We start from the raw sequence: 57,671 nt of genomic DNA, 5'->3' as shown, positions 1-57,671 counted from the left end.
ACGAAGTACCGTGGGAAGAATTTATTGAAGCGTTGCGAGAGGAAATGAAGAAGCAAGTAGGAGCGGATATTATTGATACAGTAGTTTGTAATTTAGAAGACGGTTTTGAAGTGTATACATATGTGCAAGGGGATTTGGATTTTGAATATAAGGAAGCGCTGGAAAGGAAATACGGGAGCGATGCAAAAACTCCTAATGTGCTAACGATTATGTTATTAGCTAGTATTTATAGTACAAGTGAAGAGAATATACGCTTGCATGCGGATCATAAAGATAATCCAATTGTTGAAGTGTATGTGAAGCAATGAAACACGCTGTGAAAGGCGTGTTTTTTATTTGTCCCGCATTAACTGCCCGTAAAAGCCCGATTGGTGAGGGCTGAAGCTCAGTGGGGGATGAACAAAACCCTTACTGAGTAAAATTTCACTTTATATGATAAAATGTTAGAAAATTAAGAAAGAAGGTGGCGGTTTGAAAATTAAACATCTTAATTTAACAGTTTCAGATGTAGTAGTTGCTAGAGAGTTTTTAGAAAAATATTTTGGTTTAACTTGTAGCGGGGCAAGGGGAAATGGCTTTGCAGTTTTGCGTGATAACGATGGGTTTATATTAACGTTAATGAAAGGGAAAGACGTACATTATCCGAAAACATTTCATGTAGGGTTTCCTCAAGAAAGTGAAGAACAAGTAAATAAGATGAATCAAAGGTTGAAGGAGGATGGGTTTTTGGTCGAACCTCCTAAGCATGCACATGCGTATACGTTTTATGTGCAAGCACCTGGTGGATTTACAATTGAAGTGATGTGTTAGTTCAAAATCAAACTTTTTGTTATTTGTTTTCAATATAAAAAGTAGGAAAAGTCTGTTTTAAGTGTAGAGCTTAAACAGACTTTTTTACTTATAGTATCGGATAGAAAACGCTAGAAGGAATCATATTCAGTGTGTATAACTGTTTACATAATAAAGTTATGCTGTGTTCGTTGTCCTAAAATACAAGTCATATATCTTGTATCCTCTCATAAATTTAAACATAGGAATTTGTCTACAAAGGTGGCGAAGCCTCATCATGAAAATTCGAATTTGTGCCACATTCATGTTGTTTCTATTTATATGGTTACATCCTTTTTGGACTTTTGCAAAAGGAGAGGAGGCAAAGGAAAGGGTCGTTTCACTTGTATATGATGATTCGGGCAGCATGAGAAATAACGATCGCTGGAAATATGCCAATTACGCTTTGCAAAGTTTAGTTGCGCTATTAGATGAAAAAGATAAATTTTCTTACGTTCCAATGAGCAAACCGAATGATCCATTAAACATTTCGTTAACGAAGGTTAAGAGACAAACAGAAATTGAGGGAATTGGGGCATGGAAAACGTATTTAAATACTCCGTTTAGCGCAGTAGAAACGGCGATGCAATCTATAAAAAAGGAAGCGGATATAGATGGAAAACGTGAATTTTGGCTTATTGTCTTAACTGACGGGGCATTTAATGATTTAGAGAAAGATAAGGTTGGCGGAAAAGAACAAATTACACAGAAGTTAGCACAGTTTAAGAAGGATATGGATGCAAAAAAGATATCGTTACATCCAATTTTAATTACGATGGAAGAGGATTTAGGACAGCAAGAAAAGGCACAACTAAATATGTTTAAAGAGATATGGAAGAAAGAGATAAACGGAGTTACGATGCCATCTAGTGGAGAGGATGGTATTGTAAAAAGCGTCAATCAAGTGGCAGCATTAGTTGCAAATCGTGATCCGTTCTCTTCTGTTGAATCGATTGTAAAAACGAAAGTAGTAGGGAAGAAAGTAGAGATTACAACACCATTTCCATTAAAGCGTATGACGCTTGTACGACAATCGCCTTCTTTGTCTAATTATCAGGTCACACAAATTTCTAAACCGTTACAATTACAATCTTCCTTTTCCATACATGCACCAGGAGAAGCGAAATTATTCGGAAATATAGTTCATATTAGTACGGAAAATCAGGAAGTTATTAAACCAGGCACTTATACGATAGAAGTGGATCGAGATATTGAAAAAGAAGGACTACAAGTACTAGTTGAACCGGCGCTTAACTATACTGTTTCTACTTATGATAAAGATGATCGTAGTCAAAAAAATGTGGAAAAAATGTACGAAGGTGTTACCGCTGTTATTGAAGCGAAGCCTACGGAATTACCAATTCAGTCTTCATATTTTCAGGCAGAAGTAGAAATAGACGGAAAACAGTACCCGATGAAGTGGGACGATAAAAAACATGTATTTTACTACGAAACGAAGATTGATAAAGGGTTAGTACGCGGGAAAGTTCATATGAACATAAAGGGATTTTACAGACAGACGAAAGAATTTAAAATCGAAGTAACGGAAAAACCAAAATTATCACTGCAAACGATAACGAAAGATTATGAAGAAAAAGTAACAAATTTAGAGAACAGTAAACCGTTTATTATACAACCACAGTTAGATGGTAAGCCGATGACAGAAGAGGCTGTAAAGAAACTATTAAAATCTACTGGTGTCACATCTAAACAATCAATCAACTATGAAATAAAACAACATGGTAATCAAATTTATATTTATCCTCGACCTCATTACTCCGACACATTCAATTTTACAGATACCGGCACCGTAGAAGCTACCATCGTAGTGCAAGATTCAAAATTACAAGAAGTAAAGAAAAGTATATCACTTCATATTCAAAATGCACCGTTTTATGAAAAATATGCGCTTATTTTTAAGTTTGTTATTCCTATCACTTTATTACTGTTAGTAGTAGGAATAATTGTTTTAGGATGGATTGTTCGTCCGAGATTTCACCGGAAAGCACTATTGTATTACGAATGGGATCAAGAGGTAGCGAAAGATTGGTTATATCAATCTGAACCAGAGTTACTTAAAAATAAATGGTGGAAGCACTATTTTGGCATTCCGTTTAGGGCAGAAAGAAAGACTGTGCAATCCGTTACGTTTATAGCAAAAAAAGGATCAAAATCGATATTTGTAGCGAAAGAGTCACAAGTAGTAGGAATGATTATTGATGGGATGTTTATAACAGAAGATGAGGTTGGAATGGAACATAAGACGCTATATCCAAATGAACTTTTAGTAATTGATAGAGGGTATGGTAAAGAAATTTACAAATATGAGTGTGAATAGTAGGTAGGGAAAAGGAGAGAGTCTTATCTTTTTCCCCCTCATTTCAAACAAGCAAGAATAGGAAGGTGGTTCACATGACGTTACAAGTTCCAACGATATTAATTGGTTTGGGTGGAATCGGTAGTACTGTGACACATCAAATATATGAAAGGCTACCTGAGGAGCGCCGAAAAAAGGTAGCAATGCACGTATTTGATACAGATGTGAATACATTGAGTAAATTTGATCATATTCGAAAGTTTAAAACGCAAACGAGTTCGAGTAAAACGCCAAGAGAGTATATTGCGGGAGACCCAACGATTCCCGAGTGGTTTCCGATGGATCCGACTATACTTGATAAACCGCTGACAGAAGGGGCAGGACAATTACGCGTCATTTCTCGTTTAGCGTTACGTGCTGCGATGAAAGAAGATAAATTGACATCCTTTTGGCAAGAAATCGAGAAGATTTTTCCGGTTACGAGCGATCAAACGGAATATGGAGTACGTGTCATTATAGTAACGTCACTAGCGGGCGGAACAGGTTCAGGGATGTTTCTGCAAATTGCATTATATTTACGTGAAATGCTTCGAAAAAAATTGCAGCATCACAACATTTTAATACGCGGCGCGTTTCTAATGCCGGATGTGTTAGTTAAGACGAGAACGGTTAGTGCGAAAGAGTTTGAAACGGTGCAAGCAAATGGCTATGCATCGTTAAAAGAATTACACGCGATTACACTCGGTTCTACAGGAGAACTATCCAAACGGGGTGGCGTCACGATTGAATTAGAGTATCGTCCTGATCAAGTAGATGAAGACGGAAGAACGAATCATACGATTAAACAACATCATTTACCATACAATTATTGTTTCTTATACGATTACGAAAACTTACATGGACACCACCTGCACAATTTATCGGATTATATGGAGCAAATGGCAAATACGATATATTTACAGTTATTTAGTCCGATGTCTGCAAATCATTTTGCGCAGGAAGATAATCAAATTCAGCAATTAGCAGAATCGAGCGGGAAAGGACGATATTGCGGGGCAGGGACAGCAAAGATTATTTATCCGTATGAGCACGTGTTAAAATATTGTGCTTTAAAATGGGCTGTGCAGGGTTTAGATGAATCGTGGCTTCATTTAGATAAACTGTTTCAAGAGAAGAAACAAAGATACGATCAAGATGTAAAACGTGGTATGCAACGTGAAAAGCCAGAGCGCGGGAAAAGTTATTTAGAAGACTTAGAACATCTTGCTACTCGTCCAGAGCAGGCTCATATTTTCTATAGACAAATGTACAATGAAACACGTGAGGGAGCAGAAGGCGGTAAGGTTGGTGTTGCGAAATCTAAACTGTTTTTAGAGGCTGTAGAGAGCTATGTACAGCGTACGGTGCAAAAAGATGAGGAATTAAACCGTCTGCAGCATGAGTGTAAAATTTCGGCTGCGAAATTGAAAATGATGGAGCAAATGAAAGGTGAAGTAGCAAGAGTGGATCATGCGGTTCGTTTATATGCGTATGCGATTCCGAGCCGTGTACATGAACATGTAACGACACTTTTATATGACATGATTGAATCAGACCGTTTTTCACCAAGTGGTTCTGAAGGTCAGTCATATCAACTAAATACATGGTTTTTAAAGAAAACAGATCCTGTTCACCCAGTATCAGCTCGTTTTATGCTGTATGAAATTCGAAAGCAGTTAGTAGAGAAAATGAATCGACTACATGAAAATAATGAACAAAAGCGTAATTTAATTCAAAACTACGATAAGAAATTTAATGTAAGTAATATTGATGGGACGGTAACAGCTGTTCGCCGAGTAGAAATTGCGCAGCAACAAGGCTGGTTTGGAAAAATGATGAATAATCAGCAGCGTTTGTTTAAAAAAGAATTTGAAGATATTGTAACGCAGTACGTACACAAATTAAACGAGTATCGTAAAGAAATGCTATTAGAACTCGTTTATCAATCACTATATCAAGCGGTTAATAAAATGATTCAATATTGGGAAAGGTTTTTTGATAATTTACACGAAACACGTGAAAATTTATTGTTTGAAATTCAAAAACGAAGCAAGGAATTTGAAGGAAAAACAAACCCAACGAATGTATACGTATTAGCTGAAGAGAAGTTACAAGAAAAGATATGGCAAGATATGCAGCAACATTTAAATTTAGGAGTATTACCGAAAGATATATCTGCGGAAATTTATATGAGTTTATATGGAGAATATTGCCGGGATGCAAAAACAGAAGAGATTCAATCGAAAAAGGTAGAAGACTTTTATCGTGAGCACATACTAAGTTATTGCTACGATGAATTACAAATACGCTATCGCGATAAACTAGAGCTGAATATCGTTGAGGCGTTACGAAAAGAAGCGGATTATAAGAAGCGTGATCGTGATGAATACGTCCGTGAAAAAATTGAAGACTTGTTCCATTTAGCTAGTCCATTTGTGCCGAAAGTTTCCCATCATAGGGAATTACAATATTGGGGGATACATCCATCTTTAAAGAAAGAACTACAAGAGGAATTAATTCAAGAAATGTTTAAAGAAAAAGATACAGTACATGAAGCTTTTTCACCATTTGAAGTCATTTGTTATCGTGCGCATTACGGTTTATCGTTGCAAGACTTTCCTAAGCTTTCGTCTGGGCATATTGCAAATGGATTTATGAATGATAAAGGTGATTATTTTCAGTCATACTATCGTCGTGTGAACAAGTTGAATAGTAAAAAATCTAGTTTAACGCCGCATTTAGATAAGTATTGGCACTTACCAGCATTCATGCCAGACTTAAATGCAACGCAAACGAAGTTAGATTACGATAAATGTAATCGCGCTCTATTATACGCATATATGTATCGCTGGATTAGTTTAGTTGCTGTTGATGGTCAGTTCGTGTATCAATATAACGGCGTTGGGCGTAGCTTCTTAATTCAGTCGATGGGAAAAAATATTTCAAGTGAAAGTTACAAATTACACAGAGCGTTGCTTCATAATCCGTTTATTTATGAAAACATCTTGTCCAGATTTGAAGAAGAACAAGAAAAAGCTATGATACAGGGCGGACATTTATATACACATCCGTTTGTATTAGGTGCTCAAGATATTAGATGGCTTCGTAAAGAGCATGTCCATAATATTTTAGATATGATTTTAATGTATGACCGTGAAGCGAAATATGACCCAACGTTAGAAGAAACTTCTGATGAATTATTAAGGCTATTCCTTGATGAAATTGAGTTGTATTTCCAAAACTATTACGGTACAGGTGCCGATATGGTTGCAAAGAAAGAGAAAGAAATGTTTATTAAACAATTGTGGGATCGTTCGTATGCGAAAGGTTATGTAGATCCAAATAGTGCTCCTTATAAAAAATGGCAAAATTTATTAAGCGTTCATGATGAAGAGGAAACGCCAAAAACGAATGTTTAATGAATGAAAAGGGAATCCTTAAAAGTGGCAATACAACTTTAGAAAAGAGGGATTCCGATGCCGTTTTTAGGAAGTGTATATCAAATATTTGGATTGTATCCAGAAATTTATTATGGAATGATTTCAGCTGAACTTGCAGAGCAGCAAAGATTGGAACAAGCAGAAAACGAAGAACCAGAAACAGAAGTGTAACTGTATAAAAAGCTTCAAAATAAAAATGATAACACGCTACTGACTCTTTAAACGTATAAGAGCAAGTAGCGTGTTTTGTACTATTTAATAATCCCGTTTTCTAAAATTTTAATAGTAGGAGTTACTTTCACGTTAGCTTTTGAAAAGGCACTCGGCCAATTATCTTCATTCCACTCTTTAAATAAGAGTGGGCGAAGAATATCAATGTTAATAACGGTTTTGTCTACAAGTCCTTCCATATATATAAGGGCAGCTTCTTTTCCGTTTTTTAACGGAAAAGTGCGTGTAATTAATTCTGGAATACCGCTAAACAGTTTGGACAAGTGCTTTAGATTAAGGGAAAGAGAAAAAGAAATAGCTTTATTTAATAGGTGATCAGCTTGCCCTTGGGCAGAAAAAGATTTTTCACCACGTATCCATTTATTAAAAGACCCCATTTGTTCGCTTACTCCTTGTTATGTTTTATATGGGTTATTATGGATAGTTCCACGCTGACATATGCGTAGTTTAAATTTTATATTGTATATTTTTAGCTTTAACGCTATAATTATAGTGTTAAAGATGGAATCGTGATATGACCTGTTATGAATCTATCGTTTTATTTATGAATAAATGGATTGGTATTTTAGCAAGATGTGCTAATAAACTACTCCACCATGATAATAACGTGCCGAAATGTGGTGCGTATATTTTCGTGGTGGAGTTTTTTTATTCTCAAAAAGGGGGAAAGACCATGAATGACAACATGGTTCATATTACAATTGACGGAAAAAAGTATGCAGCGGAGCCCGGTTCAACGATATTGGGTGTTATTAATGAGAACGGGATTGAACATCCACAAATTTGTTACGTGCCAGAAGTAGATCCTATTCAAACATGTGATACTTGTATTGTAGAAGTTGACGGAAAGTTAATGCGCTCTTGTTCGACAATGGCGACAGAAGGTATGAACATTGAACGTAATTCTGCTCGTGCAAAAGAAGCGCAAACAGAGGCGATGGATCGGTTATTAGAAAATCATTTATTATACTGTACAGTATGTGACAACAACAATGGGAACTGTAAACTGCATAATACAGCAGAATTAATGGAAATCGAACATCAAAAATATCCTTATGAACCGAAAGTAGATGTAAGTGAAGTTGATATGACGCATCCGTTTTATCGCTATGACCCGAATCAATGTATTGCATGCGGTCAATGCGTTGAGGTGTGTCAAAACTTACAAGTAAATGAAACGTTATCGATAGACTGGGAAGCGGAACGCCCACGAGTTATTTGGGATGAAGGAGTAAATATTAATGACTCTTCATGCGTGAGCTGTGGTCAATGTGTAACCATTTGCCCTTGTAACGCTTTAATGGAGAAAACAATGCTCGGTGAAGCTGGATTTATGACGGGATTAAAACCAGATATTCTTGAACCGATGGTAGATTTAATTAAAGAGGTTGAGCCTGGATATAGCGGTATTTTTGCGGTATCAGAAGTGGAAGCGGCCATGCGTGATACTCGTACGAAGAAAACGAAAACAGTATGTACATTTTGTGGTGTAGGTTGTTCATTTGAAGTGTGGACGAAAGGGCGTAAAATCCTTAAAGTACAGCCTTCTTCTGATGCGCCAGTTAACGCAATTTCTACTTGTGTAAAAGGAAAATTCGGTTGGGATTTCGTAAATTCTAAAGAAAGAATTACGAAACCTTTAATTCGTAAAAATGGAGCGTTTGTTGAATCTACATGGGAAGAAGCATTGAATGTAGTTGCAAGTAAATTAGGATCGATTAAAGAAGAGTACGGTAAAGATGCTATCGGTTTTATTTCTTCATCAAAAATTACGAATGAAGACAATTATGTCATTCAAAAATTAGCTCGACAAGTATTCGAAACGAATAATATTGATAACTGCTCACGTTATTGTCAATCACCAGCGACAGACGGATTATTCCGTACAATTGGTATGGGCGGAGATGCTGGAACGATTAAAGATATCGCACAATCTGGTCTTGTTATTATTGTAGGTTGTAATCCGACAGAAGGTCATCCTGTTTTAGCTACACGTATTAAACGTGCGCATAAGTTACACGGACAAAAATTAATTGTCGCTGATCTTCGTAAAACAGAAATGGCAGAGCGTTCAGACGTCTTTATTAGTCCAAAACAAGGAACAGATCAAGTATGGTTAATGGCTGTTACAAAATATATGATGGATCAAGGTTGGCACGATCAGCAATTTATTGATGAGAATGTAAACTTCTTTGAAGATTTCAAAGAGAGTCTGACAGAATATACACTTGAATATGCAGAAGAAATGACTGGTATTTCAAAAGAAACACTTATTCAAATGGCTGAAATGATTCGTGGTGCAGATGGTACATGTATCCTTTGGGGGATGGGCGTAACGCAAAATACGGGTGGTTCTGATACTTCCGCTGCGATTTCAAACTTACTTCTTGCAACAGGTAATTATCGTCGTCCAGGTGCTGGTGCATATCCACTTCGAGGTCATAATAACGTACAAGGTGCTTGTGATATGGGTACTTTACCAGGATGGCTTCCTGGATATCAGCACGTTACAAACGATATGGAACGTGCGAAATTTGAAATGGCGTACGGAGTAAAAATTAATAGTGAACCAGGTCTTAATAATATTGAAATGCTACATGCAATTGACAAAGGGAAAATGAAAGCTATGTATCTTGTTGGAGAGGATATGGCTCTTGTAGACTCTAATGCGAACCATGTACATGAAGTGTTATCAAGCCTTGATTTCTTCGTTGTGCAAGATGTTTTCTTATCTAAAACTGCTCAATATGCAGATGTTGTATTACCAGCAGCACCGTCTCTTGAGAAAGAAGGTACTTTCACAAATACAGAGCGCCGTGTACAAAGATTGTATCAAGTTCTTCCTACGCTTGGAGATGCGAAGCCAGACTGGTGGATTGTGCAGGAGATTGCGAATAAATTAGGTGCAAACTGGAATTATAGCCATCCAAGTGAAATTTTTGCTGAAATGGCAAGTTTATCACCACTATTCTCACAAGCAAATTATGAAGTACTTGAAGGGTGGAATAGTTTCCATTGGGGAAGTTTTGATGGAACGAATACACCATTACTTTTCCAAGATGGATTTAACTTCCCAGATAAAAGAGCTCGTTTTGCGATTGCTGACTGGGTACGTCCAGCTGAATTCCCAGCAGAGTTTGATCTTCACATTAATAACGGTCGTATGCTTGAGCATTTTCATGAAGGAAATATGACGAATAAATCAACAGGTATTCAAACGAAAGTGCCTGGCGTTTTCGTTGAAATTTCTCCAGCGCTTGCAAAAGAACGTGGAGTGAAAACAGGTTCATTAGTTCGTCTTGTCTCTCCTTTTGGAGCATTAAAATTACGCGCACTTGTAACAGATCGTGTAAAAGCGAATGAATTATATTTACCGATGAACTCTACAGATAATGAAACAGCAATTAATTTCTTAACAGGTCCTGCAGTTGATACGCGTACGAACACACCTGCTTATAAACAGACGAAAGTGCGTATGGAAGTGCTAGAAGTTGAGGGCGAAAATCCGATGCCAAAAGCGAACCCACGTAATAAAAAACGTCATCCTCAAGCTGGTATTGAGGTACAGCGTAAGTGGGCACGTCCAGGGTATGTGCATTTAACGGATAAGTAGGAGGAGAAAAATATGGCTGCACCTATAAAAATGATTCAAAAACAAGAATTAACTGAGGAAGAAATAAAACAGCAAAAATTAAATGATTTAAAAGAGCTTCTAGCTCATAATGAAGAAGCTTTAAATCAAATGTTTAATATTGTTGGTGAATTAAATGACATCGGAATGCTAGAAGCCGCAAATTCTATGCTCAAGGCGAAAGAACCAATTGCAAAAATCGTTCTTGGTCAAGTGACTCGTGAGCCTGTTACAAATTTAATTAATAATATGATGGGTGCCGCGGGTGCTTTAACAGAACTTGATCCGGAACTTACGAAAAAGCTTATAGGTAGTTTATTAGTAGGACTAGAAGAAGGTAATGAACATTTAGAGAGTAATAAAAAAGTAGGAGTATTTGATCTTATGAAAGTATTGAAAGACCCAGACATTAACCGTGCTATCGGGTTTGGGCTTCATTTCTTAAAAGGTATGGGTAAAGGATTAAAAGACGAATAATCTTCATGAAGTGAATATTTTCGCCCAAATGTTTGTACGAAATAGTTTGGGCGGAAGGCTCATTTTGGTAAAATATATAATAAAGTAAAATGAGGATTTGTTGGAGGTATAATTGTATGTCAAAAAAAGTACATGAATTTAATGATATGATACGAAAACTTCGAAAGGAACTTTTCGGAAAAGGACCAGAACGAATTCATACTGTTTTTGCTGAAAATATGGCGATTGCGACCCTTTACGGAAACTTAACACCTACTGAAAAATTCATTTCAAGTACGATGGACGGTGCGGAAATGGTTCATTTGGCTAGAACGAAAATGATTCAAGAAGTGTATGCTGCGAATTCCCGTGAACATTTGGAGGAACTTGTTGGAGCGAAATTAGTGAATTTATTTTCAGATATGAAAGTAGAAGAAGATATTGCAGTTTCGGTATTCGTTTTTGATAAAAATATAACGTGAGAGAAGGATACTGATCGTGAAACCGATACAGGTAGAAAGAGAAATCTTTCGTTATGAACAAGGGGCGTTTAAGCATATAGAGGACAGCATTGTAACAGAGTTTCCAGTCACGATTAAAATGAACGGACAGGAGTTTGTTACAATGGTTAGTACTCCAGAATATATAGAAGATATGGTAATAGGCTTTTTAGCATCTGAAGGAATCATTCGGAAGTATGAAGATATTGATGACATATGGGTACAAGAGAAAAAAGGATTTGTACATGTCACAATGAAAAAAGTGAATCCGTATTACGAACAAATGCAAAATAAACGTTATATTACTTCATGCTGTGGTATGAGTAGGCAAGGGTTTGTTTTTGCAAATGATGCACTAAGCGCGAAAAAAATGAATGGCGTACATGTACAGGTTGCTGCAGAAGACTGTTTTCGATTAATGAAAGAAATGCAGCAATCTGCAGAGACATTTCGTCATACAGGTGGCGTTCATAATGCATCTTTGTGTGATGTGAATGGCATTATTTTAAGCCGAATGGATATCGGTAGACATAATGCATTAGATAAAATTTACGGTTATTGCTTAAAAAATAATATTTCTATAAAAGATAAAATCATTGTTTTTAGTGGTCGTATTTCTTCGGAAATATTATTGAAAGTTGCAAAGATTGGTTGTGAAATTATACTTTCAAAATCAGCTCCGACTGAGTTGGCTTTGCAGCTAGCAGAAGAATTAGGTATTACGACGATAGGATTTATTCGGAATCAATCCTTAAATGTATATACGCATCCAGAGCGTGTTATAAATATAAAATAAGTAAAAGCGAGGCAATAAATATGAAATCTGTCACATTAGACAAACTACAACGCCCTTTAAAGGATTTACGTATTTCTGTTACTGATCGCTGTAATTTTCGCTGTCGCTATTGTATGCCAGAAGAAATATTTGGTCCTGATTATTCGTTTTTGTCTAATGATAAAATTTTATCTTTTGATGAGATTGAAAGGATAACACGTATTTTTGTTTCTTTAGGTGTAAGAAAGTTACGAATTACGGGTGGAGAACCGTTACTTCGAAGAGGTCTTCCGCAGCTTATTGAGCGCCTTAATAAAATAGATGGTGTGGAGGATATCGGTTTAACAACCAATGGATCGTTACTTAAAAAGTTTGCTCTTGATTTATATAAGGCGGGTTTATCACGTGTGACAGTTAGTTTAGATTCCTTAGAAGAAGATCGTTTTTTCTATTTGAATGGTAATAGAAGCAAAGTGCAAAGGGTTCTAGAAGGAATACAGGCTGCAGCTGAAGTTGGTATGAAAGTTAAAATAAATATGGTCGTTCAAAAGGGGAAAAACGAACAGGACATCTTGCAGATGGCACAATACTTTAAGGAAAATAAGCATATTCTTCGTTTTATTGAGTATATGGATGTTGGGAACTATAACGGTTGGGAATTAAAAGAGGTCGTCTCTAAACAAGAAATAGTAGATGCCATTCATCAAGTTATGCCATTAGAACGGATAGAAGCGAATTATGCAGGTGAAGTTGCGACTCGCTATCGTTATATTGGAAGTGATGAAGAAATAGGTATCATTTCATCAGTAACAGATTCCTTCTGTTCCTCATGTACGAGAGCTCGTATTTCTGCAGAAGGAAAATTATATACTTGTTTGTTTGCTTCTAAAGGAAATGACTTGAGAGAACTACTTCGATCTGGATACACTGACGATGAAATAACATATATTGTACGTGATATATGGAACAACCGAGAAGATCGTTATTCAGATGAACGCTTAAGTCATACAAGTAAAAAAAGAGCGCCTAAAATTGAAATGTCACATATTGGTGGTTGATATATAAGAGTGACGCTTTGATGAAATATATACAAAATGGAAAGTATGCAACGTTTGTAGATTTTCTATTTTATAGTAAAAGTGATGATTGATATCTCTGTAAAAGATGTGCAGAGAAATTAAGCAGCATTCAAATACCTTTATTTTGAGGAGGTTTTTTGAAGCTGCTTTTTTATTTGGAGAAAATGGAGGAATTAGTAATGGCATTTCATAAACCGGAACAAATTGCGGAGCTTGTAATTGAGGCCGGTGTTCAAAAAGTAAGTCAGACGTTGCCAGCAATGCTTATTCTCGGTTTTTTAGGAGGAGCGTTTATTTCGTTAGGTTTTTTGCTTAACATTCGCGTTTTAGGTAATTTACCAGAGCGTTGGGGTAGTTTAGTCAATGTTTTAGGAGGAGCGGTTTTTCCTGTTGGATTAATGCTCGTCGTATTAGCAGGAGGAGAATTAATTACCGGAAATATGATGTCACTTTCTATGGCGCTTTATGCAAAGAAAATTACATTGGTAAGTGTACTATATAATTGGGTTTGGATTACTTTCATGAATTTCGTGGGAGCTATTTTTGTTGCGTATTGTTTCGGTCATCTTGGCGGATTAACAGAGGGAGATTATTTAAATAAAACGGTAGCGATAGCAGAAGGGAAATTACATGAATCATTTGGGAGAACTTTAATTTTAGCAATTGGATGTAATTGGCTCGTTTGTCTTGCGCTTTGGCTCGCTTATGGGACGAGTGATTTTGTCGGAAAAATAATCGGAATTTGGATTCCCATTATGGCATTTGTAGTGATTGGATTTCAGCAAGTAGTAGCAAATATGTTTGTCATCTCGGCAGTTATTTTTGCAGGTCATCTGACGTGGATGGATCTTGCTAGAAATTTTGTTCCTGTTTTTATCGGAAATGTAATTGGGGGAGCTGGATTTGTTGGATTTGCTTACTTTGCTTGTTATCAAAAACAACATTCTAATATGAAATAGAGTTCGTGAGAGGAAGGGTATGTAATGGCTGATCGGTATTCACGACAACAGTTGTTCAAACCAATTGGGAGTAGAGGGCAAGAAAAAATTCGAAATAAACATGTGTTAATTGTAGGAGCAGGCGCATTAGGAAGTGCAAGTGCCGAAAGTTTCGTACGTGCAGGTATTGGCAAGTTGACGATTATTGATCGTGATTACGTTGAATGGAGTAATTTACAAAGGCAACAATTGTACTCTGAAGAAGATGCGATAGAGAAAATACCGAAAGCAATTGCTGCTAAAAATCGGTTAGAGCGAATTAATTCGGAAGTACACATAGATGCTTTCGTAATGGATGCAAGCGCAGAAAACATGGAAGACCTATTAAAAAATGTAGATGTAATAATTGATGCAACAGATAATTTCGATATTCGATTTGTAATAAATGATTTATCACAAAAATATAAGATTCCGTGGATATACGGTTCTTGCGTTGGATCGTACGGTATGAGTTATACGGTTATTCCGCAAGAGACACCATGTTTACATTGTGTGCTGAAGAATGTTCCTGTTACAGGTGTGACATGTGATACCGCTGGAATTATTAGCCCGACTGTTCAAATCGTCGCAGCATATCAAGTGGCGGAAGCGTTCAAAATTTTAGTAGGAGATTTCGCAGCAATTAGAAAAACATTTTTCATGTTTGATATATGGAGTAATCAAAACCATTTTATAAAACTAGGGAAAATCAAAACAGACGATTGCCCTTCGTGCGGCTTAAATCGAACTTATCCTTATTTATCATACGAAAACCAAACGAAGGTAGCTGCTTTATGCGGAAGAAATACAGTGCAAATTAGGCCAGTAGAAAATAGAAAGTACGATTTTGACGATATAGAAAAAGTATTAAATAAACTAGGGAAAGTAGAGCGGAATCAGTATTTACTATCTTGCCATCTAGATGATTACCGCGTCGTTATTTTTCGGGATGGTCGTGTTTTCATTCATGGTACAAATGATATTTCGAAAGCGAAACAATTATATTATCGCGTATTCGGTTAATAGAAAGGGTTGTCAATAATGGAAAGAAGAGTGCCAATTACGGTTGAAGAAGCTGTTCGTAAAGTAATGGGATTTGCTAATGAGGGATTAAAGGAGCTACTACCTATTGAATTAGCTTACGGGCGTATATTAGCAGAGGATTTAGTAGCTGACCATGATGTACCTTCATTCAATCGTTCACCGTATGACGGATTTGCTATTAGAGCAGAAGATACGAATGTAGCAAGTTATGAAACGCCAATTGTGTTTGAAGTAATTGGTGAAATTGGTGCGGGATCAATATTCCACGAGAAAGTAGGCCCGTTTCAAGCAGTTCGAATTATGACGGGAGCGCAAATTCCGAATGGGTGTGATGCGGTGGTTATGTTAGAGCTGACTCGTCAATATAAGGAGGCTGGCAACAATTATATGGAAGTGAAGCGATCGTTCAAAACGGGCGACAATATTTCTTTTCAAGGTGAAGATGCCCGTAAAGGAGCGGTTCTTGCAAAAAAAGGATCATACATTCATCCGGGTATTTCAGCTCTTCTTGCTACGTTCGGTTATAGTGAGGTGCCAGTGGCGAGAAAGCCTGTAATTGGATTGCTAGCAACTGGTAGTGAATTACTGGATGTAAATGATTCACTACAGCCAGGGAAAATCCGAAATAGTAATACGTATATGATATTGTCTCAAATTCGAAGAGCGGGCGGCAGAGTAAAATATTTTGGAAAGTTTAGCGATGATTTTCATACATGTTTCACAGCTGTAAAAGAAGCGTTAAGCCAAGTAGATATGCTCATTACAACAGGCGGTGTATCAGTAGGAGATTACGATTATTTACCAGCTATTTACGAAAAGTTAGGTGCCTCTGTTCTTTTCAATAAAGTTGCAATGCGGCCAGGAAGTGTTACGACTGTAGCGCAATTAAATAGCAAGTTATTATTTGGTTTATCAGGAAATCCATCTGCTTGTTACGTAGGATTTGAATTGTTTGTAAGACCTTGTATTCGGACGTATATGTTTAGTGAAAAAGCACATATGAAGAGACAAAAAGCGTTATTAGGAGAAGATTTTCTAAAACCAAATCCATTTACAAGATTTGTGCGAGCAAAACTGACATATAACGAAGGGCAATTAATTGCTTATCCGTCAGGGTTTGATAAATCTAGCTCAGTTTCTTCCCTAGCAGAGACAAATATATTTATTGTACTTCCAGGTGGTACGAGAGGTTATAAAAAAGATATGTTCGTAGATGTTCTTTTGCTGGAAGATAATGAAGGTAGTGAATGGCCTTGGGCATTTTATAAAGTGAGAGGTGTTTCTAATGGGACAAGCACTATTTGAAATTATAGATATACCGATTTCAGTTGAAGAAGTAACGAATAAAGTCGCAAGAAGAGAAGCAGGTGCAATTACAACATTTATTGGCACGGTGAGAGAACTAACAAAAGGAAAACGAACGCTACATTTAGAGTACGAAGCATATAAACCGATGGCAGTGAAACAACTTATGAGAATTGGTGAAGAAATAAATGAAAAGTGGCCAGACGCAAAAATAGCAATTACGCACCGTGTAGGGCGGCTAGAAATCATGGATATTGCGGTAGTCATTGCAGTTTCATCACCGCATCGTAAAGTAGCTTATGAAGCAAATGAATACACGATTGAACGTATAAAACGAATCGTCCCAATTTGGAAAAAAGAATTTTGGGAAGATGGAACGATGTGGATTGGAGATCAACTTGAAAATACGGCATATCCAGAAGGAAAACCAAAGAAGGAAGAATGAGAAGATGATTACAATTTTATTGTTCGCAAATTTACGTGAGGAAGTCGGATCGGATCGATTCGTAATTTTAGAAAAACAAGAAATGACAGTTCAGCAATTAAAAGAATGGCTGAAAACAAGCTATTGTTTACCATCGCTTGATAGAGTGATGGTGGCTGTGAATGAAGAGTTTGTAACGAATGAAGAGATGATAAAAACTGGAGATATAGTCGCATTAATCCCGCCTGTTAGCGGGGGATAACAAGCTTTTTCGCCAAGAAGATGTTGTATATAAATTCGAATATGAGAAGGGATGAGTGCTATGATTACGCAAGAACAAATAATGAACGCATTAAAACATGTAGAGGATCCGGAGTTACACAAAAGTATTGTAGAATTAAATATGGTTAGAAATATACAAATGAATGGAACAGAGGTTAAACTTGAAGTAGTGCTAACGATTCAAGGTTGTCCATTAAAGGAAAAAATTCAACAAGATGTGGAAGAGTCTCTTCAGGCGATAGGTGCATCTAAGGTAGATTTGACATTTGGTTCTATGACACAAGAAGAACGAGCTGCGCTAACAGAGAAGTTAAAGAAAAATACGAGAACAGAAACTGGTATGCCGAGCATGCTTCGTCTTGATTCAGGGGTACGATTTATTACTGTAACGAGCGGAAAAGGTGGAGTTGGAAAATCAACAGTGACAATTAATCTTGCAACTGCTTTAGCTCGTATGGGCAAAAAAGTGGGGATATTAGATGCAGATATATATGGTTTTAGCATTCCAGCTATGATGGAAACAAATCAAAAACCGACGATGATTGATCAAACAGCAATTCCGGTCGTTAGTCACGGTGTTAAAATTATGTCGATGGGATTTTTTACGGAAGGAAATAACCCGGTTATGTGGCGCGGACCGATGTTGAATAAATGGATTCAAAATTTCCTTGCGAATACGCACTGGGGAGAATTAGATTATTTACTTCTTGATTTACCACCTGGTACAGGAGATGTTGCTATTGATGTTGCAGCAATGATCCCGCAGGCGCAAGAAATTATCGTTACAACACCACACAATGTAGCTTCGTTCGTAGCATCTAGAGTAGGTGTTATGGCAAAACATACGAAACACGAGATTTTAGGGATTGTAGAAAATATGGCTTATTATGAAGAACAAGATGGATCAAAAAACTATCTCTTCGGAAAAGGTGGCGGCGAAATGCTTGCAGAACAATTGCAAACAGAAGTGATCGCGCAAATACCTTTTGCAAAACGAGAAGAAAATAACGGTTCATCTGTATATGATGAAGACTCTCTTGTAGGAGAAGTGTTTACATCGTTAGCGGAAGATATTATTTATAGAGGATAGAGGGGGAAGTTTAGTATGGCGTGTAATATCGATCATTCTATGGAAGATGTAATGAATAAGCTTGAAAGTCAAAAGGATTTTTTACCGGAAGTGATTTTTAAAGAGTTAAAGGGATTTTTGCAAGGGAATCATTCACAGGAAATATTAAATGATGTCTTTCATCTTCTAAAGAAGTATGACTTAGTTAGTGAAGAAGAGCGAGAGATGAGAAATACTCAATTATTACTGATTATAAAATAAATAAGCTTTGGCTTTTGTTTTTTTCAGAAGGGGTGAATGTAATGAATATGAAAAAGATGATTGAAATGGTAGAAGCAACTAAAGTGACTGACGAAGAATTATCGATTTCTACTTTACATCAAAAGCTTGTGAAGTTGTATAGTCAAAAAGATAGTGTAGAGTATACGGAGCTATTAAAATATATTTTATCATTATCTGTGCAGCTGAAGCTGAACCTCGTATTGAAATATTTTGGTGTGCGTCCGGTTGTTGCTACAGATGAGCGTATGCAATTTCAAGAGATATTTAAATGTTTAGCTAACAAAGATGAAAATGGCGAATGGTTTCTAAATTTCGTTTCTTTATATGCAGGGCTAATCATGGTTCTTCATTTTGATGCACAAGAGATTGAGAGAAGTTTTTTCGATGGTATGGTAGTGGGTGAAGGGAATGAAATATAAGGTTCTGCTCATAACATATTTCTATTTCATTATTTTAACTGCGATTTTAGTTGATTATATAAATATGAAGGTAACCAATTAAGAAAAAGAATGAAACTAGTTTGATCAAAAGCGTTCTTCAGTTGTTTCCGTCGTTTTTTCATGTTACGATTAAGCGGATTTTTCATAGGGAGAGAACGCGATGAAATGGATTTATTTTCTTGTTATTAACGTTATAGCTTTTAGCCTTATGGGGCTTGATAAACGAAAAGCGAAGAAGAAACAGTGGAGAACGCCAGAAAGTACGTTGTTTTTATCAGCGGCAGCTGGGGGAGCAGTTGGTGCTTGGATTGGTATGTATATGTTTCACCATAAAACACATAAAAAGAAATTTGTTTTCGGTATACCGTTACTTGTCGTTATAACAGTATGTTTACTTTTTGCTGTATGAGAAATGTCGAAAGAATTGCAGATTGATTATTGGTAAAGTGAGCATTCGGGACCGTATAATGGAGAAAAACGAGAAGAGGAGAAAATGGAAGATGGGGAGTCAATCAGCACAGCAAAAAAAAGGGATTATATATGCGGCTGGTGCTTATACGATGTGGGGAATCCTACCAATCTATTGGAAATGGGTTGAGGAAGTTCCAGCAGATGAAATATTAGCACACCGTATCGTTTGGGCGTTTGTTTTTATGTTACTTGTATTAGGTGTTACGAAGAGGTTTCGTCAGTTTATTGGGGAGTTCGTGAATCTTTTTAAACGACCTAAATTATTAATGTCATTAACAATAGCTTCAGTCTTGATTAGCGGAAACTGGTTTGTCTACATATGGGCCGTTAATCATAATCATGTCATTGAAGCCAGTCTTGGATATTATATTAATCCACTTATTAGTATTTTACTTGGTACAGTCGTTTTAAAGGAAAAGTTAAACTTTTGGCAATATGTTGCAGTTGGTTTAGCTGGAGTAGGGGTTATCATTTTAACAGTGCGTTTTGGATCTATTCCGTGGGTTTCTTTATCACTTGCCTTTTCATTTGGATTATATGGATTAACGAAAAAATTGTTAAACTATGATGCGACAATTGGTCTTACGATGGAAACGATGTTAGTGACGCCGTTTGCGATTATTTATCTAGTTATGACAGGAGTGCATGGATTTGGTTCATTTGGATCTATTTCTATGTTATCGACGTTACTATTAATAGGGGCAGGAATTGTTACTGCTTTACCACTTTTTTATTTTGCAAAAGGAGCACAACTTATTCCGCTTTATATGGTAGGATTTTTACAATATATTGCACCAACAATTAGTTTGATTTTAGGTGTATTCGTATTTGGTGAGCATTTCACATCTACTCATATGATGGCATTTTTCTGTATATGGGTTGCTTTATTTGTGTTTTCAATAGCGAAAACAAAGTTTTTAGTGCAGAAACAACCGAAATTTATAAAAAATAAATCAGCAAAAGTATCATAATGCGTAGTATTTTCTACGCATTTTTCTTTATACTTATACTATATAGAATTTCCATTATAGCTAGTAGGGAGCTGAGAACGTGGAAACAATTTTACATAATGATCCGCTTATGGCCGCTGTAATTTCATGGTTTTTAGCACAATTAACGAAAGTAGTCTTTAAATTAGTTAAAACGGGTGAATTTGATTTTGCAAAGTTTTTCGCTTCAGGTGGGATGCCAAGTTCTCATGCTTCAACTGTTACAGCACTTGCGACAGGTGTTGGCGTTGTGGAAGGTGTGGAAAGTTCCATGTTTGCGATCGCTGCTATTTTTGCCATTATTGTTATGTATGATGCTTCAGGAGTAAGGCTCGCAGTAAGTAAACAAGCGAAAATATTGAATGAGTTTTTTCACGGTAGACAAACAGAATATAAGAAGTTAAATGAACTTGTCGGGCATACACCGTATGAAGTAGTAGTCGGTGCCTTAGTAGGGATAATTGTCGGAGTTGGATATTGTTTATGAGCAGAACATTTTATATGTTCTGCTTTTCTTTGTTTTCATACATATTCAGCTACCTTTTTGAATATCGTTATACGGATTTCGAAAGGGTGGGTGAGTAACTTGTTATTATATGAAAAAGTGCATGAAGAAATAGCGAGAAGAACAACTGCGCTTCAAACGATGCAATGGCGAGATGGGACGTGGCGCTTTTGTTTTGAAGGAGCACCATTAACAGATTGCCATATGATCTTTTTATTAAAATTATTAGGTAGAGATAAAGAGATAGAACCATTTGTAAAAAGATTAGCATCACTTCAAACAAATGAAGGAACATGGAAATTGTATGAAGATGAAGTGGGTGGTAATTTATCTGCTACAATTCAATCTTATGCTGCCTTACTTGCTTCAAAAAAATATACAAAAGAAGATGCGAATATGAAGCGAGCGGAAATGTTTATAAATGAGCGTGGCGGGGTAGCACGTGCTCATTTTATGACGAAGTTTTTATTAGCAGTTCATGGAGAATATGAATATCCTTCGCTCTTTCATTTGCCAACACCAATCATGTTTCTCCAAAGTGATTCCCCTCTCAGTATATTTGAGCTAAGTAGCTCAGCACGTATTCATTTAATTCCGATGATGCTGTGTTTAAATAAAAAATTTCGTGTAGGGAAAAAGTTACTGCCAAATTTAAATCACATTTCGGGAGGAGGCGGAGAATGGTTTCGGGAGGAACGGTCTCCGTTGTTTCAAACGTTAGTAAGTGATGTAAAACAAATTATATCGTATCCACTATCTTTACATCATAAAGGAAATGAGGAAGTCGAACGTTTTATGAAAGAACGTATTGATGAAAATGGAACATTATATAGTTACGCAACTGCCTCGTTTTATATGATTTATGCTTTACTCGCGTTAGGACATTCTCTTCAATCATCAATGATTCAAAAGGCTATAACCGGGATAACATCTTATATATGGAAGATGGAAAGTGGGAATCATTTGCAAAACTCTCCTTCAACTATATGGGATACGGCGTTACTCAGCTATGCGTTACAAGAGGCCCACGTTCCGAAAGATACCAATATGCTTCAACATGCCACAGCATATTTATTAAAAAAGCAGCATACAAAAAAAGCTGATTGGAGCGTACATGCACCAGCGCTTGCTCCAGGTGGTTGGGGTTTTTCGGATGTGAATACGACAATTCCAGATGTTGATGATACAACTGCTGTGCTAAGAGCGTTGGCGAGAAGTAGAGGAAGCGAAAAGGTAGATTATGTTTGGGAGAAAGGGATTAATTGGGTTAAAGGATTACAAAATAATGATGGTGGCTGGGGAGCGTTTGAAAAAGGTGTAACGAGCAATTTATTAGCAAATTTACCAATCGAAAATGCAAGCGATATGATTACAGATCCTTCTACACCAGATATTACAGGAAGAGTGTTAGAGCTTTTCGGGACATATGCGCAAAATGAATTGCCTGAGAAACAAACACAAAGTGCGATAAATTGGTTAATGAATGTACAAGAGAAAAATGGATCATGGTACGGGAAATGGGGGATTTGTTATATATATGGTACGTGGGCGGTGATGACAGGTTTACGGTCACTCGGAATTCCATCTAGCAATCCATCATTGAAACGAGCTGCTTTATGGCTTGAACATATACAACATGAAGATGGTGGTTGGGGAGAATCATGCCACAGTAGTGTGGAAAAAAGGTTCGTTACTTTACCATTCAGTACACCATCCCAAACAGCATGGGCGTTAGATGCTCTCATTTCTTATTATGATAACGAAACACCAGCAATTCGAAAAGGTATCTCATATTTGCTTGCGAATCGTTATGTGAATGAAAAATATCCTACTGGAACAGGTTTACCAGGTGGTTTTTATATTTGTTATCATAGCTATGCCCATATATATCCGCTACTTACTTTGGCACATTATATAAAAAAATATCGAAAATAAACCGAGAGGATATCTCTCGGTTTATTTTGTTGGGTAGTAGGTCCCTGTTGAAAAGAATAAGGTTGTGCTTTCCTTATTTTTCTGTTGACTGGCGTTTTTGACGTGCATCAGCGGCATTTGCACGTGCGTTTGCTTCTAAGTCATTGTGGTCAGCGAGTTCACGAGAGAACTCAACATCAATGCCATCAACAGCTTTGTTTTGCTTGAAATTTTTTTTGTTCATTCGACACAATCTCCTTGTGTTTTATGCGACGTTGCAAAGTTAGTTTGACACAAATAGACTTTTTTATACAAAGAGGAATTGGAAAGTAAAAAGCCGAAATATACAGTATAAGTAATAGAAATGGGGGATAGGGATGGAGTTTTTAAATGGGAAAACAGCTGTTGTAACAGGAGCTGCACAGGGAATTGGAAAAGAGATTGCAAGGGTTTATGCAAAACTAGGGGCGAAAGTATTAATTAGTGATGTAAATGAAGAGAAGCTACAAAAAACGACACGTGAGTTATCGGATGAAGGATATGAAGTGAGCTTATATCGATGTGATGTGAGTAATCAAAATGAAGCGAAGTCGTTAATTGAATATGCGGTTCAAAAGTTCGGAACATTACATATTTTGGTGAATAACGCTGGAATTACAAGAGATGCAATGTTACATAAAATGGAGAAGTCTGCTTGGGAACAAGTATTGCAAGTGAACTTAACTGGTGTTTTTTATTGTATGCAACCAGCGCTTCTTTACATGAGACAACAAGGGTATGGGCGCATTATTAATATATCTTCAATTAGTAGGGAAGGAAACATAGGTCAAGCGAATTATGCGGCTACAAAGGCAGGCGTTATAGGTTTAACGAAAACGGCAGCGAAGGAAGTTGGAGGTTTCGGTATTACGTGTAATGCGATTTGTCCAGGATTTATGGATACAGATATGACAAAAACGATACCAGATAAAGTGAAAGAAAAGATGGTCGGCGCGATTCCAGTTGGTAGAATTGGAACACCAGAAGATATTGCGAACGCAGCTGCCTTTTTAGCATCAGAATACGCTTCCTATATTACAGGAGAAGTATTAAATGTGAGCGGAGGACTGCAAGTTTAAATGAACACATAATGAAAAGAACCTGGCCGGATAGGTCAGGTTCTTTTTTTGTTAATTTAAGTTAAGCCAAACGCTCTTCACTTCTGTATAGTTATTTAATGCGTAAGATCCCATTTCACGGCCGAGGCCAGATTGTTTAAATCCTCCAAATGGAGATGCTGCATCAAAGACGTTGTAACAGTTAACCCATACTGTACCTGCACGTACTTTACTTGCAACATAGTGTGCTGTTTTTACATTTTCTGTCCACACACCAGCCGCTAAGCCGAATTGTGATTTATTTGCTCGTTCAATTACTTCATCAATATCGTTAAAAGGTATTGCAGAAATAACTGGACCAAAAATTTCTTCTTTTGCGATCGTCATTTCGTCATTTACGTCAGCGAATACTGTAGGGGAAACGAAGTAGCCTTGATCGAATGGATTACTTCCTCCGCAAAGTACTTCAGCACCTTCTTCAATTCCTTTTTCAATATAGCCCATTACACGTTTTTGTTGTTCTTCAGAAACGAGAGGACCGATTGTAGTTTCTGGACTTAAGCCAGCACCTTGATTTAATTTTTTAGAGTAAAGGACAAGGTCAGCCATGACATTATCATACATTTTCTTCGGAACAAATAAGCGTGATCCAGCAGAGCATACTTGTCCTTGGTTAAACATAACACCAGAAAGTGCACCAGGAATCGCGCGAGATAAGTCGGCGTCTGGTAAAATAATGTTCGGTGATTTACCGCCAAGCTCTAAAGTAACACGTTTCAATGATTCATATACCCCCAATAGTGGTCATAATACTGAAAGTATATAAAAAAGGATATTGTAAGTATTGATATAAAAGGAATAAAAGGGTGTTTTATATTTTGTCCACTTTTATCAAAAAGTGGACAAAATAGGAGGAATAAAATAATATAGATTTAGGTACTATTTCAGAGAAAAGAAAGTAGTAAAAGTAATCATATTAAACAAAAATAAAAGAGAGTACATAGAGAGAAATTCTTTTATGAATGAGGGGAAGTGAATGAAGTAATGGATTATAAATTTGTAAGTAAAGAAACTACTGTAAATGAAATGATTAGAGGAAAAATGAGAAATATAAAAGTGATTACGATAGGTGTGTTGGAGGAAAGTACAGGAATTGTATATCCACACCCTATATCAGAATTCATAAAAAGACAGTATGAGTTTTATGGGAAGTCGTTAAATAGTGCTGATGCACCTGCAAGGGTAGTGTGTCGTTTCTTGAATTTTTGTTTACAAAAGATTGAAGAAGGACATGAAGAGTTTGTGGGTATGAAAGATAAGGGGATCAATGGATTAGAACGCAAACATGGTAGTCAATATATAACACATTGCTCATTAGAGGGATTGCAAAAAGCAACAGTAGAACAGTATGAAAAATACCTTTCGGCATTTTATGTGTTTTTGAAAAAAATGAATTGGATAGACGAAGATTTTCCTTTAGAGGAGAAAAAGAATTTTAATGGTGATACTGTTCATGGTTCAGTATTTAGAGAACCAAGTTTAGGAACAAGATTCCCTTCGAGAAATACTAGTAAAAGAAAAGTATCAAAGTTGAAAGATTTTGGAGAAGACCGAAATCAATTAACAGCACACTTTATTCGAATAGCTATGGATATTGCAGAGGAAATCGCTCTAGGGCTATGTTTTCAATTCTATGGAGGATTGAGAAGAGGGGAAGTTGTTAATGTTTCGAGGGGGAATTTGATTGTAAATGAAGGCGAATCAATGGAAGTCCAAATCAAAGATAATCGTAACAAATTCTTTTCTCGTCTAAAGGATACGAAATCAGAGAATCCAAAGAGGCTCAACTACTTACAAACAGATATGGTTCGACAAACGATTTTAGATAATGACCTCGTTTGGGAAGTATATAGAAAACATCATAAAAGACTAGATTACATGATTAAGAGTGGAAAGTGCAAGAATCATAGTGCTTTATTCCTAAATGGTGACGGAGAACCAATGTCAGGGAAAGTGTACGATCGACGTTTTCAGAAAGTGAAAAAGGCATTCCTTGATTCGTTAATGGGACATAAGGATTATGAACTTTTGTCAGGAACATTTTGGTCAACACATGTCGGTCGAGGAGTCTTTACGAACATGTTAATCGATATGGGGTTCACTCCAACGCAGTTAGCAATCGCTCGTGGAGATAGAAGCTTAACTTCGGCTATGGAATACATTGACCAAACACTGACAACAGAACAAATACAACAGGCTGTAAACGAATTTAAAGATTACCCCACAGAAAAATTAGGAGTTATCGATTATGACCATGTGAAGAAATGGAAGAAAAAATTATAAAGGTGTAAGGCGGGGGAATTGGTGAAACAAGAGTGGATTACGAAATCAGAAGTCATTAAATGCGGAAAATATGGGAAAATTTCAAAGCATATGGGCGGTTTTAAACATTGGCTTAAAGAAGGACACCTTAGTACAAAAGAAGGGCGAGGAAGTAATGGGAAACCGTCAACATTTTTTAACGTAAATGAATTAGATAATTTGATGACAAAAATAGAAGAAATGGAAGAGAAATATCTAACTGAAAAAGAAGCTGTATATAGTTTTGGTATCAAAGAAACGGTTACAGGAAATAGTGTTGCGGGTCGAAAGAGAATAGGTGAAATTATTGCTCTTTGTGATGTTGAAAAAATTGATTATAGATATTACGAAAATGGCTTCAATAAAGCTTTTTTATATGTGGATAAGGAGCAACTACTTCACTTTTTTGATACTCATATAAAAAACGATGAATTGGCGGAAAAATATAACATAAGTCATTTGCAATTTGACATTGTAGATAGACAGAACGACCTCAAAAGAATACGTTTTACTAAGATGATGTGGTTTTATCGTATAGAGGACGTTAAATATTTTGAGATGTTTAATACGAATCTAGATGACTATTATACATTAGAGGAAATATACAATATTCTTGGGATAAAAAAACATACACTTCTATCAATTGCTAAAGAAGAGGGTATAAAACCAGTTAAATTGAGTTCTAAGAAGGTGTATTACTCAAAGAAAGCTATTAAAGGCATTACTGAAAATGTGAAGGAAAGTAAGGAAAAGTATTGTCTTGCAAGTGAAATCAATAATATTTGCGGTGTAGATATTCGACAACCTACGGCTGTTTTTACACCAATAAAAACAAATGCTATTATACGATATGCTTTTGGGACATCAGCAGAATTTGTATTTCGCTTGGAAGAAGTACAAGAATACAAAGATAAAATTGATATGCAAGACAAAATAAAAAGAATACTTTCGGAAAAAACACCAGTAGAAGCATTTGAAGAATGGCTGATTTTAAAAGAAATTTCTTTTTCAAAAAATAGTCGATATACAGAGCAAGAATGGTATTCATACTGCAAAGAGAAGTTCGTGTTGTCTGAAAGAAATGAGAGAGGTATAAGGAATTTATTGAGAGATTACGTTGATTGTACGGAATATTTATCAAACTTGACAATAGAAAAAGAATTGTATTCGTTGACTTCAAATGAAATCAATCTCAAATTGTTCAATCCTTCAATAGGCGTGAAAAAGCAAGGTTTTTTATACGCTTTTTTAAGAGAATTTCATTCGAGAGTGACTATATATTTAAATAAAAAAGAAGCACGAAAAAAAACATTTGATATAAACAGAATTACTAATCCTTATCAGTATGAGGTAGAAGAAAAACCAAAAGAAGTATATGAGTATGAAGAGTACATAAAAGTATATGATTATGTCCAAAAAGAGGAACATAAACATAAAGCTATTTTAGATGCGGAGAAGATAATCGCAGATAAGGATAAAAAAGAAATATTCTATTACGGTTCTGCTTGGCTCTATGTGTTGATTCACTTAGGTAATGCCTGGAGACACGGAGATGTAATGGATATTGCGATGGTTGATTTCGAATCGATTGGAATTAATTCTCTAGAAATATTAAAATCAAGAGATTTAACAAAGGAAGAAGCGAATGCAGTTATCAATCAAATTAAACGAAAAGATTTGACAGTAAACAAAACTGGAGCAACTAATCGTTTCAATTGTCCAGATGATTTAGCTGTTTCACTTGCGACTGCAATTATTATTTGTTCAATCATTGCTAAAAAGCGGACAAGCCTTGTAATTAGCTCAAATTCTAATGAAACGAGAATCATAGATTTTGGCACACAAGATGATAGTAGTTTTGGTAAAAAAGCTCATAATGCTTTCTTCGAAAATTTTGAAATAGACGGATTTCAATTTCAAAGCCGACAAATGAATCGTACAGTATTAGTGTTGATATATATGGTTCTAGTGAAGAAAGGGAAAGGTAGTGCAGCTTTAGAAATGGCTCAACGACTACGAGCACATGAAAATTTCGAAACTACCAACATTTATCTTGTAATTCCACAAGATGAATTGGATGAATTAAGTGAGGGTTTGTTTAATAGAAAAAACTTTGGTTATATCCCTGATTTGATGGCTGAAATTCTGATTGGAGATACAGAAGATAGAAATCAAAGAACCCAAGAAATATTAGCTTTAAGTGCAACATTTGGTGGGATTCATAAACTCGAAGCAACATCTGGATTTATTAATAAAACGTTAGCGGAGAGACAAAAAGTGGCTGATCAAATTTTCAATATGGGATTGGATGAAGTTACAGATTTAATGTTTGATTTGCAAGTTAATTCTCTACCGAGCAATGAAGAGAATTTCCAATGCCTTGTTTCTCCAAATTGTCAAAAGCCACATTTAGATTCTTGTAAAGACTGTCCATTCGCTATTCCAAACTTTTATGCAGTTTCTTCTCTCGTAGAAGGTTTTAAAACGTCCATTTTTGAGTTTGTTAAAGATTTTGACCCAAATACCTTTGACGGTGAAAAAACTCGTCTTATGAACGTGTTATATAAAGATTTAGACCATGTAGAACGTGCGATGCAAAAGTTTGGGGAAGAGGAAGTATTTCATTTCTTCGAAAGAGGAAAAGAAGAATATAACGAATTAGTAGATTTGATTGGGGAAGTACAAACAAAAACGGGTGAAGATTTTGAAGCGTACCTAACATACAATCCAATTTATTTATCGTAGTTTAGGGGGAACTAGTATGTCCGTAACGGATACAGTAAAAGAAATAGAACTTGATATAGATGTTTTCTCTGATGAAGGATTCGATATAAAACAGAGTGTTATTGAAGCTAAGGGGATTGTACAAAAACTTGTAGAAGAAAATCGTTGGCTTCGGGGTGAATTTGAAGAGGATTACTGGGAAGTTAATAAAGTTTTATATGTTGAAAATTATAACGGTTATGACTTCAGTAAGTTTGATTACTCGCATTTTAATCGTAAATTGCCAAAAGAGTTTAAAGAAATCGTTAAATGTTGGATTGTCAATCTTATTGATCAATACAAAGAAATAGCGGTTCATTGTCTAATTCATTTAAATAAGGGATTCGAAGTGACTAAAGGCTTCAAAAAAACCGAAATAAAAGCTTTAGTTGATTATATTGAATATGGGGAACTAAGTCATAATTATAAACGAGAAATGATTAATTCATTGTGTAATTTCTTTGATTATGCTGATCTAGAGATTGGCGATGATTATCTTCCTGTTCTTGTAGAACTAAAAAATAAAATACCCCAACATCAAAGTAATATAAGAGAATTGCCACCTTCACAGTATGTACTATCGTTTTCTTATTATCTAGAAAAGCATTTTGAAACATTGTTGGAAAGCTTTGTGGATAAGGAAAACTTCGATAAAGAATTACTCATGGTGTATCCACTTGCAATATGGTGGAGATTAACAACAATTATTCCAATGCGTGCTTCGGAGTTTTGTTTGATAGAACGAGATTGCTTAAGTGTAGATAAAGATAAATATTATTTACACTTGCCGAGAACTAAGCAGAATTCAAAGAGAGTACAAATTATGGATAAAGTAGCAATAGACGAAGAAATGTATAAAATGATTGGTCATTATATTGATTTAACGAATCAGTATGGTAAAACAGATACTTTAATCTCATATCTTTCGATTATGAGTGTGAAAGACAGTGTTCGTGGGTACATTCAAAAGAATACAAAACAATTTAACAGAAGAAATTTGGAAACATTAATTCCTAGATTTTATAGAACGATAGAACAAGTATATGATTTTAAAGTAGAACAAGAATATCACCTTCGACCGAATGATACTAGGCACATCGCATTCATGTCTTTGATGATGCAAGGATATAGTCCTGTTGAGGTTGCACGATTAGGAGGACATAAAACAATTCAAACGCAATTACATTACAGTAATCATAAAGAGTACTGGGTAGATTGCGAAGTATTTAAGCTAATGAAAAAAGTGAAAAATACTAGTCTCTCAACTAAATCAGTGGGAATTACCCCCGATGAAGTAAAAATGAAAGTGTATGAAAGCGAAGGAACGTATAAACAAAAAATGAAAATAGGATTTTGCAAGGATCAAGAACAAAAATGTGAATCGAAACGTTGTTATTTCTGTTCGTACTGGGGAATTTCACCCGAAGAGTATTTGGAAAAGAAAGAAACAATTCAAAAAGAAATACTTGAAATGAGAAATAACGTAAGTGAAATGACAACAGCCTTACAAAACCTAAATAAACAATTTCTACAAGACGAATTATCAAGAAGAAATCCAGAGTTGTTAACAAAGATAAAAACAAAAGCAAACGCTATACAGGGCGATATATACAAAATGGCATTACTAGGTTCTAAGTTAGAAGATATGGATGGAGGGAGAATGTTACATGACTAAAACAGTGGGGCGTAAACCAAAGTTTTCTGTTGAAGAAGTGAGAAAAGTAATCTTGATGTTTAGAGAGAATGTACAGCCTATGGGGAGAATTGGTTATACAGATATTTACCGCTATGCGAATGAATTGTTCGAGAAAGGAATCATATTAAACTCAACCTCTATTGCCTTTTGGAGAAAAGAAAATCGAATGGGTCGAATTGAAGTAGACAAAGCAAATGAAGTATTCAGTGAAGCTGTAACTGTTTCCAAGGGAAAAGAAGTAAAAGTACCCAATGTAGTTGATTTGGTCGATAAAAGATATAAAGACAAAGACGACCTATTAAAGCATTTACTTTTCATGGAAAAACAGTTTCGTGAGTCACTAGATAGAGAAAAAGAATTACAGAAAGACTTATCCAACCTGCAAGAAAGCCACGATAAGGTGAAAGATGATCTAAAAAAGGCAAATATAAGCATAGAAAAACTACAAGGTGTGGTATATAGGCTGTATAGAACGTTAATGGGGCATTCTAACGAAGAAGTGGATAAAAATGTGGACTATGCCATGAAAACGGCGTTTAAGGAGCCTATGGCTTTCCTAGAGGGTTTTAAAGAGAAGGAAGAGGTACAAGAAGGGCCGAAGGTTCTTCCGATTGATAAGAAGCCAGTAAAGTCTTCCTTTGCAAGTAAGTTTCGAAAATAGTTTTTAAGTTAATTAACGAACGTGTATTCTTGTAATTTTCTGTATATTTGTTATTATTAATCTATAAGAACAAAGGGGGGTAATTTTGTGAATGAGGTCGAATTAATTCTTTTGAATTTAGAAGAAACGAGACGTAGAAGTATTAAAGTATGGAAAGCTATTCCTGAACACATGTTAAACTGGAAGCCAGATGATGAAGCCTTTACATGTGCAGAAATGATTAGACATGTTTTGGAATCAGAGTATTATTATTATCAAATCATCCAAAATCATGGAAATTCACAAAATCTTGATGAATCATATTCTTTAAGAGAGTTTACAAATCTTGAAGCGGAAATCGAATTTTCGTTATCTTATCGAGAAACATTCTTAAACTTTATCCAATCTCTAACGAAGGATGATTTAGTAAACATTCTAATAGATCGATCCGATTTAAGTGGTAAAGGGGTTACAGGTTATATTCGACCGCTAGGAGATTTTTTAATGCGAATAGCTTATCATGAGGCGGTACATACTGGACAACTATTAGATTATATGCGAAATATGGGGATAGAACGTCCTAATATATGGGATTGATGTGTAATAACATAAAAAAGAATCAAAGCGCCTTCGAAGAGTTTCATTCGGAGGTTTTTTGATTTCGATCTTTGTAGCCTAATTCTCGTTTGAGTCTATCTGTTTTTTCTTGGAGGACTTTTAGTTTTGCTTCGAACTCTGCTTGTTCTTGTTTTCGTTGTTCACGTCTCATTTTTACATAGTCTGCAATAGGAATTGTTTTAAGTTCTTCTATCTCGTCTTGTTCTTCATTTTCTTTTTCTTCAAACATAAAAGTCCCTCCTAGTAAAAAATGTCTCAGTGTTAATGCAGGACTCCACCCAGTAACAGTATATGCGTTACCAGTAAAGAGTTTCCTAACAAAATGCAGGATGCACCCATAATAGTATATGCGGAGCATCTCAACGAAATACAGGATGCCCAGTCCAATAATAGTATATGTGTATTTGTACTTAAAAGTGAGTTAAAAATAGGGGTTTTAGAAGGAGTTAATAAATCATTTTGACCAGTAGGTGGTGGTCAAAATACGAATAACCTATGGGGCACAAGGAGTTTATAATAATGACCACATAAAAACGTACCTATAAATTTTCAGATGCTTGTCGCATAATTTGTTTACCGACTGGAGTAGAGCCAGTAAATGCAATTTTATCAACGAGTGGATGATTAACAAGAGCTTGTCCAGCTGATTCACCGAATCCAGGAACGATATTAATAACACCTTTCGGGAATCCAGCTTCTTCAATTAATTCAGCTAAGTATAGAGCGGATAGTGGAGTTTGTTCTGCAGGTTTTAAAACGATTGTACATCCTGTAGCAAGCGCTGCTCCCATTTTCCACATTGCCATAAGAAGTGGAAAGTTCCAAGGAATAATTTGACCGACGACACCAACAGCCTCATGGCGTGTATAGTTAAAGTAATTACCGGAAACAGGAATTGTTTGACCAACGATTTTCGTAGCCCAGCCAGCATAATAGCGCATATGTTCAATTGCAAGTGGTATGTCTGCTGCCATTGTTTCACGGATTGGCTTTCCGTTATCTAACGTTTCGAGCTGTGCAAGCTCTTCTTTATGTTCTTCCATTAAATCAGCTAACTTGTACATAAGGCGGCTTCGCTCAGCAGTGCTCATGCGAGACCAAGGACCTTCGTCGAAAGCCATGCGAGCTGCAACGACAGCTTTATGAATATCTTCTCGACCAGCCTCAGAAACGACGGCAAGTGTTTCGCCGGTTGCTGGGTTAGGTGTTTTAAATGTTTTCCCGGAAGCGCTTTCGATGAAAGATCCATTCACATATAACTTTTTTGTACCTTGAAGAAACTTTTCTACCTTTTCATGAAGATTTACAGCTAGTTGACTCATTGTATAACCCCCTTGAAAATATAATGTAAACGCAGTACGAGACGGCGTTTATTCCGAAATCAAGGATGTGGGAACTAGATGGAAAGCCTCTAATTTTAATCATAATTAACAAATACTGAAAATTCAAATTTCATTTGTGTTACAATTGTAAAAAATATGTAATGTAAGAGAAACTTCTATATGATTATAAAAAATCCTGCTTGTTTTTGCTTTCTAGTAGGAAAAACTAGAAGAACAATGGTACAATAATACATCGTGAGAGGAGGGAGAAAATGAAGAATTATCATGATGATCCACGCTTTCGAATTGCCCATAGAGAAGCGTTAATTGGTCTTGGACTTGCTATTATCAATTTTATAATATGGTACGGATTTGCTTATGGGCTTGGTAGTAAAAATCCAAGTGAATATACATATGTACTCGGTTTTCCAGCATGGTTTTTTTATAGCTGTATCGTTGGATTTATCGTTATGGTTATTTTACTTAGTTTAGTTGTTCGTTTTGTATTTCAAGATATTTCACTCGATGAGGAAGAAAAAAGTGAGGAATAATAGATGAATTGGTATGTAATCATTCCAATGATAATTTCGTTTATCGTTGTATTTTTAATTGGTGTATATGCTTCAAGACGCGTACAAGCGACTGCTAATAAAAAATTTTTACAAGAATATTTTCTTGGTGGGCGTGAACTTGGCGGTTTATTATTAGCGATGACAATGATTGCTACGTACGGTAGTGCTAGTAGCTTTATTGGTGGTCCAGGTATTGCGTACAATATGGGCCTCGGATGGGTATTATTATCTGCGATTCAAGTTGTAACAGGGTATATCGTTTTAACGGTTATCGGTAAAAAGTTTGCAATTATCGCTAGGAAGATGGAAGCCATTACTCTTATCGATTATTTAAAGGGAAGATACAATAATAAAGCGGTTGTTATACTTTCTGCGTTATGTATTATTATCTTCTTATTTTCAGCAACAGTAGCTCAATGGGTCGGCGGTGGCCGATTAATTGAATCACTAACGGGTCTATCTTATACAACAGCACTATTTTTATTTACTTTTTCTGTACTTGTGTACGTATTAATTGGTGGATTTCGTGCAGTTGCTTTATCAGATACGTTATTAGGAATCATTATGTTAGTTGGAACGACAATCATTTTAATTGCTACTGTCATTGCTGGTGGTGGAATTGAAAAGATTATGCAGGAACTTGTTCAAATCAATCCGAATTTAATTACACCGTTCGGAGCGGATGGTAGTTTAACGAAATCATACGTGACATCATTTTGGATTTTAATCGGAATTGGTGTTGTTGGCTTACCGCAAATTAGTGTGCGTGCCATGTCTTATAAAAATTCAAAAGCTATGCATCAAGCGTTAATAATTGGAACGGTTGTTGTGGGTACAATTATGATTGGTATGCATTTAACAGGTGTATTTGCACGAGTCGTACTTCCGGGGATAACGGTACCTGATAAAGTCATGCCGCTACTCGCGATGGAAGTGTTGCCACCTTGGTTAGCTGGTGTTTTCTTAGCTGCGCCAATGGCAGCAATTATGTCTACAGTAAACTCGTTATTGTTACTTGTAAGTTCATCAATTATTAAAGACATATACGTAAATTACATAAATAAAGAAGCGGCAGATAGTACGATCAGAAAAGGAAGTTTGTGGATTACTGGTATTGTAGGACTGCTCGTTTATGCAGCAGCAATTAAACCACCAGATTTTTTAATATGGTTAAATTTATTTTCTTTCGGTGGATTAGAAGCAGCATTCATTTGGCCGATCGTATTAGGGTTATATTGGAGAAAAGGGAATGCAACAGGAGCGCTTGCCTCTATTTTAGTTGGGGTAGGTTCATATATGTGTATTCATCTTTTCTATCCAAATCCGTTCGGTATACATACAGTCGTCTTCCCAATTTGTTTTGCGTTTATCGCTTATATCATTGGAAGTATGAGTGCTGTGAAGAAAAACAGTATAGGTTAGAGGAAGAACGTAGTCCTTATAGGACTGCGTTTTTTCGTATAAATTTGTTCTTTTTTATTCTGTATACCTATTGCGATTCATAAATTAATAACAATTGAGGGGATGGAGTTGAGGTCGATGAAAAAAGTATTATTTTTGGGAGACCCGGGAATTGATGACTCTTTAGCCATCATGTATGGAATTATGCATCCTGATATTGATATTGTTGGTGTTGTAACGGGATACGGAAATGTGACGCAAGAAAAGGCGACAAGTAATGCAGCATATTTGCTGCAAATGGCAGGGCGGGAAGATATACCTGTTATTAATGGTGCGAAAATTCCTTTATCCGGAGATGTTACAACGTATTATCCAGAAATTCATGGGGCAGACGGTTTAGGGCCAATTAAACCTCCAAAAGCTTTTTCGCCAAATATAAAACCTTTTTGTGCTTTTTTTGATATTCTTGAAAAGTATAAAGGAGAATTAATCATTGTTGATGCTGGTAGGTCAACGACACTAGCAACAGCATTTATTTTAGAAAAGCCGATGATGAAGTATGTGAAAGAATATTATATAATGGGTGGTGCTTTTTTAATGCCCGGCAATGTGACACCAGTCGCAGAGGCGAATTTTCATGGTGATCCGATTGCGTCACAATTAGTTATGCAAAATGCCAAGAATTTGACATTAGTGCCACTTAACGTTACATCTGAAGCAATTATTACGCCAGAAATGGTGAAATATATTACGAAACACTCTAAAACGAATTTTAATAAATTAATTGAACCAATATTTACGTATTATTATAAAGCGTATAAAAAGTTAAATCCGAAAATAACAGGTAGCCCAGTACATGATGTTGTTACAATGATGGTTGCGGCGAATCCGTCTATTTTGGATTATGTGTACCGTCGTGTCGATGTAGATACAGTGGGGATTGCAAAGGGAGAAAGTATTGCTGATTTCCGTCCACAACCTGATGCAAAATCCTTAAAGAATTGGGTGCGAATTGGTTGGTCATTGCACTATAAAAAATTTCTCGAAGACTTCGTGAAAATTATGACGTAGACATAATAGGAGAATACAAGTTAAAATAATGGAGATGATTACTAAAATAATCATCTCCATTATTTTGTTTGAAAGAGATAGATAGAGAAGAGTTATACAATAGGAGAGGAATTTTACTTGAAAAAAACTATAGTATGCGCAGTGATTGTGGGTATTTTCGTTTTGCTAATATCGGGTAATTTTTTAGTGAAAAAAGTGTGGAGTTCAAATAATGATGATGCACAGTATATCGCATCCTTTATTGAAGAACATAAAGATGAAAAAAATAGTGCGCTTCTCGTGAAGAGAAACGATAAAGTTGTTTATTCTGTAAATCCAAATGTTGTATTGCCAGTTGCTAGTACGATGAAGTTAATTGTGGCGCTTGAATATACGAAACAAGTTACGGAAGGGAAAATTGATCCGTCTAGTTTCATTTCTATTAATGATATAAATCGTTATTATGTGCCGAATACAGATGGCGGTGCACAAGATAGATGGCAAAGGTATTTGCAAAAGACAGACAAGATAACAGAAGGGGCAGTTTCTTTAGAAGAAGTGGCAAAAGGAATGGTTAAGTTTAGTTCGAATGCGAATGCTGAATATTTAATGGAAGTGTTAGGGTTAGATAATATTAATCGAAATTTACAAAGTTTATCCCTTCCAGCACATCAGCCGCTATTTCCGATTGTTTCATCTTTATACATCCCTGGATATTTGCATAAAGAATTACATGTTCCGAAATATAAAATAGAGAAAAAATTAAAAGAAATGTCTCAAGAGCAATATCGTGAATATGCGATGATTATTCATGAGCGCTTAAAAAAGAAGGGACCATTATTACAGAAGGACATACCTCTTTATTTAGAGGAACGTTACGATAAAATTTGGTCAGATCGATTACCAGCAGCTTCTGCAAACGATTATATGGTACTGCTTCAAAAGGCAAATCATAAAGGTGGCCTAACAGACGCAGAAGAAAAAGTGTGGGCTAATATCGTTGAAACGGATATGAGTGCTAAAAAATATCGTAAAACATTTAGACATGCAGGGCAAAAGAATGGTTATACGCCATGGACAGTTACAAAAGCAGTTTATGCGATGGATAAACGTGGGAACTGTACAGAAATAGTGTTTTTAGCCAATAATTTAAATGAGGACGACAGTGCAGAAATACGGAAACATTTAGCAAACTTACATTTCCAAGTGTTGCAAAGTGATAAGTATGATGCGACTTTTATTAAGTAAACTCGGTGCAGAGAGCATCGAGTTTATTTTTATCCCGCTTTAATGGGCAGTAAGACCCCCGCCTCAAAATTCAGCGAAAGCAAAGGGATGAAGAAAACCCCCACTGATTAAAGTTTCACTTTATGTACAAGCACTTTTTTCCTATCTCTGGGTATGATGGGTAGTAATACTTAGGTGAGAGGGGAAAAGGTGATGAAACAAAGTAAAGAAGAGTTTATAAAGAGTGAAGGCGCTGATTTCCCTGGAAAAACATATGTAGATTGCGTATTACAACATGTATTTCATTTTCAGCGAAATTACTTATTGAAAGATATGTTTCAAGTGCATAAAGCGCATATCACGATGCTGACTGAAGAAAATTTAATGAAAAAGGAAGAAGCTAAAGTTATACTACACGCATTAAAAAAGGTAGAGGGAATTCCAGAAGAGCAATTGCTATATACAGAGCAGCATGAAGATCTCTTTTTTTTAGTGGAACATTTAATTTCTCAAGAAGCGAAATGCGATTTTGTAAGCAATATGCATATTGGTAGAAGTAGAAATGATATGGGTGTAACGATGTATCGCATGAGTTTAAGGCGATATGTACTACGATTAATGGAACATCATTTGTTATTGCAAGAAAGTATACTGCAACTTGCTGCTGATCATAAAGAAACGATTATGCCAGCTTATACACATACACAACCAGCACAGCCAACAACATTTGGGCATTATACGTTAGCGATTTATGATACGATGCAGAGAGATTTAGAACGAATGAAACGAACGTACAAACTTTTAAATCAATCCCCGATGGGAGCTGCGGCTCTTTCTACAACAAGTTTCCCAATTAAACGAGAGCGAGTTGCCTATTTACTTGGATTTACAAATGTAATTGAGAATTCATATGATGCTGTTGCTGGAGCGGATTATTTATTAGAAGTTAGCTCGTTACTTATGGTAATGATGACGAATACGAGTAGATGGATTCATGACTTCTTACTATTAGCGACGAAAGAATACGATGGTATTACTGTTGCAAAGCCATATGTACAAATAAGTAGCATTATGCCGCAAAAGCGAAACCCAGTTTCCATTGAACACGCCCGTGCGATTACGAGTAGTGCTTTAGGGGAAGTATTTACAGTATTTCAAATGATTCATAATACACCATTTGGTGATATTGTTGATACGGAAGATGATTTGCAGCCGTATTTATATAAAGGGATTGAAAAGACCATTCGTGTTTTTTGTATTATGAATGCAGTGATTCGAACGATGAAAGTAGAAGAAGAAACGTTGAAGAGTCGTTCTTATAAACATGCAATTACGATAACTGATTTCGCAGATGTTTTAACAAAAAACTATAGCATTCCATTTCGGCATGCACATCATGCAGCAAGTGCGATTGCGAATATGTCATTGGAGCAGAAAAAGGAGTTACATGAATTAAATTTCAAAGACATAAATGTATACTTACAAGAAAATTTGAAAGTGAATTTATTAGAAAAAGAGTGGAATGAAATTATATCGCCAGAAGCATTTATTCAAAAAAGAAATGTATACGGTGGACCGAGTAAAAAAGAAATGGAGCGTATGATTAAAAATCGAAAAGAGTCATTTCAAAAAGAAGAAGAGGTATTTGAAAAAGAAAAACAGAGAATTTTACAGGCGGAAAAAGATTTGAATACGTTAGCTTCGAATATTATTGAATCGTAAAAGAGGGATTTAGTGAATTAATCGCCAATACTTAATGAAACTATAAATAGAGAGAAGAGATTGTCGATGATTCAATTACATGTATATGAAGAGATTCTTACTTTTAAAAAAGAGGTTACGCCATTTTTAGAAAAGAATGAGCAGGAAAACAATCTCATATTAGGCGTATTACAAATGGTCCAACAACCGATATTTATGGGGGTAGCAAAACAAGAGGAAGAAATAGCAGTTGTATTTCTTCAAACAGAAGAAAAGAAACAAATCATTGTTGCAACGACTGAAATGAAGAAAGAGGACATCGTGGAACTTGCAAAAAAATTAGAGAAAGTATATCCAAATGTTCCCGGATTGATCGGTAATAAGAAAATTGTACAGAGATTAGCGGAAGAGATTGCAGTGTTAGAAAATAAAAAAACTACTGTTGCAATGGAGCAAGGTATATTTGAATTAAAACAAGTGAAGAAAAAGTGGAACGGAGATGGAGTATTTCGAGAAGTAAGTAGTGATGAGCTAACATTAATAGAACAGTGGATTTATCAATTCTGCGAAGATGTGAATCTGCCTACTACGAAAGAAGAAGCGAAACAAACCGCTCATACATTTATTACGAACCGTCATCTATTTGGTTTAGAAGTAGACGGGAAGCTTGTTTCTGTAGCTGCAAAAACGAGACCAACTACAAATAATATAACAGTTAATTTCGTATATACACCGAAAGAAGCGCGGAAAAAAGGGTACGCATCTAGTTGTGTCGCTGCACTTAGTCAACGTATGTTAGACGAAGGTTATAACACAACGACTTTATATACGGATCTGGCAAATCCAACATCAAATAAAATTTATCAAGAGATTGGTTATGAGAAGATAATGGAGTCTGTACTTATATTTTTAGAGAAATAAAATGAAAAGGCACGCTATTAGAGCGTGCCTTTTTGTTATTCATCAATTCGAATGACTTCACCTTGCGGGAAATTCTCAGTTTCTAGTAAGCTACGAATTGCTTTCGCAACGTATTCAGGTGACAGTAGTTTTCCTTCTTCTTTTAGTGCGATGAAGCGGTCTAAATTTATGAAGTCTTCTTTATTTGTTTCACGAATTTGCGCTTGCATACTTGTATCAACAACACCAGGTGCAAAAGCGACGATTTTTACTGGATATTCTTTTTCTGCTTCTTCGGTTGCTACGCACTGTGTAAACATATTTACACCAGCTTTCGTTGTACAATAAGCGCCCCATCCAAAATAAGGATTTTTTCCTGCACCAGATGAAATGTTTATAACACGTTTATCTACTTTCCAGTCTTTCGTATATCTCATGAAAGTAGAGGTAAGAATCATCGGTGCAAGTAAATTAATTTGAACGTTTGTAATGAAAAGCTCGCTCTCAGCTTTTTCTATTGGTTTCATGGGTGCGAGCGTACCTGCGTTATTAATTAAATGAATAGATGATACAGTATCTTCTTGAATGGATGAAATGATTTCGTTAAAGTTAGTTTCTAATTTATGTACATCTTGAAGATCTAAGGAATGAAAAATGCAATGACTGTTATATTGTTCTGCGAGTTTAGTAAGCTCTTTATTTTCTCTTCTAGAAATAGAGATGACGGTTGTATTTTCTTCTAATAATTGTGTGGCGATTGCCTCACCTAAACCTTGTGAAGTTCCTGTTATGATAACGTAGCGCATAGTGTAGTAAACTCCTCTCCATATATGTGGAATTTTGTTGGACAACGTACATTGTATAGTTTGTCTACATTTTATAGTATAGAGCACTTTTTACTATAATTGAAATGAGATGATTGTGTGCCTTTTATGAATCGCTTTACAACAACAGTAACTGGTGCCGTCACGTTCACTGGGAACACGTTAGGACTAAGTCCTACATCGCCTGCACCAAATAATAACTTCGGTACGATTGATGTATTTACAACGGTAAATACATCGCTCCAAGTACCTGGATTCCCAGGAGGAACGACGAATGACTGGCCATTAAATTCTTCAAGTGCAATTTTGAATCTTCCGGCAGGGAGTAGTATTTTATACGCAGAACTAGTATGGGCCGGCACATACCGGACCGATACAGAGGATGTTTCAGCTTTTTTAAATGATAACATTACATTTACAACACCGGCAGGAACGTTTTCTGTTACACCAGATCCTGCAACTGCGCAGCAAGGTTCAGTAGGGAACCAGTTTTATTATGCGCGCTCTGCCAATGTAACGAATCTTGTTAGTGCAGGTGGGGCAGGAACTTATACTACAGGTGCAGTGCCAGCTGCAAGAACTTCATTTGATCCAACTATTAGTCGTTCGGCTGGTTGGACACTTGAGGTTGTGTATCAAAATGCTAGTTTGCCACTTCGGAATTTATCAGTTTATGCAGGTCAAGAAATTATCGATGCTTCATCACCACCAGTGGATGCTACTATTTCAGGATTTGCTACTCCAGCCACAGGAGCTGTAACAGGACGGGTGCTTGTAACTGCTCAAGAAGGTGATTCTAACATTGTTGGAGATCAACTTCGCTTTGGGCCGAATGCGAATGCTACAGTTGCTTTATTCGGACCGAGAAATCCCGCAAATAATTTCTTTCAGTCACAAATTTGTAATGATAGTGGGAATTTAGATACAACTGGCACCTTTGGAAATTTGAATCAGCCGTTAGGGATAGCTTTAGCCGTCCGAAGACAAGGATGGGATATTACGAATGTAGATGCCTCGTCATCATTAGTAAATAATCAAACGTCAGCGACTGTTCGCTTCGTTACAAATGGAGATGGATATGCTGCAGCTGGTTTTGGTGTTCAAATTGATGCGACAGGGCCAATTATAAATCCTGTTAAATCTGTTGATAAAACCGTTGCAGCAGTAGGTGATATTCTTACCTATACGATTACTGTTCCGAATACAGGGACAGGAAGTGCAGAAAACGTTGTATTACAAGATAGTATTCCGAATGGAACTACGTTCATAGCAGGTAGTGTTACAGTAGGTGGAGTAACTCAGCCGAGCGCCAATCCAGCTAGTGGAATTAATTTAGGAACGATACCGAATAATGCTCAAAGAGTTGTCACGTTTCAAGTGAGAGTTACGTCATTCCCGAATCCGAATCCAATTTCAAATCGTGCGATGGTGTCATACCAATTCCGTCCTTTTGTTGGAAGTCCTCCTATCACAAGTACAGCTTCTTCAAATACAGTACAGACGACGGTAAATCGCGCAAATGTAAGTTTACAAAAATCTGTAGATCTACAGACGGCAACAATTAATGATGTATTAACGTACACAGTGAATGTCACGAACGATGGGAATGTCGCTGCAAATAATGTTATTTTTGTTGATAGTATACCTGCTGGAACAACGTTTGTTACGAATAGTGTTACGGTAAATGGAGTATCACGACCAGGAGCGAACCCAGCAAGTAGTATTAATATAGGAAGTATTAATGCTTCGCAAACGACTGTAGTGCGTTTTCAAGTTCGAGTAACATCTATTTCACTTGTCAATCCAATTCCGAACCGTGCGAGTGCAACATTTAATTTTACTCCAGTACCTGGTCAACAACCAATTTCAGGACAGGCGACAAGTAACACTGTATTTACTACAATTAATGTAGCCGATATAAGAACGAGAAAAACAGTAGATAGAGCTTTTGCGACAGTTAATGACGTTCTTACGTATACCGTTACAATTGAAAATATAGGGAATGTACTGGCAACGAATATTATTTTTCAAGATCCAATCCCAATTGGAACGACTTTTATAGCAAATAGTGTAACTGTAGACGGGGTTTCACAACCTGGAGCAAATCCTTCGACTGGGTTTACAGTAGCAAATATTTCTCCAGGCGGAAGTAGGACGGTTACATTTCAAGTCCGGGTGACATCTACGCCATCAGGAGGTACGATTGCGAATCGCGGAAATGTATCTGCTAATTTCGTTGTTATTCCGAATCAGCCACCGATAACGATTAATAGACAAACGAATACAGTTGTGACACAAGTGAATACAGGTGGTTTAAATGTAATAAAAGAAGTGAATACAACGCAAGCAGCGGTAGGGGACACTTTAACGTACACGATTGCCGTCCAAAATACAGGAAACGTTCCGTTAACAAATGTATTTTTCCAAGACCCTATTCCTTCTGCTGTTTCATTTGTTGCAAATTCTGTAACAATTAATGGAATACCGCAAAGTGGACTAAATCCGAACTCGGGATTTTCTCTTCCAAATATTCCGCCAGCTCAGACGGTTGTAGTCACATTTGAAGTATTAATTGTACAGGACCCAGAAAATGAAGATATTTTAAATCGTGCAAATGTAACAGCAAGTTTTCAAGTGAATCCTAGTGAACCACCAGTAACAATTAATGTTCCAAGTAATCTTGTAAATACAACGGTGCAATCAGGGAACTTTGAAGTTGTGAAAGCAGTGAATACTGATGTTGCAACGGTAGGGGATGTTTTAGTATATACAATTGAAATCATAAATGCAGGTAGTGTACCAACTACAAATGTATTTTTCCAAGATTCAATTCCACAAGGGACATTATTTATTGAAAACAGTGTATTTGTTAATGGTGTTTTACAAGAAGGGGCAGATCCAGAACTTGGATTTTCATTAAATAATTTGCCTACTGGCGCGAGTGTAATTGTTACGTTTGAAGTATTAATTGATGAAATTCCCCAAGGAAATAATGTCGTAAATAATGCGAATGTAACTGGAGATTTTCTTGTAAATCCAACAGAGCCACCGATTACTATAACAGTACCAAGTAATACTGTTATGACAGTGGTGAATTCTTCAGGGTTAAATGTAATGAAGAGTGTAAGCGCTACTGAAGCAGGAGTAGGAGATACGTTAACATATACAGTTCGTATACAAAATAGTGGAACGGTAGCAGCGACAAATGTATCATTTCTTGATCCAATTCCATTTGGAACAACGTTTGTAGCAAATAGTGTAACAATAAACGGGATATCTCAACCCGCTTTAAACCCAACAACTGGATTTCCACTTGCTAATATTCCAGTAGGAGGGATGGTAACAGTTACTTTTCAAGTGACGATCACGAGTGTACCACCAAATAGAGTTCTTCCGAATAATGCGAATGTAACTGCGGATTTCCAAGTAAGTCCTCTCCAGCCACCAGTTACAATTGTAACGATTAGTAACATTGTTGTGACGCGAGTGAATGTGGGATCACTTAATGTAATGAAGAGTGTAAATACACCACAAGCAGGAGTAGGAGATACGTTAACGTATACGATTCTTATTCAAAATACAGGAACTGTTCCTGCAACGAATATTATTTTTCAAGATCCAATTCCGTCGGGTACTGCGTTTGTAGCAAATAGTGTGACGATAAATGGAGTTGTTCAACAAGGCGCGAATCCTATGGCTGGTTTCCCAGTACCAAATATTCCGGTCGGACAAACGGCTACGATTACGTTCCAAGTTACAGTGACAAGTGTTCCGAGCGGTGGAAATATAAGAAACCAATCGAACGTTACTGCAAGTTTTCTTATAAATCCTGCAAACCCTCCAATAACGACTGTTACGAATAGTAACTTTGTAGTGACACAAGTAAATACAGCTCGATTAAATATACAAAAATCTTCATCTGTACAACAAGCTGCACTTGGAGAAACTTACACGTATTCCGTAGTCATTAGAAATAATGGAACGGTAACAGCGACGAATGTTTCCTTCATTGATCCAATTGCTCCAGAAACAACATTTGTAGCAAATAGTGTAACGATAAATGGAACGCCTCAACCTGGATTTGATCCAAATATAGGTTTTACGCTTCCTAATATCGCTGCTGGAACAGCACTGACTGTAACATTCCAAGTAACAGTAGTTGCACCATCCACGCGCGGAGCCGTACTAAACACGGCATCTGCTACAGCCACTTTTTTATTAAATCCTTTACAGCCCCCTGTAACAACGACAAATTCAAGTAATACGACAGTAGTTACGATACCGTTACCGCCTCCTGGTGAAGTAACAGCAACAAAAACAGTAAATGTTGCCGCTGGTGCTGTTGGAGATGTATTAACTTATACAGTGTTAATAACAAATGTAGGAATTATCCCTGTTACAGATGTGCTCTTCCAAGATGTCATTCCAGAAGGGACGACGTTTGTAGAAGATAGTGTAACGATAGGTAGGATACAGCAATCTGGTTTAAATCCAGAAATAGGCTTTACAGTTAGTCCATTATTAAATGCTGGAGCGAGTATTTCTGTGACGTTCCAAGTGACGATTACGGAAATTCCAGATAATGAAGTTATATTAAATGATGCTGACGTTACATTTACTTCACAACCAAATCCGCAGGAACCACCGATTACGGAAACGATATTAACGAATTTAGTCGTTACGACGATTAATATAGCTTCGATTTTCCCATTAAAACTAGTAGATAAAGAAGTAGCCACTGTAGGAGAAATATTAACGTATGATGTATTGATTTTTAACTTTGGAACAGTGGCAGCGACGAATGTTGAATTTATCGATACTACTTCCACGGGTGTAGCATTTGTACCGGGAAGTGTGAGCATCAACGGGGTGCCGGCACCAGGATTAGATCCTTTCATTGGTTTTACAGTTCCAAATATCCCTGTAGATGATTTTGTACTTGTCGCATATCAGGAAGTGGTTACGAGCATACCTGAGGGTGGAACGATTGTTAACTTTGTAGACGTTACAGCTACATTTGCTGTAAGTGAAACAGAGCCGCCTATTACAGAAACAACGACAAGTAATACGACATTAACAGAAATTAATGAACCTGGTTTAAATGTTTTAAAATCAGTAAGTCAGCCGGTTGTTGCAGTAGGCGATACAATCACATATACAACAGTAGTTCAAAATACAGGTACAGTGGTAGCGACAAATGTTCAATATAGTGATGTATTACCGTCCTCGATCACATTTGTACCAGATAGTGTAACGATAGATGGTGTGCTACAACCAGGATTCAATCCTAATAATGGATTCCCGCTTCCAAATATAAACCCAGGGGGAAGTGTAGAAGTCACATTCCAAGTAACAGTTGTCAGTGTTCCATCAAACGGAACGATTGCTAATACGGCGAATGTTACGGGAAGCTTTATATTAGTACCAGGAGAACCACCAGTTATAGTGAATCAGCCAAGTAACACAACACTTACAACAGTAAATAGAGGACGATTTACAGTTATTAAACAAGTAAATAGGGCTGCTACTCTTGTTGGAGATGTATTAACGTATACGGTTCAAATAACGAATACAGGAACAGTAACAGCGAATGATGTTCAGTTTATTGATACGATTTCAGCAGGAGCGTCATTTGTACCGAATAGTGTAACTGTAAATGGAGTTTCTCAACCAAACTTAAATCCGATTACTGGCTTTGGAGTTGGAGATATACTAATTGGTGAAACGGTTATAGTGACGTTTCAAGCGACAGTTACAAACATCCCATCATCAGGAACAATCACGAATGTTGCAAATATAACAGGAAGTTTTACTTTAGTGCCAGGAGAGCCACCAGTTGTAGTAACTGAACCGAGTAATACGACAATCACAAGGGTAAATAGAGGTAGATTTAATGTTATTAAATCAGCAAATAAAGAAGCAACACGGTTAGGAGATACGTTAACTTATAGTGTGCAAGTTACAAATACGGGAACGGTAACAGCGACAAATGTTCAGTTTATCGATGTTCCATCAACTAGTTTAGAATTCATTCCTGGAAGTGTACAGATAAATGGGATTCCGCAAGTAGGTTTAGATCCTTTTGTAGGTTTTTCATTACCGGATCTTGCAGTAGGGGATAGCGTATTAATTACATTTGAAGTAAATGTAATCGCAGTTCCACCTTCTAATAGTATTATGAATTCATCGAGTGTAACGGGTGATTTTGAATTGATTCCAGGAGAACCTCCGTTTACAATTACGAATACAAGTAATACGACAGTCACACCAGTAAATAGAGGTAGTTTAGATATGCTGAAAGAAGTAGATCATCCAATTGTTGGAGTAGGAGAAACAGTAACGTATACTGTTCGTATATTAAATACCGGTACTGCTGATGCGATGAATGTTGAATTTATAGATGTGTTATCTCAAGAAGCTGATTTCGTCGCAAATAGTGTAACGATAAATGGAGTTCCGCAGCCGGGGTTAAATCCGCAGGTTGGATTTACGATACCAGATATTCCGGTCGGTGAGACTGCATTTGTAACGTATGAAGCTACGATTACAAGTTTTCCGGATGGGGGTACAGTAGTCAACGTTGCTGGGGCATTAGCAGAGTATATTTTAGTACCAGGAGAGCCGCCAGTTACAGTAATGGACACGAGTAATACAGTTATTGTAACGGTAAATACTGCAATTTTATTTGTTGCAAAAGGAGCGGATTTTGAAGTAGCAATGGTAGGAGATGTTGTCACTTACGGAATTGCTGTTATTAATGATAGTACAGTTCCTGTGACGAATATTGTTTTAACAGATATCATTGATCCGAATACGTTATTTATAAATGGCACAGTAACAGTAAATGATGTACCTTTTCCATTTGCTAATCCGAATACTGGTATTCCCTTAGGTGATTTTCAGCCAAATGATGCAGCAATTATTAATTTCCAAGTTGTAATAACAGGGGGACAAATAAATAATTTAGTTACAAATACTGCTACAGCGAATGGGTTTGCAACTGTGAATCCAAATGAACCGCCTGTAGTAGTTGAAGGCGATAGTAATACAGTTGTTATCCCGTTTATTCCTCAAAATGTCTCAACGACAGTCGTAAAAACGGCGGATCATCAAACAGCAACAATTGGAGATGTTATTACATTTACGACAGTTATTACAAATACAGGGGATACAGCGATACAAAATATTCGTTTTCAAGATATGTTAGATAGTAGTGTTCGATTTGTCCTTGGAAGTGTAACGGTTGATAATACGCCAGTGTCAAATGTAAACCCAGTATCAGGATTTCTTATAGGAAGTTTAAATCCAGGGGAAGCACGGACAGTTTCGTTCCAAGTAGTAGTTCAGAGCGCGCCAAGTGGTTCAGGGAATTATATTAATCAAGCGAGTATCCGTTTCGAACATCAAGTAGGAACAGTATTGCCACCTGTTACACAAATAATAGAAAGTAATATTGTTGTCATACCGTTCGTCCCAACAATTGAACAAATTTGTGAAACAAACTTTAATTGCTTAGATATAATTCCATTTCAATGTTCTCCGTGTAATCAGTTGCACGAACATAAAAAATAAAACAAAAAGAGCATCCTAAAAGAATAGGATGCTCTTTTTATGTGTATTGATCATATAGAGTCATTTTCGGGCGAGGTAAAAAACTCGTTAATTTTGTTGGAAAGTAGAAATGGAATGGCTCCCTTTATAACAGAAATATCCCAGTCCCACCATGCGAGATTTTCTAGTTTTTCAATGATTTCCTGCGGGAAACGATATCGAATAAATTTTGCAGGATTACCAGCTACAATTGCATATGGTGGTACATCTTTTGTAACGACACTCTTTGCACCAATAATGGCACCGTTACCAATTGTAACACCCGATAAAATGCAGGATTGATAACCAATCCATACATCATTGCCGACTACGATATCACCTTTTGAAGAAGGGTGACCAGTAATATGTGCTCCTTCATCAAAAAGTGCATTAAATGGGTAAGTCGTTATCCAGTCTGCGCGATGTTCACCACCAAGTATGAAAACGACTTCTTCTCCTAATGAGCAAAACTTACCTATTTTTAATTTTGTTTCATCATTCCAAGAAAAAATAGTTGGTCCTACTTTACTATAAGTATAATCACCAATATCATATTTATTATATTCAGGTTTTTGATTTAAATATAACATAACGAATTTAGCATCCTCTCTAAAGCAAGTAATGGATATGGAACATTATATGCAATATGGAATAAGTCGAACTGTGTTGTATGAATTGGTAATGCACAAATATAGTAGTAGACGCAAAGAATAAAAAGGAGTGGAATGAATGATATACGAAATGAGGTTATATAATAAACCTTTTCAATCAATTCAATCAGGAAAAAAAGTATATGAAGTACGTTTATATGATCAAAAACGTCAGCCTATAAAACAAGGAGATCATATTGTATTTACGAACCTTACTACAGCAGCAACGATGACTGTAAAAGTAACGGAAATAAAACGATACGAAAGCTTTAAAGCAATGTACGAACAAATTGATAACAAATTATTGGGTTGTGAAAATGATAGTTTAGAGGAAATGTTAGAAAGTACATACAAAATATATACGAAAGAACAAGAACAAAAGTGGGGAACAGTTGCGATTGGTATTGAGGTAATAAAATGACAAGAAATCGCGGCGCGGCTATCATTGTGCAGGAAGGGAAAATTGCTCTTATAAAACGTATCCGAGAAAATGAGACGTACTATGTTTTTCCAGGCGGAGGAATTGAAAAAGGAGAAACACCTGAAGAAGCAACGAAGCGAGAGGTTTATGAAGAATTAGGGGTACATATAGAAGTGGAGCATCTTATTGCAAAGGTGGAGTATAAGGGTACGGAGTATTATTTTAATGCCCATATTACTGATGGGATTTTCGGAAGTGGTAAAGCGGAGGAATTCGAGCTGAAAGATAGAGGAATTTATATTCCGTTGTGGTTGCCGATACACGAGTTGGAAAAATTGAATATAAAACCGTATGAAGTGGTCGGAAGTATATTCAATCATTATAAAAAGTAAGGTCTGACAACATACAAAAAAAACCATTGACATAGCCTTCTGATTTAAGTATTGTATTCGAGTATGTTTATAATCAGGAGGTTTATATGAGCAATCAAACAACTACACATCATGTGAAAATGACAACAGCGGATCCATCTGGAATTGGCCTATTTGGATTAGCGATGGTAACACTTGTAGCATCATCTCAAAAGCTAGGCTTAACAGATGGCGTTTCTCTTGTATTACCATGGGCAATCTTTTTAGGAGGATTTGCACAAATCTTTGCGTGCATTCACGATGCAAAGCATAACAATACATTCGGTACAACAGCATTCGGTGCATACGGCCTATTTTGGTTAGGTGTTGGAATGACTTGGTTAATTCAACTTGGAGTATTTGGCGAAAAATTAGCACAAGCTGCAGATTCAAAACAGCTTGGGGTAGCCTTTATCGGATATTTGATCTTCACAATCTTTATGACAATTGGTGCAATGGAAACACATAAAGTATTATTTATGATTTTCGTCCTTATTGATTTCTTATTTATCGGTCTTTCATTAAGTACTTTAGGTGTTATGCCGCATGCAATGCATAATTTAGCAGCGTATTCTGAACTATGTATTTCATTATTATCTTTCTATGGTTCAGCAGCAGCAGTGTTAAATACACACTTCGGAAAAGTTGTTTTACCAGTTGGAAAGCCGTTTGGTATTTTTAAAAAGTAATAAAAAGCACAGATGATTGTATAGTCATCTGTGCTTTTTTTGTATGAAGGAAACGGAAATAATAAAAAATATAATTGAAATTGATTATCATTATTAATATAATGAGAATGAGAATCATTTATTGTAAGAGGGGGATGCCGAAGTGGCGAAAATTTTAATAGCTTATGCAAGTATGTCAGGAAATACAGAGAGTATTGCTGATTTAATTAAAGTTAGTTTAGATGCTTTTGATCATGAAGTAGTATTACAAGAAATGGAAGGCATGGATGCAGAAGAATTATTAGTCTACGATGGAATCATTTTAGGATCTTATACGTGGGGCGATGGTGAACTACCATTTGAAGCGGAAGATTTCCATGATGACTTAGATAATATAGATTTATCAGGGAAAAAAGTAGCGGTATTCGGATCAGGAGATACGGCGTATGAACTATTTTGTGAAGCGGTAACGATATTTGAAGAGAAACTTGTAGAACGTGGTGCAGAGCTTGTACAAGAAGGGTTGAAAATTGAATTAGCTCCAGAAGATGAAGAGGATGTTGAAAAATGCAGTAATTTTGCAATTGCATTTGCTGAGAAGTTCTAAGAATGGGAGTGTCAACGTGGAGAAGATGTTAAGTGCGACCGCTATTACAAAATTAAGAGATGGAAAACTTATGTTAGCTACTACATATAATGGCTTGTTTATTGAACAAGACGGAGAATGGAAGCCAATATTAAATGGTTTTCAAAAACGAATTAGGGATTTACATAGCGAAGATAATGTAGTGTATGGTGTAGGGGACGAAGGGATTTTTATTCGAAGTATGAATGGTGGAGGAAACTGGACGGTGCAGCGTTTTCCAACAAAAGCAACGAGTTGGAATGTGTGTAGTAATGTACAAGGAACTGTCATTGCTCATGGAGATAAAACATTGTATCATTCGAATGATTTTGGTTCGACATGGGAAACCATTCATCCATTTCTTGAGTATGGTGGCGAGGCACCATCTATTCGATCGTTATTTTTATATAAACATTACTTATTTATCGGTACGAAAATACATGCTAAATATGGTGGTGTTTGGCTCTTTAATTTGGAGACACGTAAATTAAAGAGGATTAAGATCGTGATGAATCAGATGATCTCAGCGTTGACTTTACACAATTCTTATATAGTAGCAGCAAGTGGGTCGTGCAAGGGAATTAGCGGGAATATTTCTTTTTGTAAAATAGATGAAAGTATTGAGAGTGAAAAAACATATTGGCACACATGTCAAAGTGAGCAGAAAGCAAGTAGCTATTTAGCCTTAAGTGTAGATCAACATGTGCTATATACAACGTCAACGCAAAATAAGGCGGGGATTAGTACGGTTTGTCGTGTACTTCTAGAAGAAGGACTTGTTACAGTATGTGACTCAGTTAAAGGGCATGGCTGGCGCATTGTTAACCAAAAAGAGGGCTATGTTGTAGCTGGATCGGGTGAATCAAAAGCGATGCAGTGGAAGAAAAAAATTATATAATAAAAAAACTTTGCTTTTATTATAGTGATATGATATATTATATCTAAACCATTTTACTTTTAATAATATAGAGATTTAAATGAGCTGTAACTTCCGAGGAGGATAGCAATGTTAAATCTCCTCAGGGGTTGCAGTTTTTTAATGTCTGAAGTATTATTGTAAAGTGGTTGAAAATGAATATGTACATATAGGTACATTGTAGGAGGATTTTTTTCATGCAAAACGGTAAAGTAAAATGGTTTAACTCAGAAAAAGGTTTCGGTTTCATCGAAGTTGAAGGCGGAGAAGACGTATTCGTTCATTTCTCAGCTATCCAAGGCGACGGCTTCAAAACTTTAGAAGAAGGTCAAGAAGTTACTTTCGAAGTAGAACAAGGTAACCGTGGACCTCAAGCTACAAACGTTAACAAGAAGTAATTATGGAAAAAAGAAGGGCTTGCCCTTCTTTTTTTTGCATTTTTATTGAATAACCTCCTATGTACATATAATAATGAGATTAAATTTTCGTTTTTTAGACGAAGTATTTCATGCATAAAGTGAATGAATAAATAAATACTGAAAATAGAGTATGTGTGTGAAAAGGAATTTAGAAAGAGGTAAATAAATTGGAAAACGCTACACATTTTATTGTGTTCGATATAGAGAGAAATTTCAGGCCGTATAAATCAGAAGATCCATCGGAGATAGTTGATATCGGTGCTGTAAAAATAGAAGCAAGTACAATGAAGGTAATTGGAGAATTTTCGGAGTTAGTAAAGCCGAGTGCACGACTCACTCGGCATACGACAAAATTAACGGGAATCACAAAGAAAGATTTAATTGGTGTGGAGAAATTCCCTCAAATTATAGAGAAATTTATTCAGTTTATCGGAGAAGACTCTATGTTTGTTTCATGGGGAAGAGAAGACTATCGTTTTCTATCTCATGATTGTACGCTACATGGTGTAGAATGCCCATGTATGGAAAAAGAGAGCAAATTTGATTTGCAGAAGTTTGTTTTCCAAGCGTATGAAGAACTATTTGAGCATACACCAAGTTTACAATTTGCAGTAGAACAACTCGGTTTAACTTGGGAAGGGAAGCAGCACCGAGCTTTAGCAGATGCTGAAAATACAGCGAATATACTTCTTAAAGTATATAGCGAGAGAGATATTCATAAACGGTACAAAAGACATGGTGAACTTGAACTTGTAGAGAACGGAAAACTAACAGAAAAAGCGAAAAAAAAGATGCGAAAATGGGTATTTAAAGAAATGAGAAAAAATACAGAGCGTCCTTTCGTTTGGAGTGCATTTGAAAGTAGTGACACGTGGGAAAATATAACGGAAAGATACTATATAAGCGAATCTACAATAGAACTATTGAAAAAGCATTTTCCTGCGGCGGTTAGAAAGGCGGAAAGGCAGATTAAGCATTTGGCTGAGATGGAGGAGAATGTAGAGGTTAAATGACATTCTCCGCTGCTTCTATCTACATAAATTAAATTTTACGTCATTGTGTTGAGGGATAAATAAAGTATTCATATTAAATAGGAATTAATTTTTTATGATTGGGCCGTTATAATTGCTTTGAAAATTAAGGTGTGGTGAAAATTTTAAAATATATTAATAAGAACCCATAGTAATGAAAGAGGCTAGAGTTAAATGGAAGCAATCTTTAACATTTTAACTCTCTTAGTTTTTGGGATAATATTTAATACACTATTAGCACTAATTACACTTCCTTTTATAGCAAAAAAAGAATTGGAAAACGCTTAATATATTTTTAAATCATGGTGTATGAAAGATTAAAATCGAAGAGTAAGGTAGAGTTTTATATAAGGGGAGGTGTGATAGTGATAGATTTGGATATCAAAGACGTCAACGTACAGATGGAATTAAACGGAGTCTTTTGGAATGAGGATGGGATTGCTAAAATGACCGTGACTACAAAAGAAGAGCATTCTCTTCTTCTTCGTCTAGTAGTTGACTTAGAAAGCAAAACTATTAGGGCGACGAGTGCCGAAATAGTGAATGGATTCTGCCCTCTGTGCAAACAGAAAAGGGACGAATGTAGTGAACTGAATGACTTACAAAACAAAATGGATATTTTAGAAGAAGCTTACGATTGGGTGAGAGAGCATCCAGAATATCGTTTTCTATTATCTTTTTACGAGTATAATAAATTTGAGGTAGTGAAGTGAAATGTTCATTTTACCAATATACATAGTGACTACTCTAATGGAAATACAATTGTACAACAAGAAACGAATCTACTGGATCCTGTGACAAATGTCATCTTGGATCAAAAATAAATATATTTTTTTATATAACTGTCAACTATATTCCAAATAAAAGAGCGCTTATTAACAGCGCTCAGTAAAAATAATTACATGGAAGGATTTATTCAACCCCGTTCGGATCATAAGAATACTGCTGCTTATTCTCAATCCGCTCAATCACATCTTGTAATTCATCTGGCTTCAGAAACTCAATTGGAGAGAAGCCTTTCTCAAACGTAAGTGTATCAGCTTCAATCATTAATACGTATCGGTCATTTACCTTTGCGATATGTATTTGATCCCCGAAATCAGCAAGCAGGGCCTTCACAGAGATATGATCCGCTTTTAGCTTTAATTCCACTTCAGGAGCATGCTCGACGATTTGAGCGGTAGCTTCCATTACTTCTTCGGTTGAAAATTGTTCCATAATTTCGCGTTTCGGACTGGCAGCCCATACTTCCATTGCTTGGTCGAATTGTTCGCGTTCTTCCGTACCTTCTTCAAATACATCTTCAATTTGGTCGTATACCATGTCCATTACTTGTGTTTTCATAATTTCAGGCATAGAGCGTTCGTACTCGACGAATTTTAAGAAGTCTTCAAAGTAACGGGCGTGTGATGCTTGGTGAATTTTTAATTCGCCCACTTCGACCATACCTTCTTCAGGCATGTACGGATATTGGATAGATTTCATGTTTTTTGTTGTGATGGCCATTTCAACGTTACGGATTAGTGTAGATTCATCTGAAATTGAAGCAACTTTCGGTTCGAAGTCACATTTCATAACGAAAACGAATGGATCATCAAAGTATTTGCGCAGTTTTGCTTGCGCAATTAAAAATACACCACCGCGTACAGCACTTGTGTCAAGATATGTATAAACGAGTGGTTCGCTCATATCTTTGAAGTTTTCCTTAGTTTCTGCGAAGCGAATGCGATTAAATAGGTTGTAATGAGGGTTTGAATCAAGTTCGTGCCCTTCTTCTACAATGAAGCGACCGATCTTTGTCGGAGCTTGTTCTGTTTTCGCATGACGTTCTACTTTTCGCTTTGAAATTTTTAATAATTCACCATTCAAAAATTCTTTTAAGGAGCTATCTTCATACTCTTCAGCGTCTAATGTTTGAAAATGTTTGTAGCGTTTATCAACAGCTTCACCTTTTCCTTCTACTTGTACAACATAAAAGGAAAGATAATTTATTTCGAAATCCATATTTATCACCTTGTTTCATTTCATTAACTCTTATCAGTATAGAGATGGAAAAAACTTTCGTCAATTTATATAAGGAAGGGGGGCCCCTTCCTTTATATATTTTTTATTTTCGAAATTAAAATCCGTCTTCTAATGCTGAAAATGGAATGTTTAGTCTATTTTCTATTGTACGTAAACGTTGGTTTAAGCGGTTTAATCTACGTGTATGACGCTCAACCGTGTTTTCTAATTGACGTACTCTTTGCTCAAGCTCATTTACTCGTCTTTCTAGTTGACGGTTTCCAGCACCAGGAAAAGAGATTGGAAGTTGGAATTGTCGAGTTTGATCATATGGATTAACTTGATCTGTTGGATCTATATATTGTTGGTATTGTGCTTGTAAATCATATTGAGGTTGATAAACATTTTGGTTATATGGATCGTATGGATTGTAGGGGTACATAAAAACATCCTCCATTTCTTTAAAATAGGTTAATTCACCATAATGTATGTGTAAAAGCGGAGTGTGGCACGGCAAATACCTATTTATGTTCACAGGATGTTTCTTTATAAATAAGAATATGGAGTTTTTACATTTGTATTCTGTTCGTTTTATGGTATATACTGGATAATGGGGAGAGGTTACGTAAAGGTTACAATTCTATCAAACTCAAACTTTTATGTAAATATGTATAGACATTTGGAAAAGAAAAGAGTAATTTATATAGAGTAAAAAATAACTTGTAACATTTTATAAATATATTGTAAAATGATTGTAACAAAACATACATAAAAATGAAATAATACATAAAAGTAATATTGGGAAAAAGGGGAGAGTCTATTGTTCCGTAAAGTAAAGGGTATATTAGTTGGGGTGTTATGTGTAGCTATAGTGAGTGGCTGTGGTACAAAAGTCAGTGATGTTGCATTAGTAAGTGATATTGGTGGCCACACGGTAGAGGCTAAAGCAGAAGTACAGGATTCTATTAGTTTAGTAGATGGTCGTACAGGTACGGAAGTGAAAAAGCTAGATTTATCGAGTCTAGGCTATTTTGAAGACGAAGCGAAATTTAAAAAATCGGTAACGAAGGTTGCTAGCGAGGTTGGGAAAAGCGTTGACAAAAAGATGGTTCCTTCACGCGTAGCACCTGATGGAAGTTGGCAAGAAGGAAAACCTGCTTATGAGTTAATGGAAAAAGAATTAGTAGATAAATTATTAAACGTTGGTATGTGGGATTCTTCATATCAATTACCTATTGTTGAGAAAAAGCCTACTGCAACATTAAGTGATGCGCAAGGAAGTGGCACGGTAATTGGTAGATACGAAACGAATTTAGGTGGCTCAGCAGGTGGCCGTATTGAGAATATTCGTTTGTCAGCAGCGAGCATAAATGGAGTTGTATTAGCGAAAGGAGACCGTTTCTCTTTCAATGCATTAATAGGTGATACAACGCCAGATAAAGGATACCAATTAGGAAAAGAAATTGTAGATGGTAAATTAGTAGATGGCTACGGCGGTGGTGTTTGTCAAACATCATCAACTTTATACAATGCAGCAGATCAAGCTGGTTTGAAGATGGTAGAGAGAACAACGCATTCTAAAACGGTAGGATACGTTCCACAAGGAAGAGACGCTACAATTGCATATCCATACTTAGACTTAGTGTTTGAAAACACGAATGATGCACCTGTGAAACTTTATATGGGCATTCAGGGCGGAAAGTTAGTTGCTGAAGTACATAAAATGAGATAAGAATAATTAATCTATAAAAAAGCCATTATTTCTAT

The 57,671-nt window shown here is 36.3% G+C and carries 50 protein-coding genes and 3 pseudogenes (1 of these 53 running past the window's edge); 44 read left to right on the top strand and 9 right to left on the bottom strand.

From position 1 onward, the window contains the following. From K5S59_RS18900 to K5S59_RS18880, 5 genes are all read left to right on the top strand, one after another. Positions 1-308 carry the 3' portion of a hypothetical protein gene (locus tag K5S59_RS18900; RefSeq protein ID WP_000842904.1) on the top strand. 28 nt of this gene lie to the left of the window's left edge, so 308 of the gene's 336 nt are visible here — the last part of the coding sequence; its start codon lies beyond the left edge, outside the window; it ends in the stop codon at positions 306-308. 163 nt (positions 309-471) lie between these two features. Beyond that, positions 472-810 (top strand): VOC family protein, encoded by a 339-nt coding sequence (locus K5S59_RS18895; RefSeq protein ID WP_120450702.1) that lies wholly within the window; start codon positions 472-474, stop codon positions 808-810. Between the two features lie 256 nt (positions 811-1,066). Next, positions 1,067-3,166 carry a vWA domain-containing protein gene (locus tag K5S59_RS18890; protein ID WP_120450700.1) on the top strand — a complete coding sequence of 700 codons (2,100 nt, stop codon included), beginning with the start codon at positions 1,067-1,069 and terminating at the stop codon, positions 3,164-3,166. A gap of 74 nt (positions 3,167-3,240) precedes the next feature. Continuing rightward, complete coding sequence (locus tag K5S59_RS18885) at positions 3,241-6,603, top strand: tubulin-like doman-containing protein (protein ID WP_120450698.1); 3,363 nt, start codon at positions 3,241-3,243, stop codon at positions 6,601-6,603. Between the two features lie 57 nt (positions 6,604-6,660). Next, positions 6,661-6,795: a hypothetical protein gene (locus K5S59_RS18880; protein WP_001116179.1), complete on the top strand. Its 135-nt coding sequence runs from the start codon at positions 6,661-6,663 to the stop codon at positions 6,793-6,795. A 125-nt stretch (positions 6,796-6,920) separates the two neighbouring features. On the opposite strand, the pseudogene K5S59_RS18870 reads toward K5S59_RS18880, so the two are convergent. Next, positions 6,921-7,232 (bottom strand): annotated as a pseudogene (locus K5S59_RS18870) (spore germination protein); the annotation flags it as partial. A gap of 296 nt (positions 7,233-7,528) precedes the next feature. Between K5S59_RS18870 and fdhF the strand changes: the two are divergent. The 17 genes from fdhF (at position 7,529) to K5S59_RS18785 (ending at position 23,019) form a co-directional block, all read left to right on the top strand. Beyond that, positions 7,529-10,468, top strand: a complete 2,940-nt coding sequence (gene fdhF, locus K5S59_RS18865) for a formate dehydrogenase subunit alpha (protein ID WP_120450696.1) — start codon at positions 7,529-7,531, stop codon at positions 10,466-10,468. Between the two features lie 12 nt (positions 10,469-10,480). After that, the gene (locus tag K5S59_RS18860; RefSeq protein WP_120450694.1) at positions 10,481-10,963 is read left to right on the top strand and encodes a helical membrane plugin domain-containing protein; all 483 of its coding nucleotides are present in this window, start codon (positions 10,481-10,483) and stop codon (positions 10,961-10,963) included. A gap of 116 nt (positions 10,964-11,079) precedes the next feature. Further along, a complete protein-coding gene (locus tag K5S59_RS18855) occupies positions 11,080-11,424 on the top strand; it encodes a Na-translocating system protein MpsC family protein (RefSeq protein WP_000039580.1) in 345 nt (114 codons plus the stop codon). Between the two features lie 16 nt (positions 11,425-11,440). Then, positions 11,441-12,238 carry a formate dehydrogenase accessory sulfurtransferase FdhD gene (gene fdhD, locus K5S59_RS18850; protein ID WP_120450692.1) on the top strand — a complete coding sequence of 266 codons (798 nt, stop codon included), beginning with the start codon at positions 11,441-11,443 and terminating at the stop codon, positions 12,236-12,238. 20 nt (positions 12,239-12,258) lie between these two features. Further along, positions 12,259-13,275 carry a GTP 3',8-cyclase MoaA gene (gene moaA / locus K5S59_RS18845; protein WP_212982283.1) on the top strand — a complete coding sequence of 339 codons (1,017 nt, stop codon included), beginning with the start codon at positions 12,259-12,261 and terminating at the stop codon, positions 13,273-13,275. A gap of 200 nt (positions 13,276-13,475) precedes the next feature. Continuing rightward, positions 13,476-14,255, top strand: coding sequence for a formate channel (locus K5S59_RS18840; protein ID WP_120450690.1), 780 nt, complete (start codon positions 13,476-13,478; stop codon positions 14,253-14,255). A 24-nt stretch (positions 14,256-14,279) separates the two neighbouring features. Then, entirely contained in the window at positions 14,280-15,296 is a 1,017-nt protein-coding gene (locus K5S59_RS18835) for a molybdopterin-synthase adenylyltransferase MoeB (RefSeq protein WP_120450689.1), read from the top strand. Between the two features lie 18 nt (positions 15,297-15,314). Further along, the gene (gene moeA, locus K5S59_RS18830) at positions 15,315-16,622 is read left to right on the top strand and encodes a molybdopterin molybdotransferase MoeA (RefSeq protein ID WP_120450687.1); all 1,308 of its coding nucleotides are present in this window, start codon (positions 15,315-15,317) and stop codon (positions 16,620-16,622) included. Next, on the top strand, positions 16,603-17,067 hold the full coding sequence (gene moaE, locus K5S59_RS18825; RefSeq protein ID WP_120450685.1) for a molybdopterin synthase catalytic subunit MoaE: 465 nt from the start codon (positions 16,603-16,605) through the stop codon (positions 17,065-17,067). The genes moeA and moaE overlap by 20 nt, the downstream gene beginning before the upstream one ends. Positions 17,068-17,071: 4 nt before the next feature. Continuing rightward, the gene (moaD, locus tag K5S59_RS18820; protein ID WP_120450683.1) at positions 17,072-17,308 is read left to right on the top strand and encodes a molybdopterin converting factor subunit 1; all 237 of its coding nucleotides are present in this window, start codon (positions 17,072-17,074) and stop codon (positions 17,306-17,308) included. Between the two features lie 60 nt (positions 17,309-17,368). After that, positions 17,369-18,418 (top strand): P-loop NTPase, encoded by a 1,050-nt coding sequence (locus K5S59_RS18815; protein ID WP_098237374.1) that lies wholly within the window; start codon positions 17,369-17,371, stop codon positions 18,416-18,418. Positions 18,419-18,433: 15 nt separating this feature from the next. Then, the gene (locus K5S59_RS18810; RefSeq protein ID WP_000752390.1) at positions 18,434-18,658 is read left to right on the top strand and encodes a hypothetical protein; all 225 of its coding nucleotides are present in this window, start codon (positions 18,434-18,436) and stop codon (positions 18,656-18,658) included. Positions 18,659-18,699: 41 nt separating this feature from the next. Continuing rightward, positions 18,700-19,098, top strand: a complete 399-nt coding sequence (locus K5S59_RS18805; protein ID WP_120450681.1) for a hypothetical protein — start codon at positions 18,700-18,702, stop codon at positions 19,096-19,098. 181 nt (positions 19,099-19,279) lie between these two features. Next, entirely contained in the window at positions 19,280-19,528 is a 249-nt protein-coding gene (locus K5S59_RS18800) for a DUF1294 domain-containing protein (RefSeq protein ID WP_000871354.1), read from the top strand. Between the two features lie 91 nt (positions 19,529-19,619). Beyond that, positions 19,620-20,561 (top strand): EamA family transporter RarD, encoded by a 942-nt coding sequence (gene rarD, locus K5S59_RS18795; RefSeq protein WP_000535555.1) that lies wholly within the window; start codon positions 19,620-19,622, stop codon positions 20,559-20,561. Between the two features lie 79 nt (positions 20,562-20,640). Next, positions 20,641-21,066 (top strand): divergent PAP2 family protein, encoded by a 426-nt coding sequence (locus tag K5S59_RS18790; protein ID WP_048527641.1) that lies wholly within the window; start codon positions 20,641-20,643, stop codon positions 21,064-21,066. Between the two features lie 99 nt (positions 21,067-21,165). Beyond that, positions 21,166-23,019 (top strand): terpene cyclase/mutase family protein, encoded by a 1,854-nt coding sequence (locus K5S59_RS18785; protein ID WP_120450680.1) that lies wholly within the window; start codon positions 21,166-21,168, stop codon positions 23,017-23,019. Positions 23,020-23,092: 73 nt separating this feature from the next. Here K5S59_RS18785 and K5S59_RS18780 read toward each other — a convergent pair whose 3' ends face one another. Then, complete coding sequence (locus K5S59_RS18780) at positions 23,093-23,242, bottom strand: YfhD family protein (protein WP_001035810.1); 150 nt, start codon at positions 23,240-23,242, stop codon at positions 23,093-23,095. Positions 23,243-23,375: 133 nt separating this feature from the next. Here K5S59_RS18780 and fabG point away from each other — a divergent pair, with 133 nt between their 5' ends. After that, entirely contained in the window at positions 23,376-24,116 is a 741-nt protein-coding gene (gene fabG / locus K5S59_RS18775) for a 3-oxoacyl-ACP reductase FabG (protein WP_000395033.1), read from the top strand. A gap of 51 nt (positions 24,117-24,167) precedes the next feature. Here fabG and dhaS (K5S59_RS18770) read toward each other — a convergent pair. Next, positions 24,168-24,881, bottom strand: a pseudogene (dhaS, locus tag K5S59_RS18770) (aldehyde dehydrogenase DhaS); the annotation flags it as partial. Positions 24,882-25,139: 258 nt separating this feature from the next. On the opposite strand from dhaS (K5S59_RS18770), the gene K5S59_RS18765 reads away from it, so the two are divergent. The 5 genes from K5S59_RS18765 (at position 25,140) to K5S59_RS18745 (ending at position 32,152) form a co-directional block, all read left to right on the top strand. Continuing rightward, positions 25,140-26,438, top strand: a complete 1,299-nt coding sequence (locus K5S59_RS18765; RefSeq protein ID WP_000384722.1) for a hypothetical protein — start codon at positions 25,140-25,142, stop codon at positions 26,436-26,438. 90 nt (positions 26,439-26,528) lie between these two features. Next, positions 26,529-29,201, top strand: coding sequence for a hypothetical protein (locus K5S59_RS18760; protein WP_229143272.1), 2,673 nt, complete (start codon positions 26,529-26,531; stop codon positions 29,199-29,201). A gap of 16 nt (positions 29,202-29,217) precedes the next feature. After that, positions 29,218-30,894 carry a site-specific integrase gene (locus K5S59_RS18755; RefSeq protein WP_001992913.1) on the top strand — a complete coding sequence of 559 codons (1,677 nt, stop codon included), beginning with the start codon at positions 29,218-29,220 and terminating at the stop codon, positions 30,892-30,894. Further along, on the top strand, positions 30,887-31,576 hold the full coding sequence (locus K5S59_RS18750; RefSeq protein ID WP_000169479.1) for a hypothetical protein: 690 nt from the start codon (positions 30,887-30,889) through the stop codon (positions 31,574-31,576). Before K5S59_RS18755 ends, K5S59_RS18750 begins: the two co-directional genes overlap by 8 nt. Before the next feature lie 87 nt (positions 31,577-31,663). Continuing rightward, on the top strand, positions 31,664-32,152 hold the full coding sequence (locus tag K5S59_RS18745) for a DinB family protein (RefSeq protein ID WP_001006488.1): 489 nt from the start codon (positions 31,664-31,666) through the stop codon (positions 32,150-32,152). A gap of 43 nt (positions 32,153-32,195) precedes the next feature. Here K5S59_RS18745 and K5S59_RS18740 read toward each other — a convergent pair whose 3' ends face one another. Both K5S59_RS18740 and dhaS (K5S59_RS18735) read right to left on the bottom strand, forming a co-directional pair. After that, positions 32,196-32,402 carry a hypothetical protein gene (locus K5S59_RS18740; protein WP_000461332.1) on the bottom strand — a complete coding sequence of 69 codons (207 nt, stop codon included), beginning with the start codon at positions 32,400-32,402 and terminating at the stop codon, positions 32,196-32,198. Between the two features lie 313 nt (positions 32,403-32,715). Next, a pseudogene (gene dhaS, locus K5S59_RS18735) lies at positions 32,716-33,495 on the bottom strand (aldehyde dehydrogenase DhaS); the annotation flags it as partial. Positions 33,496-33,767: 272 nt separating this feature from the next. On the opposite strand from dhaS (K5S59_RS18735), the gene K5S59_RS18730 reads away from it, so the two are divergent. From K5S59_RS18730 to K5S59_RS18705, 6 genes are all read left to right on the top strand, one after another. Beyond that, positions 33,768-34,046 (top strand): YhdT family protein, encoded by a 279-nt coding sequence (locus K5S59_RS18730; protein WP_120450678.1) that lies wholly within the window; start codon positions 33,768-33,770, stop codon positions 34,044-34,046. Positions 34,047-34,049: 3 nt separating this feature from the next. Then, positions 34,050-35,489: a sodium/pantothenate symporter gene (gene panF, locus K5S59_RS18725; RefSeq protein WP_120450677.1), complete on the top strand. Its 1,440-nt coding sequence runs from the start codon at positions 34,050-34,052 to the stop codon at positions 35,487-35,489. 117 nt (positions 35,490-35,606) lie between these two features. Then, positions 35,607-36,539: a nucleoside hydrolase gene (locus K5S59_RS18720; protein WP_000756434.1), complete on the top strand. Its 933-nt coding sequence runs from the start codon at positions 35,607-35,609 to the stop codon at positions 36,537-36,539. A 117-nt stretch (positions 36,540-36,656) separates the two neighbouring features. Next, positions 36,657-37,766 carry a serine hydrolase gene (locus K5S59_RS18715; RefSeq protein WP_098048265.1) on the top strand — a complete coding sequence of 370 codons (1,110 nt, stop codon included), beginning with the start codon at positions 36,657-36,659 and terminating at the stop codon, positions 37,764-37,766. 192 nt (positions 37,767-37,958) lie between these two features. After that, complete coding sequence (gene argH, locus K5S59_RS18710; protein WP_120450675.1) at positions 37,959-39,467, top strand: argininosuccinate lyase; 1,509 nt, start codon at positions 37,959-37,961, stop codon at positions 39,465-39,467. 66 nt (positions 39,468-39,533) lie between these two features. Next, entirely contained in the window at positions 39,534-40,367 is an 834-nt protein-coding gene (locus K5S59_RS18705) for a GNAT family N-acetyltransferase (RefSeq protein WP_120450673.1), read from the top strand. Between the two features lie 35 nt (positions 40,368-40,402). Here the strand turns inward: K5S59_RS18705 and K5S59_RS18700 are convergent, their stop codons facing one another. Further along, the gene (locus K5S59_RS18700; protein ID WP_048543960.1) at positions 40,403-41,152 is read right to left on the bottom strand and encodes a (S)-benzoin forming benzil reductase; all 750 of its coding nucleotides are present in this window, start codon (positions 41,150-41,152) and stop codon (positions 40,403-40,405) included. A gap of 117 nt (positions 41,153-41,269) precedes the next feature. On the opposite strand from K5S59_RS18700, the gene K5S59_RS18695 reads away from it, so the two are divergent. Then, positions 41,270-48,742 carry a DUF7507 domain-containing protein gene (locus K5S59_RS18695; RefSeq protein WP_120450671.1) on the top strand — a complete coding sequence of 2,491 codons (7,473 nt, stop codon included), beginning with the start codon at positions 41,270-41,272 and terminating at the stop codon, positions 48,740-48,742. Positions 48,743-48,792: 50 nt separating this feature from the next. On the opposite strand, the gene K5S59_RS18690 is transcribed toward K5S59_RS18695, so the two are convergent. Then, positions 48,793-49,350, bottom strand: a complete 558-nt coding sequence (locus K5S59_RS18690; RefSeq protein ID WP_000966313.1) for a CatB-related O-acetyltransferase — start codon at positions 49,348-49,350, stop codon at positions 48,793-48,795. A gap of 139 nt (positions 49,351-49,489) precedes the next feature. Between K5S59_RS18690 and K5S59_RS18685 the strand changes: the two genes are divergently transcribed. From K5S59_RS18685 to K5S59_RS18650, 8 genes are all read left to right on the top strand, one after another. Continuing rightward, positions 49,490-49,831, top strand: a complete 342-nt coding sequence (locus K5S59_RS18685; protein ID WP_000638860.1) for an ASCH domain-containing protein — start codon at positions 49,490-49,492, stop codon at positions 49,829-49,831. After that, on the top strand, positions 49,828-50,223 hold the full coding sequence (locus K5S59_RS18680; protein ID WP_000197782.1) for an NUDIX hydrolase: 396 nt from the start codon (positions 49,828-49,830) through the stop codon (positions 50,221-50,223). Before K5S59_RS18685 ends, K5S59_RS18680 begins: the two co-directional genes overlap by 4 nt. Positions 50,224-50,309: 86 nt before the next feature. Continuing rightward, positions 50,310-50,930, top strand: a complete 621-nt coding sequence (locus K5S59_RS18675; protein WP_000070936.1) for an acetate uptake transporter — start codon at positions 50,310-50,312, stop codon at positions 50,928-50,930. 142 nt (positions 50,931-51,072) lie between these two features. Continuing rightward, a complete protein-coding gene (locus tag K5S59_RS18670) occupies positions 51,073-51,516 on the top strand; it encodes a flavodoxin (RefSeq protein WP_001062768.1) in 444 nt (147 codons plus the stop codon). Between the two features lie 16 nt (positions 51,517-51,532). Next, the gene (locus tag K5S59_RS18665; RefSeq protein WP_000413976.1) at positions 51,533-52,432 is read left to right on the top strand and encodes a WD40/YVTN/BNR-like repeat-containing protein; all 900 of its coding nucleotides are present in this window, start codon (positions 51,533-51,535) and stop codon (positions 52,430-52,432) included. Between the two features lie 215 nt (positions 52,433-52,647). Next, positions 52,648-52,848 (top strand): cold shock-like protein CspB, encoded by a 201-nt coding sequence (cspB, locus tag K5S59_RS18660; RefSeq protein ID WP_001179148.1) that lies wholly within the window; start codon positions 52,648-52,650, stop codon positions 52,846-52,848. A 188-nt stretch (positions 52,849-53,036) separates the two neighbouring features. Then, positions 53,037-53,882: an exonuclease gene (locus tag K5S59_RS18655; protein WP_000426514.1), complete on the top strand. Its 846-nt coding sequence runs from the start codon at positions 53,037-53,039 to the stop codon at positions 53,880-53,882. 383 nt (positions 53,883-54,265) lie between these two features. Then, a complete protein-coding gene (locus K5S59_RS18650) occupies positions 54,266-54,613 on the top strand; it encodes a hypothetical protein (RefSeq protein WP_000566104.1) in 348 nt (115 codons plus the stop codon). 199 nt (positions 54,614-54,812) lie between these two features. Here the strand turns inward: K5S59_RS18650 and K5S59_RS18645 are convergent, their stop codons facing one another. Next, the gene (locus K5S59_RS18645) at positions 54,813-55,904 is read right to left on the bottom strand and encodes a DUF3900 domain-containing protein (protein WP_000345048.1); all 1,092 of its coding nucleotides are present in this window, start codon (positions 55,902-55,904) and stop codon (positions 54,813-54,815) included. Positions 55,905-56,019: 115 nt separating this feature from the next. Further along, positions 56,020-56,361 (bottom strand): hypothetical protein, encoded by a 342-nt coding sequence (locus K5S59_RS18640; RefSeq protein ID WP_002018889.1) that lies wholly within the window; start codon positions 56,359-56,361, stop codon positions 56,020-56,022. A 363-nt stretch (positions 56,362-56,724) separates the two neighbouring features. Here K5S59_RS18640 and K5S59_RS18635 point away from each other — a divergent pair, with 363 nt between their 5' ends. Continuing rightward, positions 56,725-57,636 (top strand): VanW family protein, encoded by a 912-nt coding sequence (locus K5S59_RS18635; RefSeq protein WP_000488978.1) that lies wholly within the window; start codon positions 56,725-56,727, stop codon positions 57,634-57,636. The last annotated feature ends 35 nt before the right edge of the window (positions 57,637-57,671 follow it).

It is taken from the genome of Bacillus sp. BML-BC051 (assembly GCF_019656175.1).
GTDB classification, from domain to species: domain Bacteria; phylum Bacillota; class Bacilli; order Bacillales; family Bacillaceae_G; genus Bacillus_A; species Bacillus_A mobilis.
The sequence above is the reverse complement of the archived record's forward strand: the minus strand, read 5'-3'. Positions and strand labels throughout refer to the sequence as shown.

What these genes read in the sequence shown, in the direction of transcription:
- K5S59_RS18705 (WP_120450673.1), top strand. Translation starts at nt 39,534, where the DNA reads ATGATTCAATTACATGTATATGAAGAGATTCTTACTTTTAAAAAAGAG.
- argH (WP_120450675.1), top strand. Translation starts at nt 37,959, where the DNA reads ATGAAACAAAGTAAAGAAGAGTTTATAAAGAGTGAAGGCGCTGATTTC.
- K5S59_RS18805 (WP_120450681.1), top strand. Translation starts at nt 18,700, where the DNA reads ATGAATATGAAAAAGATGATTGAAATGGTAGAAGCAACTAAAGTGACT.
- K5S59_RS18680 (WP_000197782.1), top strand. Translation starts at nt 49,828, where the DNA reads ATGACAAGAAATCGCGGCGCGGCTATCATTGTGCAGGAAGGGAAAATT.
- K5S59_RS18760 (WP_229143272.1), top strand. Translation starts at nt 26,529, where the DNA reads ATGGGCGGTTTTAAACATTGGCTTAAAGAAGGACACCTTAGTACAAAA.
- K5S59_RS18885 (WP_120450698.1), top strand. Translation starts at nt 3,241, where the DNA reads ATGACGTTACAAGTTCCAACGATATTAATTGGTTTGGGTGGAATCGGT.
- moaA (WP_212982283.1), top strand. Translation starts at nt 12,259, where the DNA reads ATGAAATCTGTCACATTAGACAAACTACAACGCCCTTTAAAGGATTTA.
- K5S59_RS18750 (WP_000169479.1), top strand. Translation starts at nt 30,887, where the DNA reads ATGACTAAAACAGTGGGGCGTAAACCAAAGTTTTCTGTTGAAGAAGTG.
- K5S59_RS18755 (WP_001992913.1), top strand. Translation starts at nt 29,218, where the DNA reads ATGTCCGTAACGGATACAGTAAAAGAAATAGAACTTGATATAGATGTT.
- K5S59_RS18840 (WP_120450690.1), top strand. Translation starts at nt 13,476, where the DNA reads ATGGCATTTCATAAACCGGAACAAATTGCGGAGCTTGTAATTGAGGCC.
- K5S59_RS18690 (WP_000966313.1), bottom strand. Translation starts at nt 49,350, where the DNA reads ATGTTATATTTAAATCAAAAACCTGAATATAATAAATATGATATTGGT.
- K5S59_RS18700 (WP_048543960.1), bottom strand. Translation starts at nt 41,152, where the DNA reads ATGCGCTACGTTATCATAACAGGAACTTCACAAGGTTTAGGTGAGGCA.
- K5S59_RS18860 (WP_120450694.1), top strand. Translation starts at nt 10,481, where the DNA reads ATGGCTGCACCTATAAAAATGATTCAAAAACAAGAATTAACTGAGGAA.
- K5S59_RS18890 (WP_120450700.1), top strand. Translation starts at nt 1,067, where the DNA reads ATGAAAATTCGAATTTGTGCCACATTCATGTTGTTTCTATTTATATGG.
- panF (WP_120450677.1), top strand. Translation starts at nt 34,050, where the DNA reads ATGAATTGGTATGTAATCATTCCAATGATAATTTCGTTTATCGTTGTA.
- K5S59_RS18880 (WP_001116179.1), top strand. Translation starts at nt 6,661, where the DNA reads ATGCCGTTTTTAGGAAGTGTATATCAAATATTTGGATTGTATCCAGAA.
- K5S59_RS18855 (WP_000039580.1), top strand. Translation starts at nt 11,080, where the DNA reads ATGTCAAAAAAAGTACATGAATTTAATGATATGATACGAAAACTTCGA.
- K5S59_RS18645 (WP_000345048.1), bottom strand. Translation starts at nt 55,904, where the DNA reads ATGGATTTCGAAATAAATTATCTTTCCTTTTATGTTGTACAAGTAGAA.
- K5S59_RS18815 (WP_098237374.1), top strand. Translation starts at nt 17,369, where the DNA reads ATGATTACGCAAGAACAAATAATGAACGCATTAAAACATGTAGAGGAT.
- K5S59_RS18675 (WP_000070936.1), top strand. Translation starts at nt 50,310, where the DNA reads ATGAGCAATCAAACAACTACACATCATGTGAAAATGACAACAGCGGAT.
- K5S59_RS18800 (WP_000871354.1), top strand. Translation starts at nt 19,280, where the DNA reads ATGAAATGGATTTATTTTCTTGTTATTAACGTTATAGCTTTTAGCCTT.
- K5S59_RS18640 (WP_002018889.1), bottom strand. Translation starts at nt 56,361, where the DNA reads ATGGAGGATGTTTTTATGTACCCCTACAATCCATACGATCCATATAAC.
- K5S59_RS18835 (WP_120450689.1), top strand. Translation starts at nt 14,280, where the DNA reads ATGGCTGATCGGTATTCACGACAACAGTTGTTCAAACCAATTGGGAGT.
- K5S59_RS18730 (WP_120450678.1), top strand. Translation starts at nt 33,768, where the DNA reads ATGAAGAATTATCATGATGATCCACGCTTTCGAATTGCCCATAGAGAA.
- K5S59_RS18765 (WP_000384722.1), top strand. Translation starts at nt 25,140, where the DNA reads ATGGATTATAAATTTGTAAGTAAAGAAACTACTGTAAATGAAATGATT.
- fabG (WP_000395033.1), top strand. Translation starts at nt 23,376, where the DNA reads ATGGAGTTTTTAAATGGGAAAACAGCTGTTGTAACAGGAGCTGCACAG.
- K5S59_RS18810 (WP_000752390.1), top strand. Translation starts at nt 18,434, where the DNA reads ATGGCGTGTAATATCGATCATTCTATGGAAGATGTAATGAATAAGCTT.
- rarD (WP_000535555.1), top strand. Translation starts at nt 19,620, where the DNA reads ATGGGGAGTCAATCAGCACAGCAAAAAAAAGGGATTATATATGCGGCT.
- cspB (WP_001179148.1), top strand. Translation starts at nt 52,648, where the DNA reads ATGCAAAACGGTAAAGTAAAATGGTTTAACTCAGAAAAAGGTTTCGGT.
- K5S59_RS18740 (WP_000461332.1), bottom strand. Translation starts at nt 32,402, where the DNA reads ATGTTTGAAGAAAAAGAAAATGAAGAACAAGACGAGATAGAAGAACTT.
- K5S59_RS18685 (WP_000638860.1), top strand. Translation starts at nt 49,490, where the DNA reads ATGATATACGAAATGAGGTTATATAATAAACCTTTTCAATCAATTCAA.
- moaE (WP_120450685.1), top strand. Translation starts at nt 16,603, where the DNA reads ATGGGACAAGCACTATTTGAAATTATAGATATACCGATTTCAGTTGAA.
- moaD (WP_120450683.1), top strand. Translation starts at nt 17,072, where the DNA reads ATGATTACAATTTTATTGTTCGCAAATTTACGTGAGGAAGTCGGATCG.
- K5S59_RS18720 (WP_000756434.1), top strand. Translation starts at nt 35,607, where the DNA reads ATGAAAAAAGTATTATTTTTGGGAGACCCGGGAATTGATGACTCTTTA.
- fdhF (WP_120450696.1), top strand. Translation starts at nt 7,529, where the DNA reads ATGAATGACAACATGGTTCATATTACAATTGACGGAAAAAAGTATGCA.
- moeA (WP_120450687.1), top strand. Translation starts at nt 15,315, where the DNA reads ATGGAAAGAAGAGTGCCAATTACGGTTGAAGAAGCTGTTCGTAAAGTA.
- K5S59_RS18780 (WP_001035810.1), bottom strand. Translation starts at nt 23,242, where the DNA reads ATGAACAAAAAAAATTTCAAGCAAAACAAAGCTGTTGATGGCATTGAT.